The following is a 57,428-nucleotide window of genomic DNA, read 5'->3' on the forward strand; positions in this document are numbered from 1 at the left end:
GCTGGCAAGATGCTAGGTTCTGCACAAATGATACGTTTTATCCAAAGAGATGAGATTACGCATTTGCTTTTATTTCAAAATATGATTAACTCAACACGAGCTGAACGTCCTGATCTTTTTAATAAAGAAAATGTGGATAAAATTTATGATATGTTTAAAAAAGCCGGTGAGCTTGAGATCAAATGGGGTAAGTATATCACGCAAAATCAAATCATGGGCTTTACAGATGATATTATAGAAGAATACATTCACTATCTCATCGATCAAAGACTTGTTGCAATTAACTTAGATCGAATTTATAATGCTAAACACCCTATAAAATGGGTTGATGACTTTTCTAAATTTAACGATCAAAGAGCGAATTTCTTTGAAGGTAAGGTTACAAATTATTCTAAAGGTAGCATTAGTTTTGATGATTTTTAAGCTTAATTTGTGCTTTTTAAGGGATAAATTTTGAAAGAAAACAAGATCAATCTAGCCTTGCTTTGTGATTTTTATGAATTTACTATGAGTAATGGCTATTTTAAGAGTGCTGATGCGGATACGATTTGTTATTTTGATGTCTTTTTCCGCAAAGTTCCAGATAAAGGCGGTTTTGTCATAGTCGCTGGTTTAGAGCAAATCATCACTTATATACAAAATTTACATTTTGATGAAGAGGATATCAATTTTTTAAGAGAACAAAAACTTTTTGATGAAGCCTTTTTAAGCTTTTTAAAAAAATTTCGCTTTAGTGGAGATATTAACGCCCTTGAAGAAGGACAGATCGCTTTTCCTTATGAGCCAATTTTAAGTGTTAAAGCTAGAGCTTGTGAAGCTCAACTTTTAGAAACTTTCATACTTTTAACACTAAATCACCAAAGCCTCATTGCTACAAAAGCAAGTAGAGTTGTAAGAGCGGCTAATGGCAGGGCTGTTTTGGAATTTGGCTCAAGACGCGCTCAAGGCATTGACGCAGCACTTAGCGGGGCAAGAGCAGCGTTTATAGGAGGATGTAAAGCTACTGCTTGCACGCTTGCAGGAAAGCTTTATAACATACCTGTGGCTGGAACTATGGCTCATTCTTGGGTGCAAATGTTTGAAGATGAGTATGAAGCATTTAAGCGATACTGCGAACTATATCCGCAAAATGCTGTGCTTTTGGTGGATACTTATGAGAGTATTCAAGGGATCAAAAATGCTATAAAAGCCTTTAAAGCGGTATTTAAAGGGGATAAAAACGCAAATTTAGGCATAAGGCTTGATTCTGGGGATTTATGCAAATTAAGCCAAAAAGCAAGGCTTATGCTTGATGAAGCAGGTTTAAAACACTGCAAAATCCTTGTTAGCGGTAGTTTAGATGAATATAAGATCAAAAACTTGCTTGAAAAAGGAGCAAAAATAGATGCCTTTGGAGTGGGCGAAAAGCTCATCACCGCTCAAAGCGAACCAGTTTTAGGCTGTGTATATAAGCTTGTTGCCACTAAAAAAACACAGCAGATCACACCAAAAATCAAGATCAGCGAAAACAGCGAAAAGATCACAAATCCAGCTCCTAAAAAGCTTTACCGCTTTTATGATAAAAGCTCGCACAAAGCTCTTTATGATAAACTCTATCTTGAAGATGAACTTGTAAGCACAAAAGCAAATACCACAATACAAGCCTTACAAATACCTATCTTTCAAAAAGGCAAGCTCGTATATAAGAAAAAAAGCTTACACGAAATCGCTCAATTTAGTCAAGAAGCCCTTTTGCACTTTAATGACAAAATTACAAAATTTGAAAACTCAAGCACATTTAAACTCTTACTTTCATTAAAACTGAATAAATTAAAAGATGAGTTATTGCAAACAAGGAAAAGAAAATGACATTTTTCGAGCAAAAACGTTGCAAAAGCATGGCAGAAGAAATCGCTGAAAAAACTTTTATCAACGAAGCCTTATTTAACGCCTTTTGTTCCGTGCCAAGAGAGCTTTTCTCGCCTTTAAAAGCCCATGCTTACAGCCTCAATGCCCTGCCAATGATAGGCAATCAATGGATAAGCTCGCCTTTAACCGTGGCTAAGATGACTATGGCTCTTGAGCTTAAAGATGTTGATAATGTGCTTGAGATAGGTTGTGGCTCTGGGTATCAAGCGGCGATTTTAAGCAAGATCGTGCGCCGTGTTTTTAGTGTAGAACGTATAGAAAATCTCGTAGAAAGTGCCAAAAAAACCTTTAACACGCTTGAATTACACAATATACTTGTCTTGCACGCAGACGGACAAGCTGGCTGGAGTCGCTACGCACCTTATGATCGCATACTTTTTTCAGCTTACGCACAAAGCATTCCAGATGCGATTTTTGAGCAACTCAAGGATGGAGGTATGCTTGTTGCACCTATGCTTATAAATAACAAACAATTCATCACAAGATTTTATAAAAAAGACGGCGAAATTCGCAAAGAAGTATTAGAAGAGTGCCTTTTTGTGCCAGTGCTTGAGGGCAAAGAATAAAGCCTTATTCATTCATTTTAATAATTTCAAAAAAGGAAATTTATGGCTTATACCATCAAAGAGGTAGAAAAACTTACAGGAGTAAGTGCTCATACCATTAGATACTGGGCTAAAAGGGGCTTGTTTTCTCACATTCAAAGAGATGAAAATAATGTGCGATATTTTTCTCAAAGAGATTTACAATGGGTAGCCCTAGCTCAGTGTATGCGTGAAACGGGTATGAGTATAGCTAAGATTAGCGAGTTTGTAGAGCTTTGTAAATTAGGCGATAAAAGCATACCAGCAAGACTTAAGATGATAAAAGAGCAAGAAAAAGAGATATTATCCACGCTTAAGAGCTACACAAAAGCCTTAAAAGTCGTGCAAAAAAAGATCAATTTTTACGAAGAAGTGCTAGCAAAAGAAGATCAAAACAAGCTTACTTTAGGGCAAGATGAAAGGCTAAGAAATTATTATCAAGAAGAAAGGGATTATCAAAGCTTAAAAGATCACGCAAGCGCAAAGAAAAAGCTTGCAAGAAAAGAAAAATAAACTTTAGCATTTTCATCAAAATTTATTTGGCTTTGTTTTAAAACCTTGAATTGAAAAGCTTTTTCTATAGATAGACTTAAAACAAAGCATAGTTTCAACTTAATTATATCGGTTTAAACTCTTGCAAGCTCAAACACGAGCTTAAAACTCAAATTAGTATTTTAAAAAATACTCTTGAATTTTTTTCGTATCTTTTGTTTTTGTTAAAGCAAGCATTAAAAGCACTCTTGCTTTTTGAGGGTTTAAATCCTGCGCGCTAATAAAGCCCAAAGCCTTATCTTCATCGCTTAGCGCTACCAAACCAGCATTTATACGCGAGCTTATAGCTATGATAAGTCCTTGTTTAAGAAGCTTTTTAAGCATATTTTTTTGATCTTTATGGATATTACCAGCCCCACTTCCAGCGATAATTAAAGCCTTTGTGCCATTTTCAAACAAAGCCCTTGCAGCAACTGCGTTACCATCATTTGAATAAGTATAAAGTATATCTACTCTTGGTAAGCTTGAAAGCTTACCAACATCAAAAGGGGTATTTTTGCCATACGCTTTGGTGGTATTATTATAAAAAGTTGCCTTACCATCTACTATATACCCCAAATCCCCAAAATCTGGCGAAGAAAAAGCATCTATATTTAAAGTGTGCGTTTTTACCACTCCTCTTGCACTTTGAATTTTATCATTCATTGCTACCATTACGCCTTTGCCTTTAGCATTTTTATCAGCTGCTAGGGCTATGGCATTGTAAAGGTTTTTAGGACCATCTGCACTTATAGCTGTTGAAGGACGCATGGCTCCTACTAAAACCACTGGCTTATCGCTTTTTATCACAAGGCTTAAAAAATACGCTGTTTCCTCCATAGTATCAGTGCCATGAGTAATCACCACACCATCAATATCAGTTAAAAAAAGCGCATTGATCTTATGAGAAAGTGTAAGCCAAATGGTATCATTCATATCGCAGCTATTGATATTTGCGATTTGATAACTTGAAATATCAGCTAAGCTTGCAAGCTCTGGCACTGCTTTAATAAGAGCTTCAACTCCCACAACACCGGCTGTATAACCTGTGGTTGCTACTGCATTATCAATAGCCCCAGCTATAGTTCCTCCTGTAGCTAAGATAGCTATTTTAGGTTTTACTTGCATATTTGCTCCTTGCTTAACACTTGAGTTTGCACGATTATAACACAAGATGATGATTTTAAGAGCAACAAGGGCGAATTTGCCCTTGTTTTAAAGGAGTTTAAAAATGTTTCTTGCTTATACAAAGCAAGAAATTGTAAAAATTGCTTTGATTGTCCTTGTTAAATGGGTATTTATATCCTTTCAGCCTTAATCATCTGCCTTTCATTAAGCCACTTAATGCGAGCTGGGTCTTGATGATCAAGTCCTCTTTTGCCTGTATCAAGTTTGGCAATATCATTTATATCTTGTGTGCTAAGATTAAAATCAAAAATATTAAGATTTTCTCTTTGACGATTTACATTGCCACTTTTTACAACCGCAACTATACCTCTTTGATAAATCCACCTTAAGATGACTTGAGCTGGACTTTTGCCGTATTTTTTGCCTATACGAGCTAAGACGGGATTTTGCAAGATATTGTTTTTTGCTTGAGCAAGCGGACTCCACGCCTCCATTTGAATTCCAAGCTCTTTGAGTATCTCTTGAGTGGCATAGTTTTGGAAAAGCGGATTGCATTCGACTTGATTTACAGCTGGTTTGATCTCTTGATTTTGCACAAAGTCCATAATGCGAGCTGGATCAAAGTTGCTTACCCCTATAGCTCTTACTCTTTTTTCTTTATAAAGCTTACTCATCGCCCTATAAGCTCCATAAGTATCATTTACAGGCTGATGAATGAGATATAAATCAGCATAGTCTATATTCAAACGTTTTAAGCTATCCTCATAAGCCTTTGCAGCCAAAGCTTCAGTAGCAAAGGCTTTAAAAAGCTTAACCGTGATGAAAAGCTCTTCTCTTTTTACCCCAGTAGCTTTTAAAGCATACCCCACACCTTCTTCATTGCCATAACTTTGGGCTGTATCAAAAAGGCGGTAACCAAGCTCAAGGGCAGATTCAACCGCCATTTGAGTTTGTTTTTGATCGCCAAGTCTTAAGACTCCAAAGCCAAGCATTGGCATTTTTACGCCATTATTTAAAGTAACAATTGGTACAGCACTGCCTAAATTTGAAGCTTTTGCAGAGTCTGCGCCAAAAAGCGAGCTAGATGTCCCCAACACTCCAAGCGTAGCTATACCAAGTTTAGCTGAGTTTTTCAAAAACTCTCTTCTATCCTTGCTTAATTCGTTTTGCGAATTCATACTTTTTCCTTTCTTTAAAATAAAATTATGCTTTTTATTTCTTATCAAAAAGATCAAAATAAAAAACTTAAAGAAATTATAAATGATGAGAGCCGCTCTCAGTCAAGAGTAAATTTAAAAAATTTACAATTTTTTTCAAATTTAGCCTTGACAAACACTAGGTGTAAGGCTATATAATTTTATAAGATTTTAAAAATAAAGGAGAAAAAATGAAATATATTACTTTAAATAACGGCGTTAAAATGCCTATACTAGGCTATGGGACTTTTCAAATCACGGATTTAAAAGAAGCGCAAAGATGCACGGAGGACGCACTAAGCGTGGGCTATCGCAGTTTTGACACCGCACAAGCGTATTCAAACGAAGAGGCTTTGGGTGCTGGATTTAAAGCAAGTGGGGTAAAACGAGAAGAGCTTTTTATCACTACAAAACTTTGGGTAAGCCATGCCAATGAAAAAGACGCACTCAAGGCGTTTGAAACTTCGATGAAAAAGCTTGGGCTTGATTATTTGGATCTTTATCTTATCCATCAACCTGTCAATGATGTCTATGGCGCGTGGCGGGCGATGAGCAAGCTCTATAAAGAGGGCAGGATAAAGGCAATTGGCGTAAGTAACTTTTTGCCTGATCGCCTTGTGGATTTTTGTATGAATAATGAAATAAAGCCCGCGGTAAATCAAATCGAATGCAATCCATTTCACCAAAGAGTAGATTTTCAAAAACTAATGGGCGAATATAGCGTAGCGGTAGAATCATGGGCGAGCTTTGGTGAGGGTAAGCAAAATATGTTTAAAAATCCCACTTTGCTAAAAATCGCTCAAAAACATAATAAAAGCGTGGCACAAGTGATTTTAAATTGGCTTATCGGGCGTGGTATTATCGTTATCCCAAAAACGACGAGAAAAGAGCGTATGATAGAGAATTTCAATGTGTTTGATTTTGAGTTAGATTCTGATGACAAGGTGCAGATTGCGAAACTTGAAAAAGGCGAGAGCCTCTTTTTCAACCACGCTGATCCAGCGATGGTAAAATACCTAAATGAGCTTTTTAAATAGTGGCTCAATAAGCGACATAAGGAGAAATTGTAAAAAGGAGTGAATGATACACTTTAGCAAGGATTTACGCGCGCATTCTTTGCAAATTTAAATTTATATTTTTTAAAACCTTGTTATATCATGCTTTGAAAAGTTTTTTTGAAAAAAAATTCGCAAATTTTTTAAATTTGTTCTTGACAAACACTAGGTGTCTGGCTTTATAATTACACAAAAATAAATCAAGGAAAAAAAATACTAGTGCAAAACTTTTTATATAGAATTTTAAATTTACAAAAGGGCGAGTTTTTCTTGCTTTTGTATTCATTTTTGTTTATGTTTTTACTCTTTGCAAGTTATGGGATTTTACGCCCCATTAGAGACGCTTTGGGATTGCAAGGAGGAAGCGAGGAGCTAAAATGGCTTTTTTTAGGCACCTTTATAGCAACCTTGCTTTGTTCAATGCTAGCTATGTGGCTGAGTGGTTTTGTTAAACGCAAGCTTTATATAGATTGTATTTTTGCCTTTTTTACGCTGAATTTACTTTGTTTTTTTGTGGCTATACTTAACATTGCTCCTGAAAGTGAGTATTTTGTCTATCTTAGCCGAACTTTTTATATCTGGGTGAGCGTGTTTAATATTTTTATCATCTCAAGTGCGTGGAGCTTGCTTGTAGATGTGTATAGCAAAGAAAGATCACAACGTCTTTTTGGTATAATCATCGCTGGAGTAAGTTTAGGTGGGATTTTAGGGGCGTCTTTAGTTAGCTTTCTTAAAGGGCTTTTTGAAACTCAAAATTTTATACTCATTTCTATGGTATTTTTAGCTCTTGCTACCATACTTAAATACCTTATCGTCCAAGAAAGCTTTAAGCTTTTAGGAAAAAGCGATGATAAAAGCAATCCTTTACAAGCCTTAAAAGAACGCTTTTCTAAGCCAATAGGTTCAAAAAATCCCTTTGTAGGCTTTGAGCTTATCATCAAAAGCCCTTATTTAATGGCATTTGTAGGTTTTATCTTGCTTTTAACAAGTGTAAGTACCTTTTTATATGTCGAACAAGGCAGGATCATAGAAGAGCTTTTTCCGCGTTCAAGTGAGGGTTATAGAGAAGCAAGAGCTGCAGCCTTTGCAAATATAGACTTAATCGTGCAAAGTGCAAGCTTTTTTATCCAGTTTTTCCTCACTTCAAGGATAGTCAAACTCATAGGGCTAAAATGGCTACTTTCAAGCCTTGGACTAATCATCTCCATTGGCTTTATAGTGCTAGCCTTTACTCACCCAGCCTTCTTACCGATAGTGGTTGTAATGTCCATACGCAGGATAGGCGAATACGCCCTCATACGCCCAGGCAGAGAAATGCTCTTTGTGCCACTTGATTCAGAGTCTAAATACAAGGTCAAAAACTTCCTAGATACAGTAGTATATAGAGGAGGAGACGCTATAAGCGCACAAGTTGAAGGAGCTATAGCTACAATCGGTATTCCAGCTGTACTTATTGCAGGAGCTGGAATAAGCCTTCAATGGAGCATACTTGGCTGGTATCTTGGGAAAAAGTATGAGAAGGAGTTGGGGTAGAAGTTTGACAGATACCAAGTATCATTTCTTATAATTTTATATGCAAAATCTATCATTTAGCAAAAAATGTAAAAATTATAAGGCTAAAAAATTTTGCAATAATATTTAAAATCAAAAAGGAGTAAAAATGCAAAACAATCGTAGAGCATTTTTAAAAACTAGCCTTAAGGCTGGGGCGGTTTTGGGTTTTGGTGGGCTTTTAAGCGAGCTTGCGGCTCAAAGCTTAGATACAACTTCACTACAAGGAGCAAAGATGATCACTTTAAACAATGGCGTGAAAATGCCACTTTTGGGGCTTGGCACTTATGGGCTTAATGCGGCTGAGTGCGTAAATATCACAAGAGAAGCAGCCAAGCTAGGATATCGCTTATTTGATACAGCGCAAATGTATGGCAATGAAAATGAGCTTGCTTTGGGCTTGCGTGAAAGTGGGGTGAGCAGAAATGAGCTTTTTATCACGACTAAGCTTTCAAGTGGCATGGATTATGAAGGCACTAAAAGGCATATAGAGCAGACTTTAAAGGATATGAAGCTTGAATACCTTGATCTACTTTTACTGCACCGCAATTTTAGCCAAAGAAGTGCTATGTATAAAGCTATGGAGGAGTTTTATGAAGAAGGACGGATCAAGGCTCTTGGGATTTCAAATTTTAGAGAACAAGCCTATCTTGATTTTATCAAAACTTGCAAGATAGCCCCAGCTGTCAATCAAATGGAAACTCATGTATTTTTACAACACAAAAGCTATCAAGAACTTATGCAAAAAAATGGCAATTGTAAGCTTGAATCTTGGAGTCCTTTTGTATCTGGAAGAAATGGCATTTTTAACAATGAAGTGCTAAAGCAAATCGCTGTAAAACACAACAAAAGCATAGCTCAAGTAGTTTTAAGATGGTTGGTGCAAAGAGAAGTTATAGTCATTCCAAAGACTTCTAAAATAGAACGTCTTAAAGAAAATATAAATATATTTGACTTTAAACTTGACAGCACAGATTTAGCACAAATTACTAAGCTTGATACAGGCAAAAGCTCGGTAAGTTGGTGGTAAGCTCAGCTAAAAAAATGAGCTTAAAATGCATTTATTTATCAAATTCTTTGTATAATTTACATTATTTTTTTAAGGAGAACTCATGGCTTACACCATAGCCCAAGTGGCAAAGCAAACCGGTATCACGCCTTATACGCTTCGTTTTTGGGTTACAAAGGGGCTTTTTCCTTTTGTAGAACGCGATCATAATGGGGTGAAGTATTTTTCCAAAAAAGATATAGAATGGGTGCTGTGGATAGAGTGTTTGCGTTCTATGGATATGAGTTTAGAGGATATTAAAGCTTATATTTATCTTACTACTAAAGGCGTAGCTTCTGCAAGTGCAAGAAAGAATTTGCTGACAAAGCAAAGAGCTAAGGTTATTTCTCAGCTAGCAAAACTTCAAAAAGGCTTGCAAAGGCTAGAAAAAAAGATCGTTGTGTATGAAAATATGGAACTAACAGGCGAGGATTTGCTTGATCCAAATAACAAGCATTATCAAAGTGTAAGGGATTTTTACACTAGTGAAAGCAAACAAAAACTTGAGCTTAAAGAGCCTAAACAAAAAGCACACGCTTAATAAGGAGAAAAACTATGGCTTATACTATCATCGAGGTTGAAAGACAAACGGGCGTGCCCTCAACTACGCTTAAATTTTGGATCAAAAAGGGGCTTTTTCCAAATTTAGAACGTGATAAAAACAATGTGCGTTATTTTAGCAAAAGCGATGTTGAGTGGGTGAAGTGGATAGAGTATTTTCGCTTTACTAAGATGCCAATTGAACGCATTAAGCATTATATAGAGCTTTATTATAAGGGCGATAGCACCTTTGAAGAGCGTAAGCAAATGATTAAGGATCAAAAGGATTTTATCATCAAAGATATGGCTCAAACTAAGTTTATACTTGAAAAAATCGATGAAAAGCTTAAAATTTATGAAGAAACAAGTGGGAATTTATTTTGTGAGAAAAAAGTTGGCAACAAGATCAAAAAACTTCCTCCTTTTGAGCTTGGTAACAAGGCAAAAAAAGCTAAAGATAAAATAAATGTTTTACCTACCAAAAGAGCTTAAAAGCATTCAAGATAAAAAGCAAAGCACTGAACTTAAAAGCGTTTCAAGTTGTGTTTTTGCGCGCTATAAACAAAATGATAGCTCGCACAAGCTTTTTACTTGTATGCAAGAAAATGTGCTGATTTTTGTTAAAGAGGGCGAGAAAAAAGTGCATTTTCAAGATGAATTTGATGAAAAAGAGCTGATTTTAAAGGAAAATCAGGCTTTGCTTTTACCAGCTGGAGCGTATTTACTCAGCAACATAGCTAAGCAAAATTATGAAGCCTATCTTTTCTTTTTTAACAACACCCTTTTAGCAAAGCTTGGCTTTAAGCACAAGGACTTATTTTTTACTCAAATGCAAAATGCAAATTCAGTGCATTTAGCCCAAAATACCCCTTTAGAAGATGAGAGCTTAAGCCAGATAGTATCAGCTTTTGCACCATATTTTGAGCCAAACTCAGCCCATCTTGATCCCTTGATAGAACTTAAATTTGAAGAGCTGTTTTTGCACCTTGCTTTAAGCAAAAACTCCTTATTTTTAAGCTTTTTAAAAACCATCTTTAATACCAGTCGCTTAAGGCTTGATCAACTATTTGCTTATTGTGAGAGTGAGTTTTTAAGCGTAGCTGATATGGCTGAGTTTGCAGGGCTTGATAATGCTAGCTTTTCGCGTGAGTTTAAGCAGTATTTTAAAATTTCTCCTAAAAAATGGCTTGATGAAAAAAGACTTTTAAAGGCTAAATTTCTACTTCAATACGCTGATAAAAATGTAAATGAAATCTGCACAGATTGTGGTTTTAGCTCACCAGCTTGGTTTATAGCTCGCTTTAAAGAGCAATTCAATCAAACCCCAAAGCAGTATCAAAAGACTTTGCAAAAAGCTTCTTTTTAATGCAAAATCCTTAATACACAAAATATTTTTCAGCAAAATCAAAAAACTTATATTTTTTTCCAAAAAACTTGCACAAAAAAATTTTCACTTTTCATATACTTTGCCTTGTGATTTTAATTTTAAAGGAGAAAAAATGAAAACAAAGTTTTTCATCAGTGCCATTTTGGCAGCAAGTTTAGGCAGTGAGGTGTTCGCAAGTGAACTTAAACATGTTGATTTAGAAGGTTTTGCAAGTCCAGAAAGCGTATTTGTAGATAATAATTTTATCTATGTAAGCAATATAGGTACAAAGGCTGATCCTTTGGGAAAAGATAGCGATGGTTTTATCACAAAGCTTGATAAAAGTGGTAAGATTGTGGACAAAAGTTTTGCTTCAAAGCTCAATGCTCCAAAAGGTATGGCAAGGCTTGATAATAGGCTTTTTGTAGTGGATATTGACACGCTTTATGCCTTTGATGTAAGAAACAAAAAAGAGCTTTTAAGGTTAAATATCAATGGAGCTGTCTTTTTAAATGATATAGCCGTTTTAGATGCAAATACCTTGCTAGTAAGCGACACAGGCACAGGGATAATCCACAAAATCAACCTTAGAAACAATACTATAAGCGAGTTTTATAAGCTTGATTTAAGTCAGTTTGGCGGAGCAAATGGACTAGCAATAGATACAAAAAATAATGCCCTTATCATAGCAGGCTACCACCCAGACGGCGTTAGCGGAGGTAAGGTTATAAGGTTAAATCTAGCAAATAAAAACATTGAAACCTTGATAGACACAAAAGGGGCATATGATGGCGTGGCTGTGCTTGAAAATGGTGATATTTTGGTAAGTTCATGGGGAGAGAATTTACAAGGCGTGATTTATAAGATAAGCAAAGGCAAGATAAGCACCCTAGAGCTTCCTTATATGCAAGGACCAGCAGACTTTTTTGTAGATAAAAACACGCTTTATATCCCAAAAATGTTTGAAAATAAAGTGCTTAAAGTTGAGCTTAAGTAGGCTTAAGTTTAAATTTATCCCCTTGAAAAAAGGGGAAGAGGTAGGTGGTTTTTCATCTTTATCACTAAAGAATTTGATCTTGAAATCAGCGACTTGCTCCCTAAAAAATCCTAAATTTGCCTTAAAATGCCTAAATTTCTGAAATTTTGCTTGATTTTATGATTTTAAAACAAAAATTTGATTATAATCACAAATTTAAAGTAAAACTCTAGGATCATTATGGATAAAATCAAAATCGCCATCTTTGGCTCAAATGGCTACACAGGATACGAGCTTGTGCGTTTATTGCTAAGGCACCCAAAAGCAGAACTTTGCTATCTTGGATCAAGAGCGTATAAAGATGAGCCTTATTTTAAAGTCTATCCTAACACCTTTAAAAAGCTTGATTTACTCTGCAAAGATGAGGATATCAACGAAGTGGCAAAAGAAGTTGATCTTATCTTTACAGCCACGCCTCAAGGCTTTTGTGCTGGAGTGATGAATGAAAGCTTACTGCAACACTGCAAAATCATAGATTTAAGCGCTGACTTTCGCCTTAAAAATGCAAACATATATGAAAAATGGTATAAGCTTGAACACAAGGCAAAAGGCTTTTTAAACGAGGCTGTGTATGGGCTTAGCGAGCTCAAACGAGAAGAGATTAAAAAAGCACGTCTCATCGCTAATCCGGGCTGTTATACCACGACTTCTATACTTGCACTTTATCCGCTTGTAAAGCATAAGCTTATTGACTTAAACTCTATCATCATAGACGCAAAAAGTGGAGCGAGCGGGGCTGGCAGGGGAGCAAAAGAAGAAAATCTTTTTTGTGAGATTAATGAAAATTTTAAAGCTTATGGCATAGCCTCGCACCGCCACACTCCAGAGATAGAACAAGAACTAAGTCTTGCAGCAAATGAAAATATCACGCTTCAATTCACCCCGCACCTTGTGCCTATGCAAAGGGGGATTTTAGCAAGTATTTATACCAAATTTAAGGGTAAAATAAATGAGCTAAGAAGTGTGTATGAAAACACTTATAAAGATGAGAATTTTATACGAATTTTACCTGTTGGCATTTTACCTCAAACGCGTTTTGTTAAAGGGACAAATTTTTTAGATATCAATTTTGTTTTTGATGAAAGAACACAAAACCTTATCATCATCGCAGCCCTTGATAATCTTTTAAAAGGAGCAGCCGGACAAGCTGTGCAAAATATGAACTTAGCTTTTGGTTTTGATGAGAGTTTGGGACTTGAAAATTTGGGGCTTTTATAAAGGAAAAAAATGAATATTAGAGCAATGAATGAAAAAGATTATGAAGCTGTTTTTAAACTTTGGTGTGAGATAAAAGGCTTTGGGATACGAAGCGTTGATGATAGTAAAGAAAATATTACAGCTTTTTTAAGGAGAAATGAGGGCTTAAGCGTAGTGGCTGAGCTAGCAGATGAAAAAAATGGCTATGCAAAAGGAAGTATAGTAGGAAGCATACTTTGCGGACATGATGGACGCACAGGAGGCTTTTATCATGTATGCGTGCATCAGGGCTTTAGAAAACTTGGCATAGCGCATAAAATGACAGAGTTTTGTTTAGCTGCTTTAAAAAAAGAAAAGATTAACAAAATCGCTCTCATCGCCTTTAAAAACAACGATCTAGGCAATGAATTTTGGAAAAATTACGGCTTTACTTTAAGAGAGGACGCAAATTATTATGATCTTTCTTTAAACGAACATAATTCTACGCATTTTGTTAAAAAATAAGCCTTTGCTTTAGTTTTTATGCTTAACTCAAATTTAAAGAAAAAAGCCCATTTTTGCTTTTTGCATTGTATTTTACTGCGGTAAATTTGGGATTTGTAGAGAATTTGTGCTTTGTTGATTGTTTGGATTTGGAGCTTGCGTTTGGGTGTTGATGAGTTTTAAAATTTCAATTATATTATTAAATTCAAAACTTTCTTCTGGAGTTTGAGTAAGAAAATTTTGCATAAAATCTTTTTTAGCTATAGCCTCATCAAGCTCTTTATCGCTTCCTCTTTGATATGCACCTATGCGTAAAAGTACTTCATTTTCTTTTAAAAGCGAGTTTAAACGTTTAAATTTACGTGCGGCGAGCTTATGTTCTGGCGTGATGATATCATTCATCACACGAGAGGCTGAGTTTTGGATATTTATAGGCGGATATATACCAAAATCAGTGAGTTCTCTACTTAAAACTATGTGCCCATCAAGTATCGAACGGCTTTGATCGGCTATAGGATCACTCATATCATCTCCATCAACAAGCACGGTGAAAAAGGCTGTGATCGTGCCTTTGCCCTCTTCTTTTCCTGTCCGTTCCATGAGCTGGGGTAAAAGACTTAAAACACTTGGTGGATAGCCCTTAGTAGTAGGTGGCTCACCAAGAGCCAAGCCTATCTCTCTTTGAGCCATAGCAAAACGCGTTACACTATCCATGATAAAAAGCACATCTTTGCCCTGTTCTTTAAAATACTCAGCCACGCTCATAGCACAAAAAGCACCATATTTACGCATCAAAGCACTATCATCACTTGTGGCGACGATGATTACTGTATCATCAAGCTTTCCACCTAAATTTTTTTCTATAAACTCAGGGATTTCGCGCCCTCTTTCGCCTATGAGAGCGACGACTTTTATAGGAGCTTTTGAGTTTTTTACTATCATACCCATGAGGGTTGATTTACCCACTCCAGAGCCTGCAAAAATGCCAAGTTTTTGCCCCACTCCACAAGTTAAAAGCCCATCAATAGTCTTTACGCCCACTGGAAAAACTTCATTGATAAGTCCTCTTTTCATCGCATCAATAGGCGCACGCATAATAGGCATAAATTTATCAACCTCAATAGCACCTTTGCCATCTTTTGGATTCATAAAAGGATCAACCACGCGTCCTAAAAGGGCATTGCTTACGCCTATATGCATACCAGCTTCACTCAAATAAGCCCTATCGCCTATCTTAAAGCCCTCTATGAAAGAAAAAGGGCTAAGATAAGAAAACTCCGCCTTAACCTCAACCACCATAGCTAAAGTTTGCAAGTCTTTATTTTCATTTGAAATTAAACGCACTATATCGCCAACGCCGGTTTTTAGCCCTTTTATCTCTATGCTTGTAGCTGAAATTTTGGTGATTTCTCCAAAGACAGATTTTAAATCCTCACTGCCTAGCTTTGCTCTTAGTTTTGAAAGGCTCATCAAAAACGAACCTGTTTTGAGGAGTTGATGAGGGAGAAAAATTCCCTTCTGGTATTATCATTTTTTAAAAAACAGCCTCTTAATGCTGAAGTGCTTGTGGTGGAATTTGCCTTTTGCACTCCTCTCATCTCAACGCATAAATGCCTTGCTTCTATAACTACGCCAACGCCTTTTGCACCGACATTTTCCATCAAAGCTTCTGCAATTTGCTCGGTAAGTTGTTCTTGAATTTGAAGTCTGCGAGCAAAAACCTCAACAAGGCGAGGAATTTTACTCAAGCCAACCACTTTTTTATCAGGGATATAAGCAACATGCACGCGCCCAAAAAAAGGCAAAAGATGATGCTCGCAAAGGCTGTAAAACTCTATATCACGCACTAAAACCATTTCATTGTTTGAGCTGACAAATAAAGCATCATTTAAGACTTGCTTAGGATCTGCTTTATAGCCTTGAGTGAGAAATTCAAAGCTTTTTGCTACTCTGGCTGGGGTTTTTAAAAGCCCTTCGCGTTTTGGATTTTCGCCTATTAAATTTAAGATATTTGTAACTGATTTTTCAAATTCTTCTTGCATAATACTTTTTCCTTGAAATTTAATTTTAAGATTTTATCATAAATAACTTTAATTTTTATCTAACTAAAAGGCAAAATTTGATATAGTGGCGAGTAAAATTTATTTTTTAAGGAAAAATGAAATGGAAGTAAAAGCGAAGCAGCTTGATAAAGTCAATGCAAATATAAGCGTAAAAATTGACGCAAAAAGCTTAGAAGATGAAGTGCAAAAGCTTGCTCAAAAAACAGCAAAAACCATAAAAATGGACGGATTTAGACCCGGAAAAGTGCCTGCAAGTGCGGTATTAAAACGATATGGCGAGCAATTAAAAGCTGATGCGCAACAAGAGCTTTTAAAACAAGCAATGAATACTGGCTTAAAAGAGCTTAAAAAAGAAAGCAAAGATATAGTCGGCGAGCCGTATTTTGAAAAATTTGACAACAAAGAAGGTGCGGTAGAAGCTGATTTGATGATCTCCTTTAAACCAGAGATCAAGCTTGATGGATATGAAGAGCTAATCCCAAAACAAAGCACTCCAAAAATCACTAAAAAAGAAATAGAAAGCAAAAAAGAAGAAATACTTAAAAACTTCGCCACTCACGAAGCGATTAAAGAAAAAAGAGGCTTAAAAGAGGGCGATTTTGCAAAATTTGACTTTGAAGGCTTTGTTGATGAAAAGGCTTTTGAAGGTGGTAAGGCTGAAAATTTCACTCTTGAGATAGGCTCAAAGCAGTTTATCCCGGGCTTTGAAGAAGCAATGATAGGTATGAAAGCTGGCGAAGAAAAAGATATAAAAGTAACTTTTCCAAAAGATTATGGTGCTTCCAATTTAGCTGGAAAAGAAGCGGTATTTAAGATCAAACTTCATGAAATTTTAAAAGCTGTGCCGGCTAAGATCGATGAAGAGCTTTTGAAAAAACTTTTACCAAATGAAAAAGAATTAAGCGAAGAAAAGCTTGATGAAAAGCTCAAAAAGCAGCTTGAGCAAGAAAAGCTTTATACTCTCATCAACGAGGAGTTAAAACCGGCTCTAGCTGAAGCTTTAGTGAAAAAATATACTTTTGATTTGCCAAAGGGCGTTGTCGAACAAGAAATTGACTTGCAACTTAGAAATTCACTCTCAAGCCTAAGTCAAGATGAGATTAAAGCCCTACAAGAAGATAAAGATAAGCTTAAGGCTAAAAGAGAAGAATTTAAAGATGAAGCTCAAAAAAGTGTCAAACTTACCTTCATCATCAATGAACTTGCCTTGCTTAGAAAGATAGGTGTAAGCGATCAAGAAGTTATGCAAGCTGTGTATTTTGAAGCTTATAGAAGTGGGATTGATCCAAGAGCACTTTTACAAAACTATCAGCAACAAGGTATTTTACCAGCTGTAAAAATGGCTTTAGTTGAAGAAAAACTTTTCAACGATATCTTTATGCCAAAAGATGAAAAGAAAGAGCCTAAAAAAGAGAAAAAAGAAAGCAAAAAAGACAAAAATGAGGGAGAAAAATAATGTATATCCCTTATGTCATCGAGCGCACAAGTAGAGGGGAGCGAAGTTATGATATATACTCCCGTCTTTTAAAAGATCGCATTGTAATGCTAAGTGGCGAGATTAATGATGATGTGGCAGCTTCTGTGGTGGCTCAATTTTTATTTTTAGAAGCTGAGGATCCAGATAAGGATATTTATCTTTATATCAACTCACCCGGTGGAGTTATCACAAGTGGCTTTAGTATCTATGATACGATGAATTATATCAAACCAAGCGTTTGCACTATCTGCATAGGACAAGCTGCTTCTATGGGAGCATTTTTGCTTAGTTGTGGCGAAAAAGGCAAACGTTTTGCTCTGCCAAATTCACGCATTATGATTCATCAGCCCTTAGGTGGAGCTAGGGGACAAGCAACAGATATAGAAATCCAAGCTAAAGAAATTTTAAGACTTAAAAGTATTTTAAATGAAATCTTAGCTGCAAACACAAATCAAAAGCTTACCAAAATCGCAAAAGATACCGAAAGAGACTTTTTCATGAGTGCAAATGAAGCTAAAGAATACGGGCTTATTGACAAGGTTTTGCAAAAAAGCTTTAAATAAATAAAGGACTAGGTTATGGAAGATGATTTTTTAGCTGGTTTTGGTGCAAATTTTGGCTCAAGTTCAGAAAGAGAAACTCAAAAAATTCAAAAAATCAGCGGTGGTGAATTTGATAAATTCTCAAAATCAGTTCTTGAAGCTCTTGTGAAAGATAATGTGCCACCTATACCAACGAATTATCGCATTTATTTTGAAAAAATGCTTGATTCTCAAACGATGACTTTTAAAAAAAGAATCACCGAGATGATGGAGCTTGATAGCAAGCAAGAAGGTAAGCAAGTTGTGATCGAAAAAAAAGTTAAAAAAAGCTTTTCTGCCTTAAATATCTTGCTTCAAGATATGGCGATGATCTATAAAAATACCGAAGTGATTAAAGAAATGATCGCCAAAAGGATGTCAGAGCTTTCCATAAATTCAGGCAACCTCGCTCTTAATGCTACCTTAGGTGCGATGCAAATAGATATTGATCGATATTTAGCCTTACTTTCTCGATATACTTATGATATCAAAGAAAAATTCGAAGAGGTAAGCCACACCTACAAAAGCATAGAAGAGCAAAGTGATTTTGATCCTATCTTTGAAATTTATAACAAAAAATTCCTCCTTCACACCCTTGAACTCTGTAAAGAAGGCTATGAAAAATATAATTATCAAAATACCATAGTTTTATTTAGGATAAAAGACTCGGTTTTAAGTAAGCTTGCAGACACAAAAGACAAAAATATCTTACTTAAAAATATCGCTAAAATCATCAGCAAAAATATAGGCAAAGGCGATATACTCGCACATTATCAAGATGGTATTTTTATGCTTTTATTACAACACTGCAATATCCAAAACGCTCGAAAAATCATAGAAGGACTAATCGATCGTATCTATAATACAAACTTTTTCATCTCTTCAGTTGAAGTGGATATGAATTTAGAAGTCGTGATGAGCTTAATCAAAGATGATTTGAGTATTGATAAATTGCTTGATAAGATGATTAAGATGCTAAACACTACCGGCAAAGATAGCCAAAATTTCGCTGTTTTGGACTAGGATATGCAAAGAAAGATCATCACTTATCCAAGCAAGAGATTGTATCTTAACTCAGAGCCTATACGTAGCTTTAATGAAGATTTGCATACTTTGCTTGATGATATGTATGAAACGATGATAGCAGGACAAGGGGTTGGTTTAGCTGCCATTCAAGTTAATGTGCCCGTGCGTGTTTTTTTAGCTAATATACCTGATGAAAATGAGGAGCAAAAAAAAGAAAATTTGCTTGAGATCATTAATCCAGAGCTTGAGTTTATAAATGATGAAAAGATACTTTTTACTGAGGGTTGCTTAAGCATACCGGGTTTTTATGAAGAGGTTGAACGTTATAAAAGCGTGGCTTTGCATTATCAAGATCGCTTTGGCAAAAAGCATAGCCTTGAGGCAAGTGATTTTTTAGCTGTGGTGTTTCAGCATGAATTTGATCATCTTAATGGACATTTGTTTATAGAAAAATTATCATATTCTCAAAGACAGAAATTTCAAAAAGAGTTTAAAGAAGCTCAAAAGCTTGCCAAAAAAGTCAAAAATGAAAAAACTCAAATGCCTAAGTCTTAGTGATGAAATTGATATTATAGAAGTTGAGAGCACTTTTACAAGGGGCTTACCCGGCTTTTCTATAGTAGGACTTGCTAATACTGCGATCAAAGAAAGCACAGAGCGGATTAAGGCTTGTTTGATGAGCAAAAACTTTGCCTTTCCAGCCCAAAAAATCACCATAAATCTTAGCCCAAGCGGTATCCCTAAACAAGGCTCACACTTTGACTTAGCCATTGCCATCTTAATACTTTTGCAAAAACAAGACTTCAAAGAATGCTTCGTCTTTGGTGAACTTGGACTTGATGGCAGTGTAAAAAGCACAAATGAGCTTTTTTCTTTGCTCTTATTTTTAAGCACCAAACTTGAAAAAGCTGAGGTTTTAGTGCCTTTTAGCCTAGCTGCAAAGGCTTCAATGATACCAAATTTAAAGGTATATGCAGTAAATAATCTTGATGAAGCCTTAGAATTTTTTACAAGCGAGCAAAGAGAAAAATTCCTCTACTCAAGCACCCACCCACTCTTTGCAAATCCTATATTTATCAAAGAAAAAGCCTATATCCAAAACACAGATTTTGCCTTTGATTTTAAGGATATTAAAGGACAAGAAAATGCTAAATTTGCTTGCCTTATCGCCGCTTTAGGCATGCATAATATACTTTTTGAAGGAAGTCCTGGAAGTGGAAAAAGTATGTGTGCAAAAAGACTGGTTTATATCATGCCGCCTCAAAGTCTAAATGAAATCCTAGCTGCTAATGCTTATGAGAGCTTAAACTCAAAAGAATGCGAGTTTTCAAGCCAAAGAGCCTTTAGAAATCCTCATCACACAAGCACAAGAGCAAGCATTTTTGGAGGTGGTACAAGAGGAGCTAAGATAGGAGAAGTCGCACTTGCAAATGGAGGAGTGCTCTTTTTTGATGAATTTCCACATTTTAGCAAAAATGTCATAGAAAGTCTAAGAGAACCTTTAGAGGATAATCAAATCCTCATCTCAAGGGTAAATTCAAAGGTAAGATATGAAACTAAGTTTATCTTTGTAGCCGCGCAAAATCCTTGTCCTTGTGGGAATTTATTTTCTCACAAACTTAATTGTAAATGTAGCGAACTTGAGATCAAACGCTACAAAAACCGCATTTCAGCAGCGATTTTAGATAGAATTGATTTATATGTGGCTATGGATGAAGTAAGAAGCGAGGATAAAAGCTCTTTTAGCTCAAAAGAGTTAAGCGATAGAGTTTTGCAAGGCTTTATCTTTCAAAAACAAAGAGGACAAACTGAGTTTAATGCCAAGCTTAAAGATGAGGATTTAAAACATTTTTGCGTGCTTTCAAAGGAGGCTTTAAGCACTCTTGAACTTGCCATAGCTCGTTTTAAACTTTCTCAAAGAGCCATTAATAAAAGCTTAAAGGTAGCGCGCACTTGTGCTGATTTAAAACAAAGTGAAATTATAGAAAAAGAGCATTTACTTGAAGCTTTAAGTTTTAGAATCAAAGCGTAAAAACACATTTTACCAATATAAATTTTTCAATTTGTCAAAACAAAAGGACAAAAGCAATGAATTTGTAAATTTCAAGCCCCTTTTTGTGATATTTTCGATACAATATTTTCAAATTTATCAACAAAAAAGGAAAAAAAGTATGCAAGCTTTAAGCCTAAGAACGGCTGATTTTACAGAATCAATCATACGAAAAATGACACGCATTTGCCTTCAGCACAACGCTATCAATCTTTCTCAAGGTTTTCCAGACTTTGATCCACCTATAGAGCTTCAAGAAGCTTTAGCCAAGGTAGCTACCAAAGGACCTCATCAATACGCCATCACAAGTGGAGCGACGAATTTCAAGCAAGCTTTAGCTAGAAAAGTTTCTCATTTTATGGGGCTTGAAATCAATGCTGAAGAAAATGTGCTTGTTACTTGTGGCAGCACTGAAGCGATGATGGCAACTATGCTTGCTTTGGTAAATCCTGGTGAAAAAGTGATCGTGTTTTCGCCTTTTTATGAAAATTATGGAGCTGATGCTATTTTAAGCGGAGCTGAACCTATTTTTGTGCCTTTAAATCCGCCTGAATTTCACTTTGATAAAGACGCGCTTGAGCAAGCCTTTAAACAAAAACCAAAGGCGATCATACTTTGCAATCCAAGCAACCCTTGCGGTAAAGTCTTTAGCCTTGAAGAGCTTGAATTTATCGCTGATTTGGCGATTAAATATGATGTGTATGTCATCACTGATGAGGTGTATGAGCATATCATTTTTGCTCCTTTTAAGCACCATTATATGGCTGCACTGCCAAAGATGTTTGAACGCACTATATCATGCTCTAGTCTTTCAAAGACTTATTCTATCACTGGTTGGCGACTTGGGTATTTAATCGCTTCAAAAGAGATTATCCAAAGAGCGCATAAGGTGCATGATTTCTTAACCGTTGGAGCAGCTGCACCCTTGCAAGAAGCAGCGATTGTGGGATTAAATTTCAATCAAAACTATTACACAGACTTGCAAAACAAATACACACTGATGAAAGATACTTTTTTAAACGGCTTAAAAGCCTTAGATATAAAACATAGCACGCCTCAAGGGGCGTATTTTGTGCTGGTTGATATCAGCGAATTTGGCTATGAAAGTGATACTGAATTTTGCCAAAAGTTGATTGAAAAGGTTGGCGTTGCGGCGGTGCCGGGTTCAAGCTTTTTTAAAGATGGCACAAACACTTACATACGATTTCATTTTGCTAAAAAACTTGAAACCTTACACGAAGCCTTAAACCGCCTAGAAAAGATGAAAACTCTTATGCGAAAATAAATCCTAGCTCATCATAAAAAGTGATGAGCTAGAAAAGCTCACTGCATATTTGCTTCTAAGCCTTTTTCAGGGGCTTTTATCTCTTTAAATTTAAGCCAAGCGATGATTTCTAAAACCACAGCTACGATAGCGACTAAATACCCTAGCCAAAATAACGCATTTTGTGGAATTTGAAGCAAAGACGCCACAACCAAAGCGATAAAAGCATATATGAAAAAAGGCTCGTTTGTGACATTTGCAAGCATTTTGTAGTAAAAAAACTTAAACACCAAGCCCGCGATGATGAAAAGCACGCCGAGTATAAACATAAACATAACTCCACCAGCGATGGTTCCAAAAGCCAAAGCAAAAAATAAAGCTGTATAAGTATAAGCTACGCCCAAAGCCCCAAAGAAAAGTAAAACAGCCGAGGCGATATAAAAAATAAGGAGTTTTTTATCTTGAGTAAGCTTGCATACTGAAAGTATAGCTAAGATCATAAACACAATGCCAGCGATTGAGAAGAGCCAACCCACAAAAGGTATTACAGAAAAGATCCCGCACACTATACCTAAAATCGCACGAAATTTCACTGCATTAATATCATCAGAGCTGATAAAACTGCCATTAATCGCTTTCATATCAAAGTTAGCAAAATCCAAATTCACACCAGCTAAAAGAGCAGATTGTGTGATAAAAATAGCCTTTGCCTCGTCATTTTCAATCTCAAAATCCACAACAGCACCGACAAGCTGATCCTCACTCTTGCCATTAAGATTTTTCACTTCCTCAAGTTTGAAACTATATCGCTTGCCATCATCACCCCTGATAGCACCAGCTCCTAAAATTTTACCTTGCATTGCTTTTTGCTCCTTTGTATTGAAATGCTTTTTCAAAAATTCATATTATATAACAAAATTTGATATTTTCAAACAAACTTAATCTTTTTTTAAAAAATTCTCATTTTTTTGTAAGTTTTAGAGCTATTTAAGTTTATATTAAGGGGGGGGGGGGGGTAGAATATCCATTCTTATTTTATCTTAATGAAAGGTTTAACATGAAAAAAGTTTTAACAAGCTTTGCTCTCGTTTCAGCTCTAGCTTCTTCAGCAGCTTTAGCAGAACAAACAGGTGCTTTTGTCGGTATTGACGGAGGCTATGCTTCACTTACTGTGAAAAATCCCAATAACGAGGGTAATGAAAAAATGAGTGGCTTTAACGGCTTTCGTTATGGTTTAGTTGGTGGTTATAAATACTTCCTTGATGACAATTTAGGTTTTAGAGGTTATGCGAGATTTACTTACGGAACTAAGAACACAAAAGGAAGCAACAACCCACAACTTCAAAGATATGATCTAGGTGTCAATGCTGATGTGCTTTATAACTTCTTACAAAGTGGCGATCTTGAGTATGGTGCTTTTGGTGGTTTGAGCCTTGATTATGCAAATAACAAGATGATCCAAAAAAATAGTGAAGATGGTGATGGAAAAGTAAGTGGTTTTGATCTTGGTATCAATCTTGGTTTAAGAATGAACTATACTCAAACTCATGGTTTTGAGCTTTGGAGTAGATTTGGTGTAGTTGGTCCTAAAAAAGATGATGTAAAAATTACTCAACCTTACTCTGTAGGACTTCGCTATACTTTCAATTTCTAAAACAAGCTTTTTATAAACTTGTTTGAAAACTTTCAAAGTGTGATATACAAAACTTAACTTTCTAAAATCTCCTAAAAACTGCCCTGGCTTAATTGATCTAGGGTAGTTTATGCTGATAGTGGCTTTTAATCAAAAGCGGGCTAAAAATTTAAACAAAAGATAAAAAATCATAACAGATAATTTTTATTTATTAGCTTTTTTATGCTTAAATTTGTTCTTTCAAAAATACAAATTTAAGGAAAAATATGCAAATCACGCCTGAAAAATTATTTCAAAAAAGAAGGGAATTTATCAAGCTTGGAGTTGGCTCTTTAGTAAGCTCAAGTCTTTTGGCAAGCACTTTAAGCGCGCTTGATTTTAAAGAGGATTTAAACAAGGAGCTAGAATTAAGCCCAGAAGAGCTTGCTACAAATCATGTGAATTTTTATGAGTTTTCAGTCAATAAAGCAAAAGCTGTAAATTTAGCTAAAAATTTTCACACCAAAGACTGGAAAATAGAAGTAAGCGGAGCGGTAAATAAGCCTCAAACCTTGACTATGGAGGATATACTAGCCTTTAAGCTTGAAGAGAGGATTTATCGTTTTCGTTGTGTGGAGGCTTGGAGTATGGTGGTGCCTTGGGTTGGGTTTGAACTAAGAGCTTTAATAGAAAAGCTTGAACCAACGAGTGAGGCTAAATTTATCAAATTTACCACGCTTTTTGATAAAGAAAGATTTGCTGATCAAGCAGCTTTTTTCCCAACTCTTGATTATCCTTATGTAGAAGGACTTAGAATGGATGAAGCTATGCATCCACTGACTTTAATGGCTGTTGGTATGTATAAAAAGCCTTTAAAAGCACAAAATGGAGCACCACTTCGTCTTGTCGTGCCTTGGAAATATGGCTTTAAAAGCATTAAATCCATAGTCAAAATCGAGTTTTTAAAAGAACAGCCAAAAACCACTTGGGAGCTAGCAAATCCTAGAGAATATGGCTTTTATGCTAATGTCAATCCAAAAGTCGATCATCCAAGATGGTCTCAAGCAAGTGAGCGTCCTTTAGGTAAGTTTTTTAACCAAGATACTTTACTTTTTAATGGCTATGAAAAAGAAGTAGGGTATTTGTATGCAGGTATGGATTTAAGGAAGTATTTTTGAGCGCTATAAACACTAATGAGCCACAAAGAGCCTATAAAACAAGCCCTAAGTCTATTTTAAGTGTAAAAAATTTAAGACTTCTTGCTTATGTAAGTTTTGCAATAAGTGTTATTTATACAGCAGTGCAGGCTATTTTTAATGTTATGTATAGCTTTGATCTTATCTCGGAGCTTTATTTTTATACTGGAATTTTTGCCTTAAGCTTTACCTTTGTGAGTGCCTTTTTCTCACTTTTTCAGTTTAAAAAGACTAAAATTTATCCGCGTTTGTTTGGAATTTATGCTGGTTTTTGGGCTTTGGCTCATTTTGGGGTGTATTTTGTTTTTTCAAAAAATTTAAGCCTTATAAAGCTTTATAATGACATTTCAAAAAGAATTTTTGAAGCAAGTGGCTTTGTAGCTTTTGTGCTTATGTTTTTTATGCTTTTAAGCTCTTTTGAATGGGGTAAAAGGCTTGAAAAGATAAGAAAGTTTGGCTATCTTTGTCTTTTTGTGGCAAGTTATCATTATTTTTTATCGGCTAAAATCCCTGAATTTTGGCATTATCTTGCACTTATCATGGCGGGGCTATTTTTTGTGTATCGTTATACAAAGGGCTTTTTTAGAAAAAAGAGGCTTTAAGCTTTTGTTTTTAAATTTCACAAAGTTCGCTATGCAATAAAAAATGCTCATTTAACTCATAATCAAGTGAAAACTCACTTCCCCTGCCCCTAGTGGCGTCAAGTTCTAAATTTTTTCCTTCTAAATAAGCTTTATAGTGCTTTATATGCACAAAGATGCCTATATTTTCAATTTCTCCTAGTTTATAATCATTTTCGCCTAATTTAAAATCATCATACACCATCAAGGCTGAGCCATCACAGCATCCTCCTGAAAGATAAATGATAAAATTTGGATATAAGGCTTTGAGTTTTGCGATTAAATCAAGGGCATTTTTGCTTGCTTTAAGCATTAGTTTTCCTTTATGAGTTTAGAGTGATTAAAAAATCACTCTTATTTTGCTTAGAAAAAGCCAAGTTTTTTAGGACTATAGCTTACCAGCAAATTCTTAGTTTGTTGATAATGTTCTAACATCATCTTATGTGTTTCTCTGCCTATACCGCTTTGTTTATAGCCTCCAAAGGCAGCATGAGCTGGATAAGCATGATAGCAATTGGTCCAAACCCTGCCAGCTTCTATACCTCGCCCAACTCTATAGGCTCTGTTAATATCCCTAGTCCAAACTCCTGCTCCTAGTCCATAAAGGGTATCATTAGCGATTTCTAGGGCTTCTTTTTCATCTTTAAAGGTGGTTACACTTAAAACTGGTCCAAAAATTTCTTCTTGGAAAATTCTCATTTTATTATGCCCTTTAAAGATAGTAGGTTTGATATAAAAGCCATCTTTAAGCTCGCCTTCAAGTATGTTTTGTTCTCCACCTATCAAGCATTGTGCGCCTTCATCTTTGCCTATTTTGATATAATTTAAAATAGTATTGATTTGCTCTTGACTTACTTGAGCACCCATCATAGTGCTAGGATCAAGAGGATTGCCAGTCTTGATAGCTTTTACCCTTTCAAGCACCTTAGCTATAAATTTATCATATATGCTTTCTTGGATTAAAGCTCTACTTGGGCAAGTGCAAACCTCGCCTTGATTGAAAGCAAAAAGCACAAGTCCTTCTACAGCTTTATCTAAGAAATCATCATCTTCAGCCATAATATCCTCAAAGAAAATATTTGGGCTTTTTCCCCCAAGTTCTAGGGTAACTGGTATGATATTTTCAGTAGCAAACTGCATGATCTGTCTGCCTACAGCTGTTGAGCCTGTAAAGGCTACCTTTGCTATCTTTGGGCTGGTTGCAAGGGCTTTACCTATCTTGCCTCCGCTTCCATTGACTATATTTAAAACGCCTTTTGGAAGCAAATCTTTGATCAAATCAATAAGCACCAAAATACTAGCAGGAGTAGCACTAGCTGGCTTTAAAACTATGCAATTACCTGCTGCTAAAGCAGGAGCTATCTTCCAAGCTGCCATTAAAAGCGGAAAATTCCAAGGTATGATTTGTCCAACCACGCCCAAAGGCTCATGAAAATGATACGCCACGGTGTTTTCATCTATCTCACTAATACCGCCTTCTTGAGCCCTAATGCAACCTGCAAAATAGCGAAAATGATCTATGCTTAAAGGCACATCAGCATTTAAAGTCTCTCTGATAGGCTTGCCATTGTCCCAAGTTTCAGCATAGGCTAAAAGTTCTAAATTCGCTTCTAAGCGATCGGCGATTTTAAGCAAAATGTCAGCTCTTGTAGCTGGAGGAGTTTTAGCCCAAGACTTTTTAGCTGCACTTGCTGCATCTAAGGCTGCATTAATATCAGCATCATTAGACAAAGGCACCTTAGTGATAGGCTTGCCAGAAATAGGGGTGATATTTTCACTATACTGCCCACTTTTAGGGGCTTGCCATTCTCCATTGATGAAATTTTCATACTGAGCTTTAAACACCTTAGTATGATCTAAATACGCACTCATTGTTGCTCCTTTTTATTTGAAATTATATGTAGTTTAATTATAATAGGACTTTTTTTATATTTTTTAAATAAGATAAAAATTATTTTATATTTTTATAAAGATGATTACTTTTTGTAACATTATACTTTTAGATGATGATTTTAACTGGGTATTTTTATTATTTTTTTATACAAGGAAGTATTTTTGTAGCATTTTAAAACTTTTTAATACCTTATCTGCTTACTTTTCAAAAAATCACGCAATTTATCATACTCGCTTTGAGTGAGATAGCGGTATTTGCCTTCTTTTAAAAGTCCAAGTTCTAGCACACCAAAAGCCACTCTTTTAAGGTCCATCACCTCTAAGTCAAAATGTCCAAAAAAGCGACGTAATTCTCTGTTTTTGCCCTCATTGATGATAACTTTTAGCTTAGTATAGCCCCCACTTGAGCCAAAAATTTCCCAGCCTAAAAATGGGGCAAAGCTCATTGAAGTGATCTTAGTTTTTGTATGAGCGCCTTTTTTTTCATTTTGCACTTCAAGTCCATTTTGCATAGCTTCTATGACTTTTGGGCTAATTTGTCCTTTGATTTTTAGATAATATTCTCTTTCTAAATCACTATGCATTAAAGCATCAGCTATCACAGGAGCATCGGTAAGTAAAAGTAAGCCCTCACTAGCAAAATCAAGCCTACCAACGCTAAGCCAAGAAGCAAAGTTTTTTGGCAGGCTTTGATAAATCACGCGTCTGCCCCTATCATCTTTTTTACTCACTAGCTCGCCCTTTGGCTTATGATAGATGATGACAGAAAATTGCTTTTTCTTATAAACTCGCTTGCCCTTTATGCTTATTTTACTTTCTTCACCCACTTGATCGCTTAAAGTGGCGATTTTTGAGCCTATTTTTACAAGCCCAGCTTTGATAAGCTCATCAGCTTCTCTGCGTGAATAAGTTGTGTTGTGAGAGATGAATTGATTAATTCTCATTGTTTTTCTTTGTTTTGATTTTAAGTTTTGATTAAAAAAGCCTTGCTTATAAAAACAAGGCTGGGTTTAATTTACATCATAAATACACTTGGCACTATGGTTGGGTATTTTTTCAGCTTTCTAAAGATATGTTTTCTTAGCACTTGGCGGATTTGGGCTTCTATGAAGCGATTGTCATCTAAAACCTCATCTTTTAAATTCGCAAAAAATACAGAAAGCACCTCGCCAAGCTCCTTAGCAAAGGCTGCATCTTGCTTGTTTGCTACTACCCCATAGCTTAGCACCCTTGGTTTGTGAATGAGTGTCTTGCTTGATTTTTCAACCTGAGCGATGATGACTACTACGCCATTATCAGCTAGATTTTGTCTGTCTATAACTACATCATCAGCGATTTGCTTGTTGATTTGATTATCGACAAAAACCTTGCCTGTTTTTACTGTGCGCGCTCTTTTGATGTATTTTTGGCAAAGTTCGACTTGATCGCCATTACTCATAAGATAGATATTTCTTTCATCTACTCCGCATTTTATAGCCGTTTGCTTGTGTTTTAAGATATGATTGTATTCTCCATGCACTGGGAGAAAAAACTTTGGTTTGACAAGGTTAAGCATGAGTTTTTGCTCTTCCATATTAGCATGTCCGCTTACATGAATTTCGCTAAATTCTTGATAGGCTACCTTTGCACCAGCCTTAAGTAAATAATCAAGCACAGCATTAATGCTGCCTTCATTACCCGGAATGGCTTTAGCTGAGATGATGATTTGATCTGTAGGCTTGATTTTGATGAATTTATGCTCATCAGTTGCCATTCTATATAAGGCACTCATGGTTTCACCTTGACTTCCTGTAGTTACAATCAAGACTTCATTATCTTTATACTTACTTACCTCATCAGCGTCAATGAAAATTTTTCTATCAAGCTCTATATATCCTAACTCCATAGTGGTGTATAAATTTCTTTCCATAGAACGTCCTATCACACAGACTTTGCGTCCATATTTTAGTCCATAAGTAATGGCTTGATAAATTCTATGCACATTTGAGCTAAAAGTACTCATTATCACGCGTCCTTTTGCCTTTGAAAAGAGTAGATCAAAGGTATCGCCAACTGAGCCTTCACTTTTGGTTGAGCCTTCTTTATAGGAGTTTGTGCTATCACTTAACAAGCAAAGCACGCCTTTATCGCCATAATAAGCTATGCGGTTTAAATCGCTTGGATAATTATCAATCGGCGTATAATCAATCTTAAAATCTCCAGTATGCAAAAGCGTGCCAGCCTTAGTGATGATAGCAAGGGCTGAAGCGTCGATGACTGAGTGGGTAATATGTATCCATTCTAACTCAAATTCGCCTATTTCATAGAGTTTGCGTTTTTCTACAGGGCGGAAAAGATTTCTTTGAGACTTTAGCCCATGCTCTTCAAATTTGTTTGAGATCATGCCAAGTGCTAGAGGCGTAGCATAAAGTGGAAAGGCAAATTCTTTATAAAAATACGGCACCGCACCAATATGATCTTCATGTGCATGCGTGATGATAACAGCCTTAACCTTATCCTTAATCTTTCTTATATAATCAAAATCAGGGATAACAATATCCACCCCATGCATAGCAGAATCAGGAAACGATAGTCCCACATCAATGATAATAGCATCATTATCTGTTTCTATCACTGTCATATTGCCACCTATTTCGCCAAGTCCTCCTATAGGGGTGATCTTGAGCTTATGCTCGCTTGAATTACTAAATTTAAGCGGTTTTAAGCGGTTTTCATGGATAGCTTTGTTTGCCTCAATCACTCTTTGCATTTCAAGCTGCCAAGGTTCATTACCGGTGAGCTTGGTTGGGAGATTGCGATTTTTTTTCTTTTTCTTGCCTTCTGGGGCTTGATTTTCGCCATTTTCATCACTTGAGTTTTGGGCGTTTTGGTTTTTTTCATTTGCATTGATTGAATTTGCAAGGGATTTTTTCTTGCGTTTGTATTTGTAACGCTTGTTGCTTTTCACACTAGAATCGCTATTTTCAGCGTTTTGCTCTAAATTTTTATTTTCTTCGCTCATTATTTGTCCTTTAAGTCTGTAAAAATTTTAAGATAGGACTTGACGCAAAGCTCGCTTGCTCTGATATTTTCTTTTAATCCAAGCTCATTTAAGCTTTTTAAAAGCTCTTTTTTATGGGCTTTGAGATTGTTTGCAAGCTGTTTTCTAGGAGCACAAAAGCACTGCCTTAAAAAAGCTTTAAAAGCTTGTATATCAACTATCTCATCGTAATTTGCTTTGCGTTTTAAAGATATAACCGCTGAATCAACCTTTGGAGCAGGCTCAAAACTTTCTGGCTTAAGCTCAAAAAGTAATTCTCGCTCACAAATCAAGCCTGCAAGCACGCTTAAAGCACAAAAATCGCTTTGTCCCTCAGTCGCACAAAATTTCAAAGCAAGCTCTTTTTGTATCATCACGATAAGCTGCTTGCAGTTTTTGTCCTCTAAGGCTTGTAAGATGAGATGTGTTGATACATAATAAGGCAAATTCGCCACCAAAACATACTCATCATTATGCAAGCTTGGCGTAAAAGCCTTGCATGCATCTAAATTCAGCAAAGTTAAATCCGCATTTTTAAGCTCTTGATGAAATTTTTTTTCAAGCAGTGGTATAAGCTCATCGTCTATTTCTATGGCTTTTACCTTGCAAATTCCTAAAAGCTTTTGCGTCAAATCACCTAAGCCAGGTCCAATCTCAACGATAAAAGGCGTTTCTTTGGATATGGCTTGAGTGATTTTTTCTAAGGCACTTTGATCTTTTAAAAAATTTTGTCCAAAATGTTTTTTTGCTTTTATCATAGAGCATTTTACCTTAAATTCATTAAGATTGTGTTACAAGTTTAAATTTTTTAGCTAGAATTTATCTTTTGATGAAAGCAAAGAAAGGAAAAAGGTGCAAACTTTGATACTCTGTGCAGGAGGAAATGAAAATTTTAGCTTTGCAAAAAGTATAGGCATAGGACTTATAGAACCCTGTTTGAAACTGCCTTTGCTTTTGCAAGAATTTAAGCCCTCAAAGCTTGTTTTTATAGGCACTTGTGGTTTATATGATGAAAAAGATGAGCTTTTACAAATTTATCAAAGTCAGCATGCTTTTAATGTGGAGTTTTCAAAGCTTTCAAATGCCTTTTACTCGCCAGCTCAATGTGAAATAAGCTGGCATAAAAAGCTAGAAAAAAAAGAGTCTAATGAAACTTTGGCTGAATTTGTTTCACAAGAAACATTCAAAAGCAATTCTTCAAATTATATTTGTGCGGATAAAAAAGCAGCGGCTGAGTTTTTAAAACTTGGTTTAAGGCTTGAAAATATGGAAATTTTCTCTCTTTTAAGCGTAGCAAAATTTTATGATATAGAACTTTCGTGCTTTTTGTGTGCGAGTAATTATTGCGATGAAAAAGCACACCAAAGCTTTTTGGCTCATCATACTAAGGCAAAAGCTAAACTAGAGGCTTTTTTGCAAGAGAGAAATTATATTTAGGATAGAATTTTGTTAGTTTTAGATGAAAGAAAAAATGATGTAAAAGAGAGTAAAAAGCAAGATAAAGTTAATTTGCTTGATTATACCAGTATAGAGCTTCAAAAGGATTTTCCCCAAAAATTCCGCATAAAGCAAATTTTTCAGTGGATTTATCAAAAATACGCTGATGATTTCAAAGAGATGAGTTCCCTACCCTTAACTTTAAGAGAAGAACTTGAAAACAAATACCATTTCAAGCCCTTAGAATGCGTAAAATTTGAGCAAAGCACTGATAAAAGCGTAAAATATCTTTTCCGCTTAAATGATGGCTATTTTATAGAAAGCGTTTTACTGCCTATGAAAGAAGAAGCTTTTGATGAAGAGGGTAAGAGATTGCACCATACTCGCTATACTATATGTATAAGCTCACAAGTAGGCTGTAAATCAGGCTGTTCTTTTTGTCTCACAGCCAAAGGTGGCTTAAAACGCAATCTCAGTGCTGGCGAGATAGTCGCTCAAGTGTTATGGATCAAAAAGCACAATCATATCCCTTATGAAAGAAGGGTAAATATAGTTTTTATGGGTATGGGCGAGCCTTTGGATAATCTTAAAAATGTCTCAAAGGCTGTGCAAATTTTAAGCGAAAATGACGGACTTGCCATCAGCCCTCGCAGACAAACCATAAGCACAAGCGGACTTGCCAAGCAGATCAAAGAGCTAGGAGAGATGAATTTGGGCGTTTTGCTAGCTATTTCCTTGCACGCTGTTAATGATGAGCTAAGAAGCGAGCTTATGCCTATCAATAAAGCTTATAACATAGCCTCTATCATGCAAGCTGTGCGTGAATTTCCAGTGGACGCACGAAAAAGGGTAATGTTTGAATACCTTTTGATAAAGGGCATTAATGATAAATTAGAGCACGCCAAAGAGCTAGTCAAGCTTTTAAATGGCATAAAAGCTAAGGTTAATTTACTGCTTTTCAACCCTCACGAAGGCAGTCCTTATAAGCGTCCAGACTTAGAAGATGCTGTGAAATTTCAAGACTTTTTGAGCGCTAAAGGACTAACTTGCACCATAAGACAAAGCAAAGGACTTGACATATCAGCAGCTTGCGGACAGCTTAAAGAAAGAAAAGAACAAGAGCTTAAAATACGCTCAAACAATGATGAAAACTCAAAAAATAAAAATCCCATAAAGCCGATTTTATCAAGTGTTAAACACACAAAACAAAACGCACAAAGCTTGAAAAAACAAAATTTGCAAGAGCAAAATTTTAAAGATCAAAGTCCTAAAAAGCAAGACTTTAAAAATCATAACCTAACAAATCAAAATTCAAACAAAGTCAGCTTTACAAACAAAACTTCGAAAAATCAAGCCCCAAAAACAAATTCACATACTGCCTCGCACTCAAAAATAGAACCAAAAGGAAAAATAAAATGACTTTTTTAGATATAGCTGAATTAATTTTCATCTCTATAGTTGTAATTGTAGGCGTTGTAGGGATAGTTTTGGTGCTGAAAAATGAAAAAAGATAAACTCTCAAAGCTTGAAAAATACAAAAATTTAACCTATATCAAGAATGAGAGCCAAAAATAAAGCTAAGATAAGTTTAAAATTTGAAATTAAATCTTGGGGCAAAAAATGTTTTACGCTCTTGTTAAAATCACTCATCTGCTTTGTGCTTGTGTGGTGATAGGGTATTTAATCTATGATGTTTTTATCTTTTCTCATTTTAAGAAAAACCGTAGTGAAGCAGAATTTATCAAGCTTAAAAGAGAGCTTTTAAAACCAAGCGTTTATATCTTAGCACCAGCCTTTTTACTTTTGCTTTGTAGTGGAGCTTATCTTGGAAGTTTTTATCTAGGAGCAGAGCTTGGCTGGCTTGAAAGCTCTTTTCAGCAAATTTTGGTTCTTAAGATAAGCGTGGTTGGCTTACTTTTCGTTTTTACACCTATTTCATTTTTTTATATACTTGTGCTTAAAAAAAGCGATCCTATGCGGAAATTTTATCATCATCTTGCTCTACTCATCTGCCTTATTGCTTTAATCCTTGCAAAATTGATGTTTTTGTTCTAAAAAGTTTCTCGTGAAACAAAAAATTTGAGTTTCTTTTTAGCAAATTTAAGCTAAAATAACGAAGTTTTTATATTTAGAAATCACTTTGATATATAAAAGGAAAATGAGATGAAAAAAATATGCGCTTTTACTCTTATATCACTTATTGCGATAAACTCACTTGAGGCTTTAGAATTTAATGAAGTCGGACACAAGGCAATGGGTATGGGTGGCGTTGGTGTAGCATTGAAAAGCAATCCCTACGCTATCTTTTACAATCCAGCCCTCATCGCTGCAAATGACGCTACGCGTATGGGTTATGGTATAAGCGTGGAAGCTGAGCATAAAAATTTACTCGAAGCATTTAATTTTGATTTTAACAATATTCAAGATGTTTCGTATTTTAACAACTTGCTTAAAGAAAACTTTGCTCGTGTAAAAATGCAAGGCACTTGGGCTTTTAAAGCTCCTGATATTTTACCTTTAGGCGATGTTGCTTTGGGTTACTCGCAAAGCATTTATGCTGTAGCTGGATTTTCGGGGCAATTGCCTGCTAATGTTACAGATATCGGCGATAATGTAGATTTTCACTTGAGACGTTTAAGTGTTATGGAATTACCACTTTCTTATGCATTTTCTTTAGATTCTACGCTTGGTAAATTAAGCTGGGGTGCAGCAGTAAAATTTATGCATTTAAGCAGCACTCAAACTTCTCGAAAGCTCTTGACTACGGATTCTAAGGGCGATATACAAGATGATATTATCGATACGATCAAAGGAAACGATGCAAATAGCGATAATAACTTTGGTATCGATCTTGGCTTTAGCTACTCGCCTGCTTATGTGCCTGATTTTACTTTCGCTCTTGTAGGAAAAAATCTCAACACGCCTAAATTTGACTTTAAAAACAATGGCAAACTTACCATTTATCCTCAAGCAAGACTTGGCTTAGCCTACGATCTTAGCGATCATCTTAGCCTCGCAGCTGATGCGGATTTAACAGAAAATCTAATGCTTACTCCAGCAGGTATGCCAAAGCAAAAAAGCCAAAAAATCGGTATTGGTGTAGATGCGCATGCCATGTTTTTTGACGCAAGGGCTGGCATTGCTAAGGACTTAAGACAGGATAATGGAGCAATTGTCAGTTTTGGTATGGGCTTTGGCTTTTTGGACTTGGGCGTAGCTGTTGCGACTGAAAGGGTAAAGGTTGAGGGGACGAATTATCCAAGGTATTTTTCAGTGCAACTTGGTGGAAGCTTTGAGTTTTAAGTACTCAAAGCCTTTAAAGTCTAAAAAATTTAAACCTTAAATCTTTCTTCTTTCTTATGCCTTATCCTTACTCTTAGAATTTGTATCCAAATATAAATAAGGCTTAAATAAGCTAAAGTTCCAAAAAAATAACTTGAAAAAGTAAAAGCAAATACAAGGCTGATTAAAAATAAAAACAATACTCCTGTTGCATATCTCGCCTCCTTTAAAAGCTTAAAATAAGATATGATATAAGTCGTGATAAGAAAAAAGCTGATCTCATAAAAAGCCATCAATACATCGCTAAATTCTATAAAATTATTTGTTAAAAATGACACTTGATCCCTTTCTTTTTTATAATAAATTTTCTTTTCTTGGTTTTATTATCAAACGAAAAATCATAAATCTAATGCGAATAAAAAGAAACAAAATATGATAGTAAATATTATAATATACCCATATTTAAATAAAGCTGAAAATATAATTTTTACAAAAACGATACGCTTGATTTACTCTCTAGCTTTTAGCTTCACTCTTACAATCATCACAAAAAGACATAATATACTTAAAATGCCTAAAGTTACACTAAGATGACTCGTATAAGCAAAGGCAAAAAAGATAAAAATAAAGCTGAAAAAGAGTGCTGCTAAGCCGTATTTTGCTTGCTTAAGAGAGCTAATATTTGTCAAAACATAAAGCTCGATTAAACTAAAGATAAGAGCTAGAATTTGGATTATTACCATACTTGATTCAGACATATTGCTTCTCATTTTTAAGCTTAAAATAAAAAATTTCTCAAAACTGAATGTAAAAATTTAAAAACACACAAACATAAATTTTATACATACAAAAAAATTAGCTCATTTAGCCCAAAAATTATTTTAATATTTATTGAAAATTAATATTATAATATATCAAAACAAACTTAAGCTAAAGCATTTAAAAACTCTGTTTTTATATCTTTTTGTGAATAAAAGTCAAATTCCTCATTTTCAAATTTAAATTTTAAACGATACGAATGAAGGCACAATCTACTAGCCCCACAAAGTTTTTGAAGCTCTTGCAAGCTTAGTTTTTCATCAAGTATGTTTTCAATCTCTGGTTTTAAAAGCCCATATAAAGTTTCACCCAAAATACTATGTTTCACATGGAACAAATGCAAGCGAAGCTGGTGCTGTCTGCCCGTTTTAGGCTTACATAAGAGTAAAGAAGCGTTATATGTTTGAAAAAACTCAAGCCTTTCAAATTCACTTTTTGCCTCTTTTCCACCTTCGCTCACGGGACAAATTTGCATTCTTGTTTTGATATCATCATACTCTTTACTTAAAGCCAAAGGTGCATTGACGCTAAATTTTAAAGCTGTTTTGCCACGCACAAGAGCGAGGTATTCTTTGTGAATTTCTTTATTTTCAAACATTTTTTTAAGCTTTTTTGCCACAAATTGATTTTTTGCCACGAGTATAAGTCCGCTTGTTTGTTTATCAAGTCTATGAGCTACACAAGCTTGCTTGCCCCACAAATGCCAAATTTCATCGCACAAACTATACTTACAATGCCTTCCATTTGGGTGGGTTAAAACTCCACTTTCTTTATCAAAAAGAGCAAAATTTTCATTCTCAAAAACAGGCTTAATCCCACGCGGTTTGCTCTCATACTCCACAAGCTCGATTAAACCTTGAATTCGAGCATTTTTTTGCTTGATGATTTGCCCATTACATAGGACTTTGTTTGTATCTATAAGTCTTTGAGCTTCGTTCATAGAGATATTTAAGGTATTCATAAGCACTCTAAATATGGGTAATTCATTATTTGAAGCTAAATTTACTAATTTAATTTTCGTGTAAGCCAAGTTTAACCTTTTTTAAAATTATCTTTGGTTAAAATACCACTTTTTATTTCAAAAATTATAACATAACTCAAGGAACAAAGAAAATGGTAGAACGATACAGCAGAAAAGAAATGACGAGCAAATGGGACTTAAACGCAAAATATAATGCTTGGCTAAAAGTTGAACTTGCTGCGGTTAAGGCTTGGAATAAGCTTGGTTTTATCAGCGATGGGGATTGCGAAAAAATCCTTAAAAATGCTAAATTTAACATACAAAGAATTGATGAGATTGAAAAAGAAACAAAGCATGATGTTATCGCTTTTTTAACCTCAGTAAGTGAGAGTTTGGGCGAGGAAAGTCGTTTTGTGCATTTTGGCATGACAAGCTCTGATTGTATAGATACAGCTGTAGCTTTACAGATCAAAGAAAGCTTAGAGCTTATCTTAAAGGACTTAGATGAGCTTTTAGAAAATATCAAAACAAGGGCTTTGGAGCATAAATTTACACTTATGGTAGGTAGAAGTCATGGGATTCATGGTGAGCCTATTACTTTTGGCTTAAGTTTGGGCGTATTTTATGATGAGTTAAAACACTCAAAAAGCTTACTTGAACAAGCTCAAGAAATGATTTCTTATGGTAAGATAAGCGGAGCAATGGGAAATTTTGCTCATGCTCCACTCAAGCTAGAAGAAGAAGTATGCAAAGAACTTGGCTTAAAACCAGCCCCAATCTCAAATCAAATCATTCAAAGAGATCGTTATGCTACCGTGATTTCAGCCCTTGCTATACTTGCTGCAAGTTGTGAAAAAATCGCTGTAAATATAAGACATTTACAAAGAACAGAAGTTTATGAGGCTGAAGAGTTTTTCTCTAAAGGACAAAAAGGCAGCTCAGCCATGCCTCACAAAAGAAATCCAGTTTTAAGTGAAAATATCACTGGGCTTTGTAGGATTATTCGCTCTTTTGTTACTCCAGCCTTAGAAAATGTAGCTTTGTGGCATGAAAGAGATATAAGTCATTCTAGTGTAGAGCGTTTTATCTTGCCAGATGCCTTTATCACAGCTGATTTTATGCTTGCTCGCTTAACAAATTTAATTAAAAATTTACTCGTATATCCAGAAAATATGATGAAAAATTTAAACCTTACAGGCGGACTTGTCTTTTCTCAACGCGTGCTTTTAGAGCTTCCATTTAAGGGCGTAAGCAGAGAAAATGCCTATAAAATCGTGCAAAGAAATGCCATGAAAGTGTGGCAGGACTTGCAAAATGGCAAAAGTGCTTTAAATGAAAAGGGCGAGAGCTTGTTTTTGCAAAGCTTGCTTGAAGATGAAGAGCTAAGACAAAAGCTTGATGAGGCAAGCATTAGAGCCTGTTTTGATTATAGCTACTACACTAAAAATGTTGAAGCTATTTTAAAACGCGTATTTGATGAAAAATAAATTACAATAAAGAAAGGTTTGGCTATGAAAGTAATTAAAAGAAACGGACGCACAGAAGAACTTGACATCTCAAAGATCAAAAAATGCACTGGTGATGCGGTAAAAGGACTTGATGGAGTCAATGTCAGCGAACTTGAACTTGATGCAAAAATTCAGTTTCGAGACGGCATAAGCACAGATGAAATTCAAAAAACCTTGATTAAAACAGCGGTTGAAAAGATAGATGTGGATTGTCCTAATTATAGCTTTGTTGCGGCTCGTTTGTTTTTATATAGCTTATATAAAAAAGTAAGTGGGATTAACCGCTACAATCACTTGCGTGAATACTTTGAAAAAGGCGAAGCAGCTGGACGCATTTTACTTGGGCTCAAAGAAAAATACGACCTAGACGATTTAAATGATTATATCAAGCCAGAACGAGATATGCAATTTACCTATCTTGGCATAAAAACCCTTTATGATCGCTATTTGATAAAAGACAGCAAAGGCGAGCCTATAGAACTGCCTCAACATATGTTTATGGGTATAGCGATGTTTTTAGCTCAAAATGAGTTTAATCCTCAAGAATGGGCAAAGAAATTTTATGATTTAATCTCTAAATTTGAAGTAATGTTAGCTACTCCAACCCTTTCAAATGCTCGCACCACAAGACATCAGCTCAGCTCTTGCTACATAGGAAGCACACCTGATAATATAGAAGGCATTTTTGATAGTTATAAAGAAATGGCATTGCTTTCTAAATTTGGTGGCGGTATAGGCTGGGATTGGAGCAAGGTGCGTGCTATGGGTGGAAGCATTGATGGACACAAAAACGCAGCTGGTGGCATAATCCCTTTTCTTAAAATCACTAATGATATAGCCGTAGCCGTAGATCAGCTTGGCACAAGAAAAGGAGCCATTGCTGTATACATAGAAACTTGGCATATGGATATCAATGATTTTATTGATTTGCGTAAAAACTCTGGTGAAGAAAGAAGAAGGGCACATGAGCTTTTTCCGGCTTTGTGGATCAATGATTTGTTTATGAAAAGAGTAAAAGAAAATGACAAATGGACGCTTTTTGATCCAGCTGATACGCCTGATTTGTGCGAACTTTATGGGGCTGAGTTTGAAAAACGTTATGAAGAATACGAAAAAGACGCAAGTATAAGCAAAGAAATCGTCGATGCAAAAGAGCTTTGGAAGAAGATATTACTGAACTATTTTGAAAGCGGTATGCCATTTTTATGCTTTAAAGATACAGCAAATCGCACTAATCCAAATTCACATACCGGTATTATCAGAAGCTCAAATTTATGCACGGAAATTTTTCAAAATACCCAGCCAAATTATTATCAAATCAAAATCGTCTTTGATGATAAAAGCGAACTTCACTTAGATGAAAATGAAGAAGTCAAGATCGATGGAGGTATCATTAAACTTGCGAAAAAAGTCTCTACTCTTGATTATATGGGTGGCAAAAAAGTCTATATAGTTGAAAAATTCAAAAACGACGGCAAAACCGCTGTTTGCAATCTAGCAAGCATAAATTTAAGCAAAATCCACAAAAAAGAAGATATTCAAAGAGTTGTTCCAACAGCTGTTCGAATGCTTGATAATGTTATTGATCTTAATTTTTATCCGCACGCTAAAGTAAAAGACACAAATTTAAAATCCCGCTCTATAGGACTTGGCGTAATGGGAGAAGCACAAATGCTTGCTGAAGCACAAATTCACTGGGGCAGTGAGGAACATTTTGAAAAGATTGACAAGATCATGGAAATAATCAGTTTTGAAGCTATACAAGCAAGCTCAAATTTAGCTCTTGAAAAAGGAGCGTATCCAGACTTTAAAGGCAGTAGCTGGAGTAGGGGGATTTTCCCGATTGACACAGCAAGTGATAAAGCCAAAGCACTTACTTTAAGAGAGGGGCTTTTTAATCAAAGTGAATGTGATTGGGATAAGCTTAAAGAAAAGGTTAAAAAAGATGGTATGAGAAATGGCTATTTAATGGCGATCGCACCAACTTCAAGCATATCCATACTTGTAGGCACTACCCAAACTATAGAGCCTATTTATAAACGCAAATGGTTTGAGCAAAACTTAAGCGGAATGATTCCTGTTGTGGTGCCAAATTTAAGCCTTGATACTTGGCAATACTACACCTCAGCTTATGAAATCGATCAAAGACTCTTGGTTAAAGCTGCAGCCGTGCGTGGCAAATGGATCGATCAAGGACAAAGTTTAAATATCTTTATGAGCCTAGATAAGGCAAGTGGGGGCTATCTTAATGAAATTTACACGCTTGCTCATGAACTTGGGGTAAAATCGACTTATTATTTAAGAAGCGAAAGTCCAGACAGTGAAAAAGTAAGCGTGGCTGATCGTAGCATAGAATGCGAAGGTTGTCAGTAAAAAAAGAAAAAGGAGGCTAAAATGATAAATTTTATCAAGGAAAGCAAGGATAAAATCGATGAATTTTTAAGAAAAAAACGACAAAAAAGGCTTAAAAATCAAGTAAAAACTTTAAGAGAAAGTTTTGAGACTTTTAAAGAAGAAATTCGATTCAGTGAAATGAAAAATTCTTTATACCGATATGAAAGAAACTTTGAAAATAGCCCTACAAAGACTTTAAAAGAAAATTTGCCTTTTATAATCTTTCATTACGCAAGTCATGGCGTTTATAATTCAAGAAATTTAGGCGATTATATCCAAAGCATAGCCACGCAAAAAGCGATAACACAAGGCTTTGAAAATGCAAATTTTAAATACTTTGATAGAAATGCTTTAAGCTTTTATCCTCAACAGGGGGGGGGGGGATTGTGCTTATGCAAGGTTGGTTTGCACAAGGTTTTGACTTCCTGCCAAATGCAAATTTAACAAGTGTTTTTATAGGCGCGCATTTTACACAAGAAACACAAAATTTTTTAAAATGCTTTATCGCTCATTTTCCTCATTATTTTGAAAATAAAGAAATAGGCTGCAGAGATACTTTTACGCTTGAGTTCTTGCAAAATCTTGGGCTAAAAGCGTATTTTTCAAGATGTTTAACCAGCACTTTGCCAAAACGAGAGCCTAAAGCTACACAAACAAAAGTCTTTTTTGTGGGTTTTGATAAAAAACTACTTGCTTATGTGCCAAAAAATTTGAAAGAAAATGGCGAATTTATCGAACAACAATGGGTTGAGCTTATCAACTCTAGCGAAGAGCATTGTTTTAAGCTCACGCAAAACTTGCTTAAACGTTATGAAAATGAAGCAAAGCTCATCATCACTTCGGCTTTACATTGTGCTTCACCGGCTACAGCTTTGGCAATTCCTGTCGTTTTTATCCGCACAAGTAAGGAGCAAAAAACGCGCTTTAGTACTTTAAGGGGCATTATCCCTATCTATAGCGTTGAGGATTTAAAACAAGGCAAAGTTGATTTCAATCCCAAAGCACCTGATATAGAAGCCTTAAAAGAAGCTATGCTTGAAAATGCAAGACTTAGCATTCTTAAAGAAAAAGGTGAAAATATCGATGAAGCAAAGCTTAAGACATTGAGGGAATTTATCGCTAAATTTCAAGCAAATTAAGCTTTATCCAACACTTGCAAGCCTTTTGCGTTTGTGAAAAATGACTAAATCAATGATATGTTTTTTCAACACACTTAAGTTAAAAGGCTTTTTCACATAATCATCACAACCACTTTCAAAGCCTTCTTTAACATCATCTCCTGAATTTAAAGAAGTTAAAAAAATCGCTGGTGTCCTTTTACCCAAAGCCCTTAAATCCTTAAGCAAAGAAAAACCATCGCCCATAGGCACCTTAACATCAAAAATATAAAGATCAAATTCCTCTTTTCGTGCGAGCTCAAATGCTTCTTGAGCATCACTTGCAAGAATAGTGTCAAAACCTTCTTCTATGAGGTATTCAAGCACGATTTCGCTCAAACACATATCATCTTCAAGCAAAAGAATTTTTTTCATCTTTCACACCTTTTTAGAAATTTTTGTGAAAGGATAAAATAAAAAAGTGAATTTTTTGTGAAATGCAAAAAACAGATCATATTTTTATCAAAAAAATATTTTACTCTGCGTTAAACTACATAATACAGCTTAAAAAAATATTTTTTTAAGCAAAGTTAAGGCATAATTTCATTTCTTAATGCAAATTTGGGGCATTAGCTCAGCTGGGAGAGCGCGACGCTGGCAGCGTCGAGGTCAGCGGTTCGATCCCGCTATGCTCCACCATTTAACTTTTAAGAGGTTCCGTAGCTCAGTTGGTAGAGCACCACCTTGACATGGTGGTGGTCGTTGGTTCAAGTCCAATCGGAGCCACCATTTAAGCTCAGTGAAGAGTTTTTAATAAAGCTTTAAATTCTAATATTTCTTTTTCTTGATCTTTTATGATTTTACTGGCTATGGCATAAATTCTAAATCCCCGCTTTGAGAAAAAGCATTTTCCATCATAGGTGCATGCATAGCAGTGAGTATGTTTTGATCGATTTGTGAATGTTTATGACTGGCGTGAGCGTATAAGTTTAGAGCGCAAATAAAAGCAAAGATAAATGTTTTTTTCATTAATTTTCCTTTTAAAATAGAGCAATTTAATGAGAATTTAAACAAAAATTCGTAAATATTTCATAAGCATATTTGATTTAAGAGTGAAATTTAAGGACTAATGAATGCTAAAAGAACTACTTGATATTAAAAAAGAAATGGAACCTATCATACACGATGCTTCTGTGAAGCTTAATGTTATCGCTAGAGAGGTTATCACAAGGATCAAAGAATATGAAATTTATGGTCCTATGATAGATCGAATTTATCTTGATAATGCTATTTATGTCAAGGTTATGTCAAGTAGTAGAGATGCTAAAAGTCAGCAAGTTGATATCAAAAATGGCTTTTATATGGTTTTCGTTGCTCCTGAAAAAGGCACAACCCAAGATATCAAAAATCGCTTAAAAGTCGCTTATGAAAGCTTTGATGATAAATTTATAAAGGATTTGATCCGCTTGTATCAACGTTTTAAAGAAATTATTTCTAAAACTCAAGCCACACTCTCAAAAGCTTCGCAGATGAATGTTCAAATTGAAACCAATCTTGGTGAAGCAAGTGCAGCTTTTAAATTTAACATTAATATCAAGTATTTTAAAGAAGGACAAAAGCTTGATAAAAACAATATCAAATCAGCTGGAAGTTTTAGAGACACCAAAACACATATCAATCTTATCGTTGATAAGTCTTTAGACTCTAAAATTTGTGAAAAGCTCCTTGATGATGTAGAAAAATATTTCATCGGCTCACATTAAACTTTATTGATTTAATTTATATTTGTAAAACTAGCGGTTTAAATCAATTTAAAACTAGAATTTTTAAGTAAAATTTTACGCAAATTACATAAAAGCTTTTTAAAATCAAGTCTTTTTAAATCTCATATTTGCAGCATGTGTTAAAGCTACAGCTATGGCATCAGTGATATCAAGAGGCTTGATCTCTTTTTGTATGCCAAGAAGCCTTTTTACCATAAAAGCCACTTGTTCTTTTGTCGCTTTTGCCTTTCCTGTAACGCTTTTTTTCACTTGCAAGGGTGTGTATTCGCTAAATTCGCCGTGAGTTTGTAAGATTTTTAAGCTTAAAGCCCCACGAAATTGGGCGAGCTTAAGCACTGTTTTTGGATTATACGCAAAGAAAATATCTTCAATCGCCACCTCATCAAAGCTATGACTTTTAAAAATCAAATCAAGCCCCTCACACAACTCTGTGATTTGATACTGCAGTGAAGCTGGTTTGATCTTGATAAGTCCAGCCTCGATGAGTGTGTTTTTACCAGCTTTCATTTCAATGATAGCATATCCACAAAAACGCGAGCCCGGATCTATGCCTAAAATTTTCACATTTTACCTTTTTTGCAATCAAAATCTTTCACTAGAGTGAATTTTATTTTCACAAGCTGTGAAATTTCTATGAATTTTAACCTTTTTTTATAAAATTTTAGATAAAATAACAAGTTAAAAATCAATTTAAGGGTGTGAATGGACGCGGCTGATATACTCAAATGCTTTGAAAAAGAAATTTCTCGTAATGAATTTGAAAATTTTATCACGCCCTTAGTATTAAACGAAAAAGCTAGCAAAGCTGATCAACTCATTTTCAATGCGCCAAATGAACTTATGGCTAAATTTATACAAACAAAATATGCCGATAGAATCTCACATTTTTATGAAGTGCAAAGTGGCAATAAAGCCAAAGTATTGATCCAAAGTATCTCGCTTAAAAATGGTTCAAAACATAGCCTAAAAACCCCCATTAAACACGGCACAAGCACGATTTTAAATCCATCTTATACCTTCGAAAGCTTTGTTGTAGGGGATTCTAACCAATATGCTTATGCAACCTGCAAAGCAGCAAGCGCTAAAGATAAGCTTGGCAAGCTATATAATCCTGTTTTTATTTATGGACCAACCGGACTTGGTAAAACGCATTTGCTTCAAGCTGTAGGGAATGCGTGTTTAGAGCTTGGTAAGATTGTGATTTACGCCACAAGTGAAAATTTTATTAATGACTTTAGCTCACATTTGATAAATAAAAGCATGGATAAATTTCATGAAAAATACCGCAATTGTGATGTTTTACTTATCGATGATGTGCAATTTTTAGGTAAAACTGATAAAATTCAAGAAGAATTTTTCTTCACTTTTAATGAAGTCAAGGAAAAATTTGGACAAATCATCATGACTTCAGATACCCCGCCAAATATGCTTAAAGGTATCACAGAACGTTTAAAATCTCGCTTTGCAAATGGAGCTATTGCTGATATTACTCCGCCTGAACTTGACACTAAAATGGCAATTATCCGCAAAAAATGCGAATTTAATGGAGTAAGTTTAAATAATGAAATTATCTCTTATATCGCCACTTCAATGGGAGATAATATAAGAGAAATTGAAGGAATGATTACTAATTTAAACGCATATTCAAGACTAATCAACCAAGAAATCACTCTTGACATAGCAAAAAGCTTTATGAAAGATCATATCAAAGAACAAAAAGAAAGCATTGATATAGATGATATCTTAAGCGTAGTATGCAAAGACTTTAATATCAAAGCAAATGATATAAAATCAAACAAAAAAACACAAAATATAGTTACAGCAAGAAGAGTAGTGATCTTTTTGGCAAGAGAGCTTACAAGTATGTCTATGCCTCAACTTGCGAAATTTTTTGAGATGAAAGATCATACCGCTATTTCACACAATATCAAAAAGATCAATGAGCTTATAGAAGAGAAAAATGATTTAAAAGATAAAATAAATGAACTAAAAAACAAAATTTTAACAAAAATTCAAAGTTAGCCTGTGAAAAAATGTGAAAAAATACTTCTTAAAACTCATACAACAGATCAAGTTAAAATAGGAGTTCAAAAAGGAATTTCACATTTTCAACATGCCTATTATTATGAATAAATTTAAATTAAAAACAAAGGGGAAAAAATGAAACTCAGCATAAACAAAAATACACTCGAATCCGCAATATCACTTTGCAACGCTTATGTGGATAAAAAAGATTCTAGTGCAATCACTTCACATTTACTTTTTGAAGCAAATGATGATAAACTTGTAATCAAAGCAAGTGATTATGAATTTGGACTAAGTTATAAAATCAAAAAGATCAAAACAGAAACAAGTGGCTTTGCTACAGCAAATGCAAAACAAATTTCTGATATGATTAAAAACCTCAATAATGAAGATGTGATCTTAGAAACCATTGATAATTCTTTGTTTATTCGCCAAAAGAGCACAAAATACAAACTTGCTATGTTTAACTATGAAGATTTTCCAAATTTCCCAAATATCGAAGAAAAATCAAAATTTGATTTAGACTCAAGTGACTTAAGCAGAAGCCTTAAAAAAATCCTCCCAGCTATAGACACAAATAACCCAAAATACTCTTTAAATGGAGCTTTACTTGACATTAAAACAGATAAAATCAACTTTGTAGGCACAGATACAAAAAGGCTTGCTATATTTACTTTATTTAAACACAATGATAAAGAATTTTCAATCAGCATTCCTAAAAAAGCCATCGCTGAAATGCAAAAGCTTTTTTATGAAAAAATTGAACTTTTTTATGATGAAAATATACTTATCGCCAAGAATGATAATTTTGAATTTTTCACTAAACTCATTAATGATAAATTCCCAGATTATGAAAAAGTAGTGCCAAAACAAATCAATCAAGTCTTTAACTTTAAAACTGAAGATTTCATCGAAAGCCTCAAAAAAATAAGTGTTGTTGCTGAAAAAATGAAACTCCATTTTCAAAACAACAAACTTATATTTGAAGGTATTAGCTTAGATAATGTCGAAGCAAAAACAGAACTTGAATGCGAACTTAACATACAAGAAAGCTTTTCTTTAAACATAAAAATCAAATATTTATTTGACTTTTTACATTCTATAGAAACTGAAGAATTTGAACTAAAGATTAATGAACCAAATTTAGCCTTTATCGTTGCTTCAAAAGAGCTTGAAACGGTAATTATGCCTGTGATTTTATAAGGAAATTTAATGCAAACTCAAAATTATGGCGAAAGCAATATCAAAGTCCTTAAAGGCTTAGAAGCAGTTAGAAAACGTCCTGGTATGTATATAGGCGATACCAATGTTAATGGACTTCATCATATGATTTATGAAGTAGTGGATAATTCTATAGATGAAGCTATGGCTGGGTATTGTGATACTATAGATATAGAAATTACCACTGAGGGAAGCTGTATAGTGCGTGATAATGGACGTGGCATACCAGTTGGCATCCATCCTACTGAAAATATCCCTACTTTAACTGTTGTTTTAACCGTGCTTCATGCCGGTGGTAAGTTTGATCAAGATACTTATAAAGTCTCTGGTGGGCTTCATGGTGTGGGTGTTTCAGTTGTAAATGCACTTTCTAAAAAACTTGTTGCCACAGTTGAAAGAGATGGAAATATCTACCGCCAAGAATTTGCAAAAGGTATCCCAACAAGTGAATTTAAGATCATAGGAAAAAGCTCAAAAACAGGCACTACAATCGAGTTTTGGGTTGATGATAGTATCTTTGAAGTCAAAGACTTTGATTATGAAATTTTAGCAAAAAGATTTCGTGAGCTTGCGTATTTAAATCCTAAAATTACCATAAATTTTAAAGACAATCGTATCAGCAAAGAAGAGAATTTTCATTTTGAAGGTGGAATTACTGAATTTGTAAATGATATAAACAAAAAACAAGCCTTAACAAAGGTAATGAATTTTAGCGTAACTGAAGAAGATGTTGAAGTTGATATAGCTTTAATGTATAATGACAGCTACAGCGAAACCCTACTTTCTTTTGTAAATAATATCAAAACCCCAGATGGAGGCACACACGAAGCTGGCTTTAGAATGGGGCTAACACGAGTTATCACAAATTATGTTGAAGCTAATGCTGCAGCTAGAGAAAAAGACAGCAAAATAACAGGCGAGGATGTGCGTGAAGGACTTGTGGCTATAGTTTCAGTAAAAGTGCCTGATCCTCAGTTTGAAGGGCAAACTAAAGGAAAACTTGGCTCAAGCTATGTGCGTCCGATAGTCAATAAAGCTAGCTTTGAGTTTTTAAGCAAATATTTTGAAGAAAATCCTATAGAAGCTAAGGCTGTAATGAATAAAGCCTTAATGGCAGCAAGAGGCAGAGAAGCAGCTAAAAAAGCAAGAGAACTTACTCGCAAAAAAGAAGGCTTAAGTGTTGGCACCTTGCCTGGAAAATTAGCTGATTGTCAAAGTAAGGATCCTAGTGAATGTGAAATTTATCTTGTTGAGGGTGATTCAGCTGGTGGTTCTGCTAAGCAGGGTAGAGAAAGGGCTTTTCAAGCCATTTTACCTTTAAGAGGAAAAATTTTAAATGTTGAAAAATCCCGCCTTGATAAAATTTTAAAATCAGATGAGATTAAAAATATGATCACAGCCTTTGGTTGTGGGGTAGGCGATGAGTTTGATTTAAGTCGTTTAAGGTATCATAAAATCATCATTATGACTGATGCTGATGTTGATGGCTCGCATATTCAAACCTTGCTTTTAACCTTTTTCTTCCGCTTTATGAATGATCTTGTTGCAAATGGACATGTTTATCTTGCCCAACCTCCACTTTATCGCTATAAAAAAGGACAGAAAAAAGAAATTTATCTCAAAGATGAAAAAGCCTTAAATGAATACCTCATAGAAACAGGCATAGAAAACTCAAGCTTTGAAGGCGTTGGGCTTAATGATTTAAAAGACTTTTTAAAGCTTGTAGCTGCTTATAGAAGCGTGCTTAAAGAGCTTGAAAAACGCTTTTCTATCATCAGTGTTATCAGGCATTTAATAGAAAATCCAGATTTGATAAAAAAAGATAATAAAGCTTTATTTGAAGATATAAAAAGCTTTCTTGAAAAAGAAAAATACAATATCTTAAACTCATATATCAATGAAAATGAAATCCGCATTTTTGTCCAAACACAAAATGGACTTGAAGAGCTTTTAATCAATGATGATTTATTTACTAACCCTTTATATGAAGAAGCAGTATATATCTCACAAAAGATCAAAGAAAGAGACTTGCAAGCTGTGTTTGATAAAGATATTTTAGCTGTGCTTAAAGACATAGAAGAAAGTGCTAAAAAAGGAGCTTATATACAAAGATATAAAGGCTTAGGCGAGATGAATCCAGATCAGCTTTGGGATACAACCATGGACCCACAAAACCGCCGCTTACTTCAAATTTCAATTGAAGACGCCAGCAGGGCTAGCGATACTTTTAATCTTTTCATGGGCGATGAGGTAGAGCCAAGAAGGGATTATATACAAAAACACGCTAAAGATGTGAAACATTTAGATGTGTAAAAGTGTCAATTTAAGGGCTATAATTGCCCTTAAAGTTTTTTATTTAATAAAAGCTAGATCATATATCTACTTTTTTATTTAACTTCATTTTTATCTAAATTTCGTTACAATTTTTGCTTAAAATTTATAAGGATTATCTATGCAAATCACCTTACTTTCTTATACTGCTCTTGAAATTTGTTCTCACGCTATACGCACTTGCTGGCAAAGCTTTGAAAAAGGCGACAAAGGTGGTAAAATCGATAAAGAACTTATCGATAGAGTCGGCAATAAATTCAAACACGCCTCAACCTTAGAACATTTAAATTATACTTTTTATATACAAGGTATTTCAAGAGCCCTTTTGCAAGAGCTTGCTAGACATCGCCACGCAAGTTTAAGTGTAAAAAGCACGCGTTATACCTTAAAAGAATTGCGAAACGAGCAAGCTTTTAAAGAATTTGACTTTAAGCATGCAAGTAAATATCTTGTGCTAACAGAAAATGAAAAAGTTGATAATGCAAGTATTAAAGCTCTTGAAAATTTGCGTTTAATCTTACAAGAAAGCATTAGCCTTGATATCGCTAAATATTGCTTGCCAGAAAGTTATAAAACAGAGCTTACTTGGAGTATCAATGCAAGAGCCTTGCAAAATTTTCTTCATCTTAGAAGCTCAAAATCAGCCCTTTGGGAGATCAGAGAGCTTGCAAAAGCTATTTTTAACGCCCTGCCAAGCGAACATCAATTTATCTTTGAAGAAAGCGTGCTTTTAGATTAGTTTTTTATTTAAGAGCTTAAAATCAAGCTTTTTAGTTTTGTTTTAATTATCTTAATCTAAGTTTTTATATTAAGATTCTTTTTCATTATTTATTTTTAAAATGAGAATTTTAAGAAAAATCAGCTTAAAGCTCAAGTTAAAACCAAAGCCTTAAAGTTTAAATTTATACTTTTTATTATAGACTATTAATTTGTATTTTACTAAAGGAGCTTCTATGAAAAAACACCTTAAATTCTACTTTCTCATAGGCTTTTTAACTTGTTTTTTGCTAGCATGTTCTGCTAAAGAAATCAACCCTCTTTCAACTTTTGGCGATAAAAACGATAGCGATCCTTTAAAGATAGGCAAAAGCCCTACTTTGCCAGCTAAGCAAGATACACCTAGCTTGCTTGTAGGACAAATTTTTATGCCAGAGGAAAAAAATAAAAATTTTGATAAGCTCTTGCAAAATAACGAGCTTCAAAGCAGTATGAAAATGGATAAAAAGCCTTTGCTTCAAGCTCTCGGTTCAAGTCCTAGCATGGCTGATAGTTCTGATTGGTTTTCTTTGATGGCTGCAAATGGGGCAGTGCTTACGGTTTGGGCTTTAGCTCAGGGAAATTGGCTTTGGGGCTATACTCTTATTGATAGTGTGGGTTTTGGAGACGCTAGAGTGTGGAAATTTAGGCTTTTTGCTAATAATGAGGTTTTAATTCAAAATGCCAAAACAAATACTTGTGTGAATACCTATGGCAATGGCGTCATTCATTCAGCTTGCGATGAAAGCAATGTATATCAACGTTTCAAGCTTATCCCTATGAGTAATGAAGCCTTTATGCTCCAAAATACGGGCACAAAACGTTGCTTACAAGTGCCAATTGGGGATATATTTTATGATTTTCACCGCGTTTCAGGCATTTATTTAAGCACTTGCAACGCAGGAGATAATCTTGATCAGCAATTTTACATCATCCCACCACCTTTTTTAATCCGCCCGCTTTATGATAGGAGATAAACATGAAAAAATACATTGCGATCTTAATATTTAGCTTTTTAGCGCTTTTTGCTAAGGATATGGACGATTATAAGGTAGCTTCTTGGAATTTGCAAGGCTCATCGGCAAACACTGAGAGCAAGTGGAGCGTAAGCATTCGCCAGCTTATAAGCGGGGATAATGCAGCTGATATTTTAGCGGTGCAAGAAGCAGGAAGCTTGCCTCATACTGCTACGCCAACAGGTAGGGAGCAAAACTTAAGCGATATTATCGTTCGTGAGTATAACTGGGATTTGGGCTCAAGATCGCGTCCAGACGGCGTTTTTGTGTATTATACTCGCATTGATACTGGAGCAAATCGCGTAAATTTAGCCATAGTTTCAAGAACTAGAGCCGATGAGATCATCATTTTACCGCCTCCAACGACTCCTTCTCGTCCAGTCATTGGCATACGCATAGACAATAATGCCTTTTTTAGCGTGCATGCGCTTGCAAATGGGGGTTCTGATTCTGTAGCTATTGTAAATTCAGTGTTTGAGCATTTTAGAGATCGCCCTGATCTTACTTGGATGATAGCAGGGGATTTTAACCGCAATCCTGAAAATTTGCGTTTTGAGCTGAATTTAGAACGTAGGGTAAGAACGACCATCATCGCTCCTGATGCGCCCACTCAAAGAAGTGGAGGCACGCTTGATTATGCCATAGTTGGAAGCTCAAGTGGCTCGGTAACTCGCACAGCTTTAGTGGCTCTTTTAATGCTGAGCAATTTTAGAACCCAGCTCGTTTCAGATCATTTTCCAGTCAATTTTAGACGCTTTCGCTAGTTTTAAGGAGAAAAAATGATAAAAAATATAGTTTTAATGCTTTTATGTTTAAGCTTTGCTTTGGCTGATGAGGCTGAAAATATCATCAACAATGCAGGACTTTCAAGCACAAGCTCGCCCACTCCAAGAAAAGATGATTTTGAAAATGTAACTAATCCAGTGCAAATTCGTAATTTACGCACCGGCATAGCCATAAATTTAACAAGAAAAGGGGATTTAAACACCCAAAACTGGCTCATACGCCAAATAGAGCTTAGCGATGTGCTAGTAAAAAGAGATAAACTCCGCTTTAAATGGGACTTTGGTTATGTGCAATTTGTCCGCCCTGAAAATCCTGATGGTTGTTTAGCCATAGGAGAAGATGGCTTTTTGCATGTTAAATCTTGCAAACAAGACTTAAAGCTCTCAAAGCTAGAAACTGTTTTTTCCATAATCCCAACTTCAAGTTCAGCTGTGCAAATTCGCTCTTTGGTTTTAGACGCAAATGAATGCTTGTTTGTCTTTGACAATCCAAGCGTAGCCATACAAGATCGCGTAGGCATAGGACCTTGCTCGCTTGATTATAATTTCTTAATCGACACCACAGAACTCTTTTTCTTTACCCCAGCTCTTGTTAAAGCTAGGGCTTTGTTGCCTTTAAAATAAGTGCTTTTAAAAGCACTTAAAAAGGTAAAATGAGAGTTTTACGCCCAAGGCTCTCATTATCCCAAAAATACCTTGTTTAAACTTGTTTAAAAAAGCTTAGTCTTATTATCCTTTCAAAAATTTTAAACAAGTGTAGAAAAAATGGAAACAAAAAGACTATGAGTTTTTAAATTTACCCTTTTATTATAAACTTTTTTCGTTTTAAAAAAGGAGCAAAGGTGAAAGAGCTTAAAGATACGCAACTTCGTATAAAGCATTCACTTCATTTTATTAATGACAAAGCAAGAAACAAAGACATAAATGAAAAAATTCATTCCGTCAAACCAGCAAATTTAGCCAAAATCGCTTATGAGTTCTTTTTAAAGCCTCAAAAAAATCCTTGCATTCAAGCTATAAAAAGTGATTTAAAAAAGCATTTTGATCCAAAGCTCAGTAACGAGGATAAGCTTGTGTGGTTTGGGCATTCTTCTTATATGCTTTATTTTCAAGGTAAAAGTGTGCTTGTTGATCCTGTTTTGCTTGGCAATGCCGCGCCTTTGCTTTTTGCTTTTAGGGCATTTCATGGCACAAATATTTATAAAGCAGATGATTTTAATGAGCTTGATTATCTCATCATCACACACAATCACTACGATCATTTAAGCAAGAAAACCATTAAAAACTTTAAACACCTTATCAAAAAAGCTATCGTGCCTTTAGGCGTTGGCAAATACCTTAAAGCGTGGGGCATAAGCGAGGAAAATATCACCCAGATGGATTGGGGCGAGAGCCTTGATCTTGATGAAAATTTAAGGCTTCATTGTCTTGAAACCAAGCATTTTTCTGGACGCAATGCTAATGATTCAGCGCGCTCGCTTTGGGCTTCTTTTGTGCTTGAGGGTAAGGATAAAAAGATTTATATAGGCGGAGATAGTGGCTATGCGCCACATTTTAAACGCATAGGCGATCGTTTTAAAAGCATTGATCTAGCCTTGCTAGAAAATGGACAATACAGCCAAAATTGGCCTGATATACATATGTTTCCACACGAAACTTTGCAAGCGTGCAAAGACTTAAACGCAAAAGCACTTATGCCCTGTCATAACAGCAAATTTAAGCTTTCTTTTCACAGCTGGGATGAACCGCTTGAAAAAATCTATACTTTGCATAAAGCTTTGGGATATAAGTTTGATTTGCTTACTCCACGAATTGGCGAGATTTTTCCCCTTTGGCAAAAGATTCAAACTCAAACTTGGTGGAGAGAGCTTAAGTCTTAAACTTAAAAACTTTGCTTAAACTTAAGCTTGCAAAGTCTTTTTTACTAACTTTTTCTTACTGGCTTTTTGTTGCGGTTTTTCATCTCTAAAATGAATTTGAGCCTTTTCAACCTGCCTTAAAAAAGCCCTGCATTTTGTAGGATCAGGCATTTTATAGTTTTTATCTTGAGGATTGGCTATATCCTTGCCCTGCCTTAAAAGTGCGTCATAATAATCCATCTTCATCTTAAGCAAATCTAAAGTCTCATCAAGCCTTAGCCTCTCGGCTTCGATTAAATTTTTTTGCTCCTCTATCATCTTTTTTCGCTCTTTAGCGCTTTTTACCCCATATCTTGAAAGCTCTATATACTCTTTAATCTTTTCTATACTCATACCTATGCTTCTATAAAATGAGATCCAAAGTGCCCATTCAAGGTCTTTTTGAGAAAAATACCGCACCCCATTTTTATCCGTTTCTACAAAGGGAAAAAGCCCCTTACTCGCCCAAAATCTTAAAGTCCTAGATGAAATTGCCGTGCGTTTTTCAACCTCTATGATCGTATAAGCCATGTTTTTGCCTTTCTTTTGCAAATATAAGTAAAAAGTATAGCAAAAGTATTTTTCTGTATTCTTTATAAAAAAATAGAAATTTTGAAAAAATTTACAAAAAATTTAAATTTAGTCTTGACAGACACTAGGTGTCGGGTTTTATAATTTTACTCATAAAAGAACTTTGCTTTAAAGCAAAGCTTTTTAAATTTAACATAAAGGAAAACTATGCAAAATGAAGATAGAAGAGAGTTTTTAAAAAGCTCAGCAAAACTTGGTGGCGTGGCTTTAGCAAGTGTGGCTGGGCTTGGGATTTTTTCAAATGCAAGTGCAAAAAGCTTAAGCCTTGCAAATGGCATAAAAATCGATGATAGTCTTGAAGCTAGCACTCAAGAAGCTATTAAAAATGGAGCAAGGATTGAATCAAAAGGCTTTGCAGCAAGCTCAAAAGAGTGGAAATTTAAGCCTTTTAGCTTTTCACGCCACCCAATAGGAGCAAATGATATATTAATCGATATTTTATATGCTGGAATTTGCCATAGTGATTTGCACGCTGTAAATGGGGATTTTAAGGCTACAACTTATCCTATAGTGCCAGGACATGAGATCGCTGGTAGGGTTGTGGCTGTTGGCTCAAAGGTGAGTAAATTTAAGGTTGGAGACTTAGCTGGTATAGGTTGTATGGTGAATTCTTGCGGAGAATGTGAGGCTTGCAAAAGAAGCGAGGAGCAGTTTTGTATAAATGCAAAAACGGTTTTTACTTATGATAGCAAAGATGTATTTCATGGAGGTGAAAACACTTATGGAGGCTATGCAAATAATTATGTAGTGAGTGAAAAATTTGCTCTTAAAATCCCAAATCATGCCGAGCTTGAAAAAGTAGCACCTTTGCTATGTGCTGGAATTACGACTTATTCGCCCATTCGTTACTCAAAGGTTAAAAAAGGCGATAAAGTCGCAGTTGCTGGAGTTGGTGGCTTAGGACATATGGCGCTGCAGTATATGGTGGCTTTGGGAGCTGAAGTTACAGCTTTTGATCGTGTAGCAAGTAAAAAAGATGCGGTTTTAGCACTTGGGGCTAAACGTTTTGTTGATGTAAATAACAAGGCTGAGTTTGAAAGCATAAAAAATGAGTTTGATTTTATCATCTCAACCATACCTTATCATTATGATATAAACGCTTATCAGGCTATGCTAAAGCTACATGGGGAAATGGCAATCGTTGGCTTACCAGCTAACAAGGATAATCCAAGCTTTAATGCAAATGCTTTTATCTGGAACTTTAGACGCAAAATTTATAGCTCTTTAATTGGTGGGATTAAAGAAACTCAAGAAATGCTTGATTATTCGGTAAAAAATAAAATTTATCCAAAAGTTGAGCTTATTACAGCAGATAAACTTGATGAAGCTTATCAAAAAGTGGCACGAGGAGAGGCTGATTTTAGGATAGTTATTGATATGAAAAAGAGCTTGAGCTAAGATTTAGTTTTAAGGCTCAAAAGCTTATGAAAGCCAGCTTAAATTTAAAATAGGTTGGCTCATTTTAAATTTGAAATCAAAGCAAGGTATTAGAATTTAAAAACAAATTTAAGCTCATATTCAAAGCAAGGATAGAAAGGAAGTTATGCTTTTATCCTTGCTTTATATCTTTTCACCTAGTTTCCCAAAGCTCTAAGCCAAGTTCAAGTCGTTTTAGGGCTTTTTTAAGTGTTTTTCTTGTTGTGGCTAAGTTTATGCGTAAAAACTTAGCTCCATTGCCTTTAAATTCGCTTCCACAGCTTAGGATTAAGCCTACTTTTTCTTGTAAAAACTCATGTAAATCCTTGCTATTTTCTTCCTTTTTAAGTAGGGCTGAACAATCAAGCCAAAGCATATAAGTAGCCTCGCTTTGCACTACCTTAAGCTTAGTTTTACTCTCTAAAAACTGAGTTGTAAATTCTTTTGCTTTGTTGATAAAGATATTAAGCTTATCAAGCCAGACTTCACACTCATTAAAAGCTGTTATAGTAGCTAGACAGGCAAAGGAATTTGCCTCATTGATCTCATCTTTGCTAAAGCCTTGCAAAGCTCTTGTTCTAAGCTTTTCATCAGCACACAGCATACAAGCTGCATGCATGCCAGCTAGGTTAAAAGCCTTACTTGCACTGATGAGTGTAATGGCTTTTTGATTTAGCCTTGCTATAGGCGTATAAGGCTTACTCGTAAGATCACAATGTATCTCATCGCTAATGAGTAAAACTTCATATTTTTCACAAAGTTTTATGATCTTTTTAAGTTCTGCTTCAGTGTAAATTTTGCCTATGGGATTGTGGGGATTGCAAAGTATCATGATTTTGGTGTTTTCATCTTTTAGCTTTATTTGCAAGTCCTTAAAATCAATGCTATATGTATAGTTTTTATATACAAGCTCACATTCTATGGCTTTTCTGCCATTGTTTATTATGCTTGAAAAAAACACCCCATACACAGGACTTAGCACTAAAATCCCCTCATTTTCTTTGCTAAAAGAGCGAATGAGAGAGGATAGGGCTGGAACTACTCCGCTTACAAATAAACAATGCTCTTTTTTAAAACTCACACCATGCCTTCTTTGCCACCATTTTATAAAGCTTTCATAAAAGGCTTGAGGTATCACTTCATAGCCAAAAACGCCGTTTTTTACCCTAGCTAAAAGTGCTTTACGCAGCGCTTTTGGTGCCTTAAAGTCCATATCAGCTACCCATAGGGCAAGCTCGTTTTCTTTGACATTCCATTTAAGAGAATTGATCCTTTCAGCCTGCTTTTTAAATGGCATGTTCTTTTTTAATCCCTTCTTTGTGTAAAAGCGTGATATGTGTTTTGCTTGTATCAACCTTGTTTTGATCTAAGATGAGCTCATCTATATCAAAGGCTGAAATTTCAGCTTCAAGGGGGTTGATGATGCTTTTTATATTTGAGTTTATGCTCGCTTTTACGCTTGAGTATTCAAAGGCTAGGCTGGTGTTGATGAGTTTGCAATTTTCAAGTTTTAAATTTTCTATATAGCAAAGCCCTTGCAAGCTTTCTATGGTGCAGTTTTTAAAAGTGATATTTTTTGAGTTCCAAGCAAGGTATTCCCCACTTATAAAACTATCTTCAAGCTCTACATTTTCGCAGTTCCAAAAGGCGTCTTTACTTAAAATTTTAGCATTTTTAATATAA

Annotated in this window: 57 protein-coding genes, 2 tRNA genes and 2 pseudogenes (2 of these 61 only partly in view); 42 read left to right on the forward strand and 19 right to left on the reverse strand. The window is 35.2% G+C overall.

What is annotated here, in order from left to right; all coding sequences use genetic code 11:
- The 4 genes and pseudogenes from DMB95_RS04040 to DMB95_RS09855 all read left to right on the forward strand — a co-directional run.
- On the forward strand, positions 1 to 423 hold the final stretch of the coding sequence (locus DMB95_RS04040; RefSeq protein ID WP_137632354.1) for a ribonucleotide-diphosphate reductase subunit beta. 600 nt of this gene lie to the left of the window's left edge; 423 of the gene's 1,023 nt are visible here — the last part of the coding sequence; its start codon lies off the left edge, out of view; it ends in the stop codon at positions 421 to 423.
- An 84-nt stretch (positions 424 to 507) separates the two neighbouring features.
- Positions 508 to 1,848 carry a nicotinate phosphoribosyltransferase gene (locus tag DMB95_RS04045; protein WP_238386915.1) on the forward strand — a complete coding sequence of 447 codons (1,341 nt, stop codon included), beginning with the start codon at positions 508 to 510 and terminating at the stop codon, positions 1,846 to 1,848.
- Entirely contained in the window at positions 1,845 to 2,474 is a 630-nt protein-coding gene (locus DMB95_RS04050) for a protein-L-isoaspartate(D-aspartate) O-methyltransferase (RefSeq protein WP_142931031.1), read from the forward strand. The genes DMB95_RS04045 and DMB95_RS04050 overlap by 4 nt, the downstream gene beginning before the upstream one ends.
- 42 nt (positions 2,475 to 2,516) lie before the next feature.
- A pseudogene (locus tag DMB95_RS09855) lies at positions 2,517 to 2,663 on the forward strand (MerR family DNA-binding transcriptional regulator); the annotation flags it as partial.
- Between the two features lie 495 nt (positions 2,664 to 3,158).
- Here the strand turns inward: DMB95_RS09855 and DMB95_RS04060 are convergent.
- A complete protein-coding gene (locus DMB95_RS04060) occupies positions 3,159 to 4,196 on the reverse strand; it encodes a type II asparaginase (protein WP_260604822.1) in 1,038 nt (345 codons plus the stop codon).
- Between the two features lie 125 nt (positions 4,197 to 4,321).
- Positions 4,322 to 5,329, reverse strand: coding sequence for an aldo/keto reductase (locus DMB95_RS04065; RefSeq protein ID WP_142931034.1), 1,008 nt, complete (start codon positions 5,327 to 5,329; stop codon positions 4,322 to 4,324).
- A 209-nt stretch (positions 5,330 to 5,538) separates the two neighbouring features.
- Here DMB95_RS04065 and DMB95_RS04070 point away from each other — a divergent pair, with 209 nt between their 5' ends.
- The 9 genes from DMB95_RS04070 to DMB95_RS04110 all read left to right on the forward strand — a co-directional run bounded on the left by DMB95_RS04070 (position 5,539) and on the right by DMB95_RS04110 (position 13,644).
- A complete protein-coding gene (locus DMB95_RS04070) occupies positions 5,539 to 6,384 on the forward strand; it encodes an aldo/keto reductase (protein WP_142931035.1) in 846 nt (281 codons plus the stop codon).
- 237 nt (positions 6,385 to 6,621) lie between these two features.
- Complete coding sequence (locus DMB95_RS04075) at positions 6,622 to 7,935, forward strand: NTP/NDP exchange transporter (RefSeq protein WP_260604823.1); 1,314 nt, start codon at positions 6,622 to 6,624, stop codon at positions 7,933 to 7,935.
- Between the two features lie 127 nt (positions 7,936 to 8,062).
- Positions 8,063 to 8,983 carry an aldo/keto reductase gene (locus tag DMB95_RS04080; RefSeq protein WP_142931036.1) on the forward strand — a complete coding sequence of 307 codons (921 nt, stop codon included), beginning with the start codon at positions 8,063 to 8,065 and terminating at the stop codon, positions 8,981 to 8,983.
- Positions 8,984 to 9,065: 82 nt separating this feature from the next.
- Positions 9,066 to 9,542, forward strand: coding sequence for a MerR family transcriptional regulator (locus DMB95_RS04085; protein ID WP_142931037.1), 477 nt, complete (start codon positions 9,066 to 9,068; stop codon positions 9,540 to 9,542).
- Positions 9,543 to 9,556: 14 nt separating this feature from the next.
- Positions 9,557 to 10,033, forward strand: coding sequence for a MerR family transcriptional regulator (locus tag DMB95_RS04090; protein ID WP_142931038.1), 477 nt, complete (start codon positions 9,557 to 9,559; stop codon positions 10,031 to 10,033).
- A complete protein-coding gene (locus DMB95_RS04095; protein WP_142931039.1) occupies positions 10,008 to 10,907 on the forward strand; it encodes a helix-turn-helix domain-containing protein in 900 nt (299 codons plus the stop codon). Before DMB95_RS04090 ends, DMB95_RS04095 begins: the two co-directional genes overlap by 26 nt.
- A gap of 133 nt (positions 10,908 to 11,040) precedes the next feature.
- Positions 11,041 to 11,904, forward strand: coding sequence for an ATP-binding protein (locus DMB95_RS04100; protein WP_142931040.1), 864 nt, complete (start codon positions 11,041 to 11,043; stop codon positions 11,902 to 11,904).
- A gap of 219 nt (positions 11,905 to 12,123) precedes the next feature.
- On the forward strand, positions 12,124 to 13,161 hold the full coding sequence (argC, locus tag DMB95_RS04105) for an N-acetyl-gamma-glutamyl-phosphate reductase (RefSeq protein WP_142931041.1): 1,038 nt from the start codon (positions 12,124 to 12,126) through the stop codon (positions 13,159 to 13,161).
- Positions 13,162 to 13,170: 9 nt separating this feature from the next.
- Positions 13,171 to 13,644, forward strand: coding sequence for a GNAT family N-acetyltransferase (locus DMB95_RS04110; RefSeq protein WP_137632371.1), 474 nt, complete (start codon positions 13,171 to 13,173; stop codon positions 13,642 to 13,644).
- 72 nt (positions 13,645 to 13,716) lie between these two features.
- On the opposite strand, the gene fliI is transcribed toward DMB95_RS04110, so the two are convergent.
- Positions 13,717 to 15,093: a flagellar protein export ATPase FliI gene (gene fliI, locus DMB95_RS04115; protein WP_142931042.1), complete on the reverse strand. Its 1,377-nt coding sequence runs from the start codon at positions 15,091 to 15,093 to the stop codon at positions 13,717 to 13,719.
- On the reverse strand, positions 15,093 to 15,665 hold the full coding sequence (gene folE / locus DMB95_RS04120) for a GTP cyclohydrolase I FolE (RefSeq protein WP_142931043.1): 573 nt from the start codon (positions 15,663 to 15,665) through the stop codon (positions 15,093 to 15,095). Before folE ends, fliI begins: the two co-directional genes overlap by 1 nt.
- 121 nt (positions 15,666 to 15,786) lie before the next feature.
- Between folE and tig the strand changes: the two genes are divergently transcribed.
- The 6 genes from tig to DMB95_RS04150 all read left to right on the forward strand — a co-directional run bounded on the left by tig (position 15,787) and on the right by DMB95_RS04150 (position 22,105).
- Positions 15,787 to 17,142 carry a trigger factor gene (gene tig, locus DMB95_RS04125; RefSeq protein ID WP_142931044.1) on the forward strand — a complete coding sequence of 452 codons (1,356 nt, stop codon included), beginning with the start codon at positions 15,787 to 15,789 and terminating at the stop codon, positions 17,140 to 17,142.
- Positions 17,142 to 17,726, forward strand: a complete 585-nt coding sequence (clpP, locus tag DMB95_RS04130; RefSeq protein WP_142931045.1) for an ATP-dependent Clp endopeptidase proteolytic subunit ClpP — start codon at positions 17,142 to 17,144, stop codon at positions 17,724 to 17,726. Before tig ends, clpP begins: the two co-directional genes overlap by 1 nt.
- A 15-nt stretch (positions 17,727 to 17,741) precedes the next feature.
- On the forward strand, positions 17,742 to 18,767 hold the full coding sequence (locus DMB95_RS04135) for a GGDEF domain-containing protein (RefSeq protein ID WP_142931046.1): 1,026 nt from the start codon (positions 17,742 to 17,744) through the stop codon (positions 18,765 to 18,767).
- Between the two features lie 3 nt (positions 18,768 to 18,770).
- Entirely contained in the window at positions 18,771 to 19,325 is a 555-nt protein-coding gene (gene def / locus DMB95_RS04140; RefSeq protein WP_142931047.1) for a peptide deformylase, read from the forward strand.
- Entirely contained in the window at positions 19,297 to 20,802 is a 1,506-nt protein-coding gene (locus DMB95_RS04145; RefSeq protein WP_142931048.1) for a YifB family Mg chelatase-like AAA ATPase, read from the forward strand. Before def ends, DMB95_RS04145 begins: the two co-directional genes overlap by 29 nt.
- Before the next feature lie 139 nt (positions 20,803 to 20,941).
- Complete coding sequence (locus DMB95_RS04150; RefSeq protein WP_142931049.1) at positions 20,942 to 22,105, forward strand: pyridoxal phosphate-dependent aminotransferase; 1,164 nt, start codon at positions 20,942 to 20,944, stop codon at positions 22,103 to 22,105.
- Between the two features lie 38 nt (positions 22,106 to 22,143).
- Here DMB95_RS04150 and DMB95_RS04155 read toward each other — a convergent pair whose 3' ends face one another.
- Positions 22,144 to 22,944, reverse strand: a complete 801-nt coding sequence (locus DMB95_RS04155; protein ID WP_142931050.1) for a hypothetical protein — start codon at positions 22,942 to 22,944, stop codon at positions 22,144 to 22,146.
- Between the two features lie 197 nt (positions 22,945 to 23,141).
- Here DMB95_RS04155 and DMB95_RS04160 point away from each other — a divergent pair, with 197 nt between their 5' ends.
- The 3 genes from DMB95_RS04160 (at position 23,142) to DMB95_RS04170 (ending at position 25,494) form a co-directional block, all read left to right on the forward strand.
- Positions 23,142 to 23,738, forward strand: coding sequence for an outer membrane beta-barrel protein (locus DMB95_RS04160; RefSeq protein WP_142931051.1), 597 nt, complete (start codon positions 23,142 to 23,144; stop codon positions 23,736 to 23,738).
- A 245-nt stretch (positions 23,739 to 23,983) separates the two neighbouring features.
- A complete protein-coding gene (gene msrP, locus DMB95_RS04165; protein ID WP_142931052.1) occupies positions 23,984 to 24,874 on the forward strand; it encodes a protein-methionine-sulfoxide reductase catalytic subunit MsrP in 891 nt (296 codons plus the stop codon).
- Positions 24,875 to 24,879: 5 nt separating this feature from the next.
- On the forward strand, positions 24,880 to 25,494 hold the full coding sequence (locus tag DMB95_RS04170) for a sulfite oxidase heme-binding subunit YedZ (protein WP_442861445.1): 615 nt from the start codon (positions 24,880 to 24,882) through the stop codon (positions 25,492 to 25,494).
- Between the two features lie 10 nt (positions 25,495 to 25,504).
- Here DMB95_RS04170 and DMB95_RS04175 read toward each other — a convergent pair whose 3' ends face one another.
- The 5 genes from DMB95_RS04175 to rsmA form a co-directional block, all read right to left on the reverse strand.
- Positions 25,505 to 25,825: a DUF779 domain-containing protein gene (locus DMB95_RS04175; RefSeq protein ID WP_142931053.1), complete on the reverse strand. Its 321-nt coding sequence runs from the start codon at positions 25,823 to 25,825 to the stop codon at positions 25,505 to 25,507.
- Between the two features lie 50 nt (positions 25,826 to 25,875).
- Positions 25,876 to 27,384 carry an acetaldehyde dehydrogenase ExaC gene (gene exaC, locus DMB95_RS04180; RefSeq protein WP_142931054.1) on the reverse strand — a complete coding sequence of 503 codons (1,509 nt, stop codon included), beginning with the start codon at positions 27,382 to 27,384 and terminating at the stop codon, positions 25,876 to 25,878.
- A gap of 203 nt (positions 27,385 to 27,587) precedes the next feature.
- A complete protein-coding gene (locus DMB95_RS04185) occupies positions 27,588 to 28,349 on the reverse strand; it encodes a pseudouridine synthase (RefSeq protein WP_142931055.1) in 762 nt (253 codons plus the stop codon).
- A 71-nt stretch (positions 28,350 to 28,420) separates the two neighbouring features.
- On the reverse strand, positions 28,421 to 30,409 hold the full coding sequence (locus tag DMB95_RS04190) for a ribonuclease J (protein ID WP_142931056.1): 1,989 nt from the start codon (positions 30,407 to 30,409) through the stop codon (positions 28,421 to 28,423).
- Entirely contained in the window at positions 30,406 to 31,182 is a 777-nt protein-coding gene (rsmA, locus tag DMB95_RS04195; protein ID WP_142931057.1) for a 16S rRNA (adenine(1518)-N(6)/adenine(1519)-N(6))-dimethyltransferase RsmA, read from the reverse strand. Before rsmA ends, DMB95_RS04190 begins: the two co-directional genes overlap by 4 nt.
- A 103-nt stretch (positions 31,183 to 31,285) precedes the next feature.
- Here rsmA and DMB95_RS04200 point away from each other — a divergent pair, with 103 nt between their 5' ends.
- The 4 genes and pseudogenes from DMB95_RS04200 (at position 31,286) to traF (ending at position 35,164) form a co-directional block, all read left to right on the forward strand.
- A complete protein-coding gene (locus tag DMB95_RS04200) occupies positions 31,286 to 31,861 on the forward strand; it encodes a phosphorylase family protein (RefSeq protein WP_137632625.1) in 576 nt (191 codons plus the stop codon).
- Positions 31,862 to 31,870: 9 nt separating this feature from the next.
- Positions 31,871 to 32,983, forward strand: a pseudogene (gene rlmN, locus DMB95_RS04205) (23S rRNA (adenine(2503)-C(2))-methyltransferase RlmN); the annotation flags it as partial.
- A 498-nt stretch (positions 32,984 to 33,481) separates the two neighbouring features.
- Entirely contained in the window at positions 33,482 to 33,916 is a 435-nt protein-coding gene (locus tag DMB95_RS04210; RefSeq protein WP_142931058.1) for a trehalose-6-phosphate synthase, read from the forward strand.
- A gap of 108 nt (positions 33,917 to 34,024) precedes the next feature.
- Positions 34,025 to 35,164: a conjugal transfer protein TraF gene (traF, locus tag DMB95_RS04215; RefSeq protein ID WP_142931059.1), complete on the forward strand. Its 1,140-nt coding sequence runs from the start codon at positions 34,025 to 34,027 to the stop codon at positions 35,162 to 35,164.
- A gap of 29 nt (positions 35,165 to 35,193) precedes the next feature.
- Here the strand turns inward: traF and DMB95_RS04220 are convergent, their stop codons facing one another.
- The 3 genes from DMB95_RS04220 to DMB95_RS04230 all read right to left on the reverse strand — a co-directional run bounded on the left by DMB95_RS04220 (position 35,194) and on the right by DMB95_RS04230 (position 36,992).
- Positions 35,194 to 35,481 carry a hypothetical protein gene (locus DMB95_RS04220; protein WP_142931060.1) on the reverse strand — a complete coding sequence of 96 codons (288 nt, stop codon included), beginning with the start codon at positions 35,479 to 35,481 and terminating at the stop codon, positions 35,194 to 35,196.
- Positions 35,482 to 35,652: 171 nt separating this feature from the next.
- Positions 35,653 to 35,901, reverse strand: coding sequence for a hypothetical protein (locus tag DMB95_RS04225; protein WP_142931061.1), 249 nt, complete (start codon positions 35,899 to 35,901; stop codon positions 35,653 to 35,655).
- A gap of 167 nt (positions 35,902 to 36,068) precedes the next feature.
- On the reverse strand, positions 36,069 to 36,992 hold the full coding sequence (locus DMB95_RS04230; RefSeq protein WP_142931062.1) for an RluA family pseudouridine synthase: 924 nt from the start codon (positions 36,990 to 36,992) through the stop codon (positions 36,069 to 36,071).
- Between the two features lie 83 nt (positions 36,993 to 37,075).
- On the opposite strand from DMB95_RS04230, the gene purB reads away from it, so the two are divergent.
- Genes purB through DMB95_RS04250 form a run of 4 tightly spaced genes read left to right on the forward strand, consistent with a single transcriptional unit; the run spans position 37,076 to position 41,964 of the window.
- Positions 37,076 to 38,410: an adenylosuccinate lyase gene (gene purB / locus DMB95_RS04235; RefSeq protein WP_142931063.1), complete on the forward strand. Its 1,335-nt coding sequence runs from the start codon at positions 37,076 to 37,078 to the stop codon at positions 38,408 to 38,410.
- A gap of 24 nt (positions 38,411 to 38,434) precedes the next feature.
- Complete coding sequence (locus DMB95_RS04240) at positions 38,435 to 40,804, forward strand: ribonucleoside-diphosphate reductase subunit alpha (protein WP_142931064.1); 2,370 nt, start codon at positions 38,435 to 38,437, stop codon at positions 40,802 to 40,804.
- A gap of 21 nt (positions 40,805 to 40,825) precedes the next feature.
- The gene (locus DMB95_RS04245) at positions 40,826 to 41,269 is read left to right on the forward strand and encodes a hypothetical protein (protein WP_142931065.1); all 444 of its coding nucleotides are present in this window, start codon (positions 40,826 to 40,828) and stop codon (positions 41,267 to 41,269) included.
- The gene (locus tag DMB95_RS04250; protein WP_142931066.1) at positions 41,218 to 41,964 is read left to right on the forward strand and encodes a polysaccharide pyruvyl transferase family protein; all 747 of its coding nucleotides are present in this window, start codon (positions 41,218 to 41,220) and stop codon (positions 41,962 to 41,964) included. The genes DMB95_RS04245 and DMB95_RS04250 overlap by 52 nt, the downstream gene beginning before the upstream one ends.
- Before the next feature lie 3 nt (positions 41,965 to 41,967).
- Here DMB95_RS04250 and DMB95_RS04255 read toward each other — a convergent pair whose 3' ends face one another.
- Complete coding sequence (locus DMB95_RS04255) at positions 41,968 to 42,357, reverse strand: response regulator transcription factor (RefSeq protein ID WP_142931067.1); 390 nt, start codon at positions 42,355 to 42,357, stop codon at positions 41,968 to 41,970.
- Between the two features lie 188 nt (positions 42,358 to 42,545).
- Here DMB95_RS04255 and DMB95_RS04260 point away from each other — a divergent pair.
- Positions 42,546 to 42,621: transfer RNA gene (locus tag DMB95_RS04260), tRNA-Ala, on the forward strand.
- A gap of 14 nt (positions 42,622 to 42,635) precedes the next feature.
- A tRNA-Val gene (locus tag DMB95_RS04265) sits at positions 42,636 to 42,711 on the forward strand.
- A 78-nt stretch (positions 42,712 to 42,789) separates the two neighbouring features.
- On the opposite strand, the gene DMB95_RS09550 is transcribed toward DMB95_RS04265, so the two are convergent.
- Positions 42,790 to 42,951: a hypothetical protein gene (locus tag DMB95_RS09550; RefSeq protein WP_162056759.1), complete on the reverse strand. Its 162-nt coding sequence runs from the start codon at positions 42,949 to 42,951 to the stop codon at positions 42,790 to 42,792.
- A gap of 104 nt (positions 42,952 to 43,055) precedes the next feature.
- Between DMB95_RS09550 and DMB95_RS04270 the strand changes: the two genes are divergently transcribed.
- Positions 43,056 to 43,685 (forward strand): hypothetical protein, encoded by a 630-nt coding sequence (locus DMB95_RS04270; protein WP_142931068.1) that lies wholly within the window; start codon positions 43,056 to 43,058, stop codon positions 43,683 to 43,685.
- Positions 43,686 to 43,790: 105 nt separating this feature from the next.
- On the opposite strand, the gene ruvC is transcribed toward DMB95_RS04270, so the two are convergent.
- Complete coding sequence (gene ruvC / locus DMB95_RS04275) at positions 43,791 to 44,213, reverse strand: crossover junction endodeoxyribonuclease RuvC (RefSeq protein WP_238386914.1); 423 nt, start codon at positions 44,211 to 44,213, stop codon at positions 43,791 to 43,793.
- Between the two features lie 195 nt (positions 44,214 to 44,408).
- Between ruvC and dnaA the strand changes: the two genes are divergently transcribed.
- The 8 genes from dnaA to DMB95_RS04315 all read left to right on the forward strand — a co-directional run bounded on the left by dnaA (position 44,409) and on the right by DMB95_RS04315 (position 53,720).
- Entirely contained in the window at positions 44,409 to 45,728 is a 1,320-nt protein-coding gene (gene dnaA / locus DMB95_RS04280; RefSeq protein WP_142931069.1) for a chromosomal replication initiator protein DnaA, read from the forward strand.
- A gap of 138 nt (positions 45,729 to 45,866) precedes the next feature.
- The gene (gene dnaN / locus DMB95_RS04285) at positions 45,867 to 46,934 is read left to right on the forward strand and encodes a DNA polymerase III subunit beta (RefSeq protein WP_142931070.1); all 1,068 of its coding nucleotides are present in this window, start codon (positions 45,867 to 45,869) and stop codon (positions 46,932 to 46,934) included.
- 9 nt (positions 46,935 to 46,943) lie between these two features.
- Positions 46,944 to 49,265, forward strand: coding sequence for a DNA topoisomerase (ATP-hydrolyzing) subunit B (gene gyrB, locus DMB95_RS04290; RefSeq protein WP_142931071.1), 2,322 nt, complete (start codon positions 46,944 to 46,946; stop codon positions 49,263 to 49,265).
- 139 nt (positions 49,266 to 49,404) lie between these two features.
- Entirely contained in the window at positions 49,405 to 50,022 is a 618-nt protein-coding gene (gene thyX / locus DMB95_RS04295; RefSeq protein ID WP_137632405.1) for an FAD-dependent thymidylate synthase, read from the forward strand.
- A 214-nt stretch (positions 50,023 to 50,236) separates the two neighbouring features.
- Positions 50,237 to 51,016 carry a toxin gene (locus DMB95_RS04300; RefSeq protein WP_142931072.1) on the forward strand — a complete coding sequence of 260 codons (780 nt, stop codon included), beginning with the start codon at positions 50,237 to 50,239 and terminating at the stop codon, positions 51,014 to 51,016.
- Between the two features lie 2 nt (positions 51,017 to 51,018).
- On the forward strand, positions 51,019 to 51,819 hold the full coding sequence (locus DMB95_RS04305) for a cytolethal distending toxin subunit B family protein (protein ID WP_142931073.1): 801 nt from the start codon (positions 51,019 to 51,021) through the stop codon (positions 51,817 to 51,819).
- Positions 51,820 to 51,834: 15 nt separating this feature from the next.
- A complete protein-coding gene (locus tag DMB95_RS04310) occupies positions 51,835 to 52,464 on the forward strand; it encodes a toxin (RefSeq protein ID WP_238386899.1) in 630 nt (209 codons plus the stop codon).
- A 218-nt stretch (positions 52,465 to 52,682) separates the two neighbouring features.
- Positions 52,683 to 53,720 carry an MBL fold metallo-hydrolase gene (locus tag DMB95_RS04315; RefSeq protein WP_142931074.1) on the forward strand — a complete coding sequence of 346 codons (1,038 nt, stop codon included), beginning with the start codon at positions 52,683 to 52,685 and terminating at the stop codon, positions 53,718 to 53,720.
- Between the two features lie 21 nt (positions 53,721 to 53,741).
- Here the strand turns inward: DMB95_RS04315 and DMB95_RS04320 are convergent, their stop codons facing one another.
- Positions 53,742 to 54,269, reverse strand: coding sequence for a MerR family transcriptional regulator (locus tag DMB95_RS04320; protein ID WP_137632410.1), 528 nt, complete (start codon positions 54,267 to 54,269; stop codon positions 53,742 to 53,744).
- A gap of 207 nt (positions 54,270 to 54,476) precedes the next feature.
- Here DMB95_RS04320 and DMB95_RS04325 point away from each other — a divergent pair, with 207 nt between their 5' ends.
- Entirely contained in the window at positions 54,477 to 55,727 is a 1,251-nt protein-coding gene (locus tag DMB95_RS04325; protein ID WP_142931075.1) for an NAD(P)-dependent alcohol dehydrogenase, read from the forward strand.
- Between the two features lie 172 nt (positions 55,728 to 55,899).
- On the opposite strand, the gene DMB95_RS04330 is transcribed toward DMB95_RS04325, so the two are convergent.
- Together DMB95_RS04330 and DMB95_RS04335 are read right to left on the reverse strand one after the other, a co-directional pair.
- Positions 55,900 to 57,042, reverse strand: a complete 1,143-nt coding sequence (locus DMB95_RS04330) for a MalY/PatB family protein (RefSeq protein ID WP_142931076.1) — start codon at positions 57,040 to 57,042, stop codon at positions 55,900 to 55,902.
- Positions 57,032 to 57,428: the 3' portion of a DUF3737 family protein gene (locus tag DMB95_RS04335; RefSeq protein WP_142931077.1), read on the reverse strand. The gene runs 476 nt beyond the window's last position; the window shows 397 of its 873 coding nt (coding positions 477–873); the start codon falls outside the window, past its right edge; it ends in the stop codon at positions 57,032 to 57,034. Before DMB95_RS04335 ends, DMB95_RS04330 begins: the two co-directional genes overlap by 11 nt.

The sequence above is a fragment of the Campylobacter sp. MIT 12-8780 genome (genome assembly GCF_006864535.1).
Classification (GTDB): domain Bacteria; phylum Campylobacterota; class Campylobacteria; order Campylobacterales; family Campylobacteraceae; genus Campylobacter_D.

Coding starts and splice junctions, on each gene's coding strand:
- DMB95_RS04330 (WP_142931076.1), bottom strand. CDS start 57,042: ATGCCATTTAAAAAGCAGGCTGAAAGGATCAATTCTCTTAAATGGAAT.
- DMB95_RS04155 (WP_142931050.1), bottom strand. CDS start 22,944: ATGCAAGGTAAAATTTTAGGAGCTGGTGCTATCAGGGGTGATGATGGC.
- DMB95_RS04240 (WP_142931064.1), top strand. CDS start 38,435: ATGAAAGTAATTAAAAGAAACGGACGCACAGAAGAACTTGACATCTCA.
- DMB95_RS04080 (WP_142931036.1), top strand. CDS start 8,063: ATGCAAAACAATCGTAGAGCATTTTTAAAAACTAGCCTTAAGGCTGGG.
- dnaA (WP_142931069.1), top strand. CDS start 44,409: ATGGACGCGGCTGATATACTCAAATGCTTTGAAAAAGAAATTTCTCGT.
- DMB95_RS04045 (WP_238386915.1), top strand. CDS start 508: ATGAGTAATGGCTATTTTAAGAGTGCTGATGCGGATACGATTTGTTAT.
- DMB95_RS04175 (WP_142931053.1), bottom strand. CDS start 25,825: ATGCTTAAAGCAAGCAAAAATGCCCTTGATTTAATCGCAAAACTCAAA.
- traF (WP_142931059.1), top strand. CDS start 34,025: ATGAAAAAAATATGCGCTTTTACTCTTATATCACTTATTGCGATAAAC.
- DMB95_RS04210 (WP_142931058.1), top strand. CDS start 33,482: ATGTTTTACGCTCTTGTTAAAATCACTCATCTGCTTTGTGCTTGTGTG.
- folE (WP_142931043.1), bottom strand. CDS start 15,665: ATGCAAGAAGAATTTGAAAAATCAGTTACAAATATCTTAAATTTAATA.
- DMB95_RS04250 (WP_142931066.1), top strand. CDS start 41,218: ATGCAAGGTTGGTTTGCACAAGGTTTTGACTTCCTGCCAAATGCAAAT.
- tig (WP_142931044.1), top strand. CDS start 15,787: ATGGAAGTAAAAGCGAAGCAGCTTGATAAAGTCAATGCAAATATAAGC.
- DMB95_RS04320 (WP_137632410.1), bottom strand. CDS start 54,269: ATGGCTTATACGATCATAGAGGTTGAAAAACGCACGGCAATTTCATCT.
- DMB95_RS04160 (WP_142931051.1), top strand. CDS start 23,142: ATGAAAAAAGTTTTAACAAGCTTTGCTCTCGTTTCAGCTCTAGCTTCT.
- clpP (WP_142931045.1), top strand. CDS start 17,142: ATGTATATCCCTTATGTCATCGAGCGCACAAGTAGAGGGGAGCGAAGT.
- DMB95_RS04090 (WP_142931038.1), top strand. CDS start 9,557: ATGGCTTATACTATCATCGAGGTTGAAAGACAAACGGGCGTGCCCTCA.
- DMB95_RS09550 (WP_162056759.1), bottom strand. CDS start 42,951: ATGAAAAAAACATTTATCTTTGCTTTTATTTGCGCTCTAAACTTATAC.
- DMB95_RS04310 (WP_238386899.1), top strand. CDS start 51,835: ATGATAAAAAATATAGTTTTAATGCTTTTATGTTTAAGCTTTGCTTTG.
- def (WP_142931047.1), top strand. CDS start 18,771: ATGCAAAGAAAGATCATCACTTATCCAAGCAAGAGATTGTATCTTAAC.
- rsmA (WP_142931057.1), bottom strand. CDS start 31,182: ATGATAAAAGCAAAAAAACATTTTGGACAAAATTTTTTAAAAGATCAA.
- DMB95_RS04255 (WP_142931067.1), bottom strand. CDS start 42,357: ATGAAAAAAATTCTTTTGCTTGAAGATGATATGTGTTTGAGCGAAATC.
- msrP (WP_142931052.1), top strand. CDS start 23,984: ATGCAAATCACGCCTGAAAAATTATTTCAAAAAAGAAGGGAATTTATC.
- DMB95_RS04110 (WP_137632371.1), top strand. CDS start 13,171: ATGAATATTAGAGCAATGAATGAAAAAGATTATGAAGCTGTTTTTAAA.
- DMB95_RS04100 (WP_142931040.1), top strand. CDS start 11,041: ATGAAAACAAAGTTTTTCATCAGTGCCATTTTGGCAGCAAGTTTAGGC.
- DMB95_RS04325 (WP_142931075.1), top strand. CDS start 54,477: ATGCAAAATGAAGATAGAAGAGAGTTTTTAAAAAGCTCAGCAAAACTT.
- DMB95_RS04050 (WP_142931031.1), top strand. CDS start 1,845: ATGACATTTTTCGAGCAAAAACGTTGCAAAAGCATGGCAGAAGAAATC.
- DMB95_RS04245 (WP_142931065.1), top strand. CDS start 40,826: ATGATAAATTTTATCAAGGAAAGCAAGGATAAAATCGATGAATTTTTA.
- gyrB (WP_142931071.1), top strand. CDS start 46,944: ATGCAAACTCAAAATTATGGCGAAAGCAATATCAAAGTCCTTAAAGGC.
- dnaN (WP_142931070.1), top strand. CDS start 45,867: ATGAAACTCAGCATAAACAAAAATACACTCGAATCCGCAATATCACTT.
- DMB95_RS04085 (WP_142931037.1), top strand. CDS start 9,066: ATGGCTTACACCATAGCCCAAGTGGCAAAGCAAACCGGTATCACGCCT.
- thyX (WP_137632405.1), top strand. CDS start 49,405: ATGCAAATCACCTTACTTTCTTATACTGCTCTTGAAATTTGTTCTCAC.
- DMB95_RS04185 (WP_142931055.1), bottom strand. CDS start 28,349: ATGAGAATTAATCAATTCATCTCTCACAACACAACTTATTCACGCAGA.
- DMB95_RS04145 (WP_142931048.1), top strand. CDS start 19,297: ATGAAAAAACTCAAATGCCTAAGTCTTAGTGATGAAATTGATATTATA.
- DMB95_RS04065 (WP_142931034.1), bottom strand. CDS start 5,329: ATGAATTCGCAAAACGAATTAAGCAAGGATAGAAGAGAGTTTTTGAAA.
- DMB95_RS04070 (WP_142931035.1), top strand. CDS start 5,539: ATGAAATATATTACTTTAAATAACGGCGTTAAAATGCCTATACTAGGC.
- fliI (WP_142931042.1), bottom strand. CDS start 15,093: ATGAGCCTTTCAAAACTAAGAGCAAAGCTAGGCAGTGAGGATTTAAAA.
- DMB95_RS04225 (WP_142931061.1), bottom strand. CDS start 35,901: ATGTCTGAATCAAGTATGGTAATAATCCAAATTCTAGCTCTTATCTTT.
- DMB95_RS04150 (WP_142931049.1), top strand. CDS start 20,942: ATGCAAGCTTTAAGCCTAAGAACGGCTGATTTTACAGAATCAATCATA.
- DMB95_RS04270 (WP_142931068.1), top strand. CDS start 43,056: ATGCTAAAAGAACTACTTGATATTAAAAAAGAAATGGAACCTATCATA.
- DMB95_RS04095 (WP_142931039.1), top strand. CDS start 10,008: ATGTTTTACCTACCAAAAGAGCTTAAAAGCATTCAAGATAAAAAGCAA.
- exaC (WP_142931054.1), bottom strand. CDS start 27,384: ATGAGTGCGTATTTAGATCATACTAAGGTGTTTAAAGCTCAGTATGAA.
- DMB95_RS04300 (WP_142931072.1), top strand. CDS start 50,237: ATGAAAAAACACCTTAAATTCTACTTTCTCATAGGCTTTTTAACTTGT.
- purB (WP_142931063.1), top strand. CDS start 37,076: ATGGTAGAACGATACAGCAGAAAAGAAATGACGAGCAAATGGGACTTA.
- DMB95_RS04305 (WP_142931073.1), top strand. CDS start 51,019: ATGAAAAAATACATTGCGATCTTAATATTTAGCTTTTTAGCGCTTTTT.
- argC (WP_142931041.1), top strand. CDS start 12,124: ATGGATAAAATCAAAATCGCCATCTTTGGCTCAAATGGCTACACAGGA.
- DMB95_RS04135 (WP_142931046.1), top strand. CDS start 17,742: ATGGAAGATGATTTTTTAGCTGGTTTTGGTGCAAATTTTGGCTCAAGT.
- ruvC (WP_238386914.1), bottom strand. CDS start 44,213: ATGAAAGCTGGTAAAAACACACTCATCGAGGCTGGACTTATCAAGATC.